The 57,671-nt window shown below is 60.3% G+C and carries 51 protein-coding genes; 21 read left to right on the top strand and 30 right to left on the bottom strand.

The features are described 5' to 3' along the window. Nucleotides 1-103 precede the first annotated feature (103 nt). The 4 genes from F4V58_RS09130 to F4V58_RS09145 all read right to left on the bottom strand — a co-directional run bounded on the left by F4V58_RS09130 (nucleotide 104) and on the right by F4V58_RS09145 (nucleotide 3,713). Complete coding sequence (locus F4V58_RS09130; protein ID WP_150385780.1) at nucleotides 104-1,114, bottom strand: HNH endonuclease signature motif containing protein; 1,011 nt, start codon at nucleotides 1,112-1,114, stop codon at nucleotides 104-106. 257 nt (nucleotides 1,115-1,371) lie between these two features. Next, entirely contained in the window at nucleotides 1,372-1,536 is a 165-nt protein-coding gene (gene metS, locus F4V58_RS09135) for a methionine/alanine import NSS transporter subunit MetS (protein WP_075735314.1), read from the bottom strand. Between the two features lie 16 nt (nucleotides 1,537-1,552). Then, nucleotides 1,553-3,136 carry a sodium-dependent transporter gene (locus F4V58_RS09140; RefSeq protein ID WP_075735316.1) on the bottom strand — a complete coding sequence of 528 codons (1,584 nt, stop codon included), beginning with the start codon at nucleotides 3,134-3,136 and terminating at the stop codon, nucleotides 1,553-1,555. A 229-nt stretch (nucleotides 3,137-3,365) separates the two neighbouring features. Further along, nucleotides 3,366-3,713 carry a hypothetical protein gene (locus tag F4V58_RS09145; protein ID WP_075735318.1) on the bottom strand — a complete coding sequence of 116 codons (348 nt, stop codon included), beginning with the start codon at nucleotides 3,711-3,713 and terminating at the stop codon, nucleotides 3,366-3,368. A 158-nt stretch (nucleotides 3,714-3,871) separates the two neighbouring features. On the opposite strand from F4V58_RS09145, the gene F4V58_RS09150 reads away from it, so the two are divergent. Both F4V58_RS09150 and F4V58_RS09155 read left to right on the top strand, forming a co-directional pair. After that, a complete protein-coding gene (locus F4V58_RS09150) occupies nucleotides 3,872-4,807 on the top strand; it encodes an ornithine cyclodeaminase family protein (protein WP_075735320.1) in 936 nt (311 codons plus the stop codon). A gap of 427 nt (nucleotides 4,808-5,234) precedes the next feature. After that, nucleotides 5,235-8,729, top strand: coding sequence for a proline dehydrogenase family protein (locus F4V58_RS09155; protein ID WP_075735322.1), 3,495 nt, complete (start codon nucleotides 5,235-5,237; stop codon nucleotides 8,727-8,729). Nucleotides 8,730-8,859: 130 nt separating this feature from the next. Here the strand turns inward: F4V58_RS09155 and F4V58_RS09160 are convergent, their stop codons facing one another. After that, nucleotides 8,860-9,381 carry a 2'-5' RNA ligase family protein gene (locus F4V58_RS09160; protein WP_075735324.1) on the bottom strand — a complete coding sequence of 174 codons (522 nt, stop codon included), beginning with the start codon at nucleotides 9,379-9,381 and terminating at the stop codon, nucleotides 8,860-8,862. A gap of 412 nt (nucleotides 9,382-9,793) precedes the next feature. On the opposite strand from F4V58_RS09160, the gene F4V58_RS09165 reads away from it, so the two are divergent. Next, nucleotides 9,794-10,876, top strand: a complete 1,083-nt coding sequence (locus F4V58_RS09165; protein WP_075735326.1) for an RNase H family protein — start codon at nucleotides 9,794-9,796, stop codon at nucleotides 10,874-10,876. Here the strand turns inward: F4V58_RS09165 and F4V58_RS09170 are convergent. From F4V58_RS09170 to F4V58_RS09215, 10 genes are all read right to left on the bottom strand, one after another. Continuing rightward, complete coding sequence (locus F4V58_RS09170; protein ID WP_075735328.1) at nucleotides 10,833-11,537, bottom strand: hypothetical protein; 705 nt, start codon at nucleotides 11,535-11,537, stop codon at nucleotides 10,833-10,835. The genes F4V58_RS09165 and F4V58_RS09170 overlap by 44 nt on opposite strands. Nucleotides 11,538-11,548: 11 nt before the next feature. Beyond that, nucleotides 11,549-12,619: a hypothetical protein gene (locus tag F4V58_RS09175; RefSeq protein WP_075735330.1), complete on the bottom strand. Its 1,071-nt coding sequence runs from the start codon at nucleotides 12,617-12,619 to the stop codon at nucleotides 11,549-11,551. Further along, entirely contained in the window at nucleotides 12,616-13,083 is a 468-nt protein-coding gene (locus F4V58_RS09180; protein ID WP_245802981.1) for an RNA polymerase sigma factor, read from the bottom strand. Before F4V58_RS09180 ends, F4V58_RS09175 begins: the two co-directional genes overlap by 4 nt. Before the next feature lie 31 nt (nucleotides 13,084-13,114). Next, nucleotides 13,115-13,480 carry a hypothetical protein gene (locus F4V58_RS09185; protein ID WP_075735334.1) on the bottom strand — a complete coding sequence of 122 codons (366 nt, stop codon included), beginning with the start codon at nucleotides 13,478-13,480 and terminating at the stop codon, nucleotides 13,115-13,117. 450 nt (nucleotides 13,481-13,930) lie between these two features. Then, a complete protein-coding gene (locus F4V58_RS09190; RefSeq protein ID WP_075735336.1) occupies nucleotides 13,931-15,367 on the bottom strand; it encodes an NAD-dependent succinate-semialdehyde dehydrogenase in 1,437 nt (478 codons plus the stop codon). After that, the gene (locus F4V58_RS09195; RefSeq protein WP_075735338.1) at nucleotides 15,364-15,834 is read right to left on the bottom strand and encodes a YdcF family protein; all 471 of its coding nucleotides are present in this window, start codon (nucleotides 15,832-15,834) and stop codon (nucleotides 15,364-15,366) included. The genes F4V58_RS09190 and F4V58_RS09195 overlap by 4 nt, the downstream gene beginning before the upstream one ends. Continuing rightward, nucleotides 15,834-16,334 carry a 5-(carboxyamino)imidazole ribonucleotide mutase gene (gene purE / locus F4V58_RS09200; protein WP_075735339.1) on the bottom strand — a complete coding sequence of 167 codons (501 nt, stop codon included), beginning with the start codon at nucleotides 16,332-16,334 and terminating at the stop codon, nucleotides 15,834-15,836. The genes F4V58_RS09195 and purE overlap by 1 nt, the downstream gene beginning before the upstream one ends. Nucleotides 16,335-16,345: 11 nt before the next feature. Next, nucleotides 16,346-17,518: a 5-(carboxyamino)imidazole ribonucleotide synthase gene (locus F4V58_RS09205; RefSeq protein WP_075735341.1), complete on the bottom strand. Its 1,173-nt coding sequence runs from the start codon at nucleotides 17,516-17,518 to the stop codon at nucleotides 16,346-16,348. Nucleotides 17,519-17,540: 22 nt separating this feature from the next. Continuing rightward, nucleotides 17,541-17,993 (bottom strand): YdbT family protein, encoded by a 453-nt coding sequence (locus F4V58_RS09210; protein ID WP_075735343.1) that lies wholly within the window; start codon nucleotides 17,991-17,993, stop codon nucleotides 17,541-17,543. Nucleotides 17,994-18,013: 20 nt separating this feature from the next. Then, nucleotides 18,014-18,895, bottom strand: a complete 882-nt coding sequence (locus tag F4V58_RS09215; protein WP_075735345.1) for a biotin--[acetyl-CoA-carboxylase] ligase — start codon at nucleotides 18,893-18,895, stop codon at nucleotides 18,014-18,016. A 134-nt stretch (nucleotides 18,896-19,029) separates the two neighbouring features. On the opposite strand from F4V58_RS09215, the gene F4V58_RS09220 reads away from it, so the two are divergent. The 10 genes from F4V58_RS09220 (at nucleotide 19,030) to F4V58_RS09260 (ending at nucleotide 28,162) form a co-directional block, all read left to right on the top strand. Continuing rightward, a complete protein-coding gene (locus F4V58_RS09220; RefSeq protein ID WP_075735347.1) occupies nucleotides 19,030-20,334 on the top strand; it encodes an ABC transporter substrate-binding protein in 1,305 nt (434 codons plus the stop codon). Between the two features lie 23 nt (nucleotides 20,335-20,357). Beyond that, nucleotides 20,358-21,359, top strand: a complete 1,002-nt coding sequence (locus F4V58_RS09225; protein WP_084559753.1) for a carbohydrate ABC transporter permease — start codon at nucleotides 20,358-20,360, stop codon at nucleotides 21,357-21,359. A 7-nt stretch (nucleotides 21,360-21,366) separates the two neighbouring features. Then, nucleotides 21,367-22,197 (top strand): carbohydrate ABC transporter permease, encoded by an 831-nt coding sequence (locus F4V58_RS09230; RefSeq protein ID WP_150385781.1) that lies wholly within the window; start codon nucleotides 21,367-21,369, stop codon nucleotides 22,195-22,197. Further along, nucleotides 22,197-22,370 carry a hypothetical protein gene (locus tag F4V58_RS12565; protein WP_169833320.1) on the top strand — a complete coding sequence of 58 codons (174 nt, stop codon included), beginning with the start codon at nucleotides 22,197-22,199 and terminating at the stop codon, nucleotides 22,368-22,370. Before F4V58_RS09230 ends, F4V58_RS12565 begins: the two co-directional genes overlap by 1 nt. After that, nucleotides 22,367-23,842: an alpha-amylase family glycosyl hydrolase gene (locus F4V58_RS09235; protein ID WP_075735349.1), complete on the top strand. Its 1,476-nt coding sequence runs from the start codon at nucleotides 22,367-22,369 to the stop codon at nucleotides 23,840-23,842. The genes F4V58_RS12565 and F4V58_RS09235 overlap by 4 nt, the downstream gene beginning before the upstream one ends. A 117-nt stretch (nucleotides 23,843-23,959) precedes the next feature. Further along, entirely contained in the window at nucleotides 23,960-25,570 is a 1,611-nt protein-coding gene (locus F4V58_RS09240; RefSeq protein ID WP_075735351.1) for an acyl-CoA carboxylase subunit beta, read from the top strand. 25 nt (nucleotides 25,571-25,595) lie between these two features. After that, nucleotides 25,596-26,894, top strand: a complete 1,299-nt coding sequence (locus tag F4V58_RS09245; RefSeq protein ID WP_075735353.1) for a carboxyl transferase domain-containing protein — start codon at nucleotides 25,596-25,598, stop codon at nucleotides 26,892-26,894. 9 nt (nucleotides 26,895-26,903) lie between these two features. Beyond that, a complete protein-coding gene (locus F4V58_RS09250) occupies nucleotides 26,904-27,098 on the top strand; it encodes an acyl-CoA carboxylase subunit epsilon (RefSeq protein ID WP_075735355.1) in 195 nt (64 codons plus the stop codon). A gap of 3 nt (nucleotides 27,099-27,101) precedes the next feature. After that, on the top strand, nucleotides 27,102-27,692 hold the full coding sequence (locus F4V58_RS09255) for a Maf family protein (RefSeq protein WP_075735357.1): 591 nt from the start codon (nucleotides 27,102-27,104) through the stop codon (nucleotides 27,690-27,692). Between the two features lie 47 nt (nucleotides 27,693-27,739). After that, the gene (locus F4V58_RS09260; RefSeq protein ID WP_075735359.1) at nucleotides 27,740-28,162 is read left to right on the top strand and encodes a DUF3151 domain-containing protein; all 423 of its coding nucleotides are present in this window, start codon (nucleotides 27,740-27,742) and stop codon (nucleotides 28,160-28,162) included. Between the two features lie 83 nt (nucleotides 28,163-28,245). Here F4V58_RS09260 and F4V58_RS09265 read toward each other — a convergent pair whose 3' ends face one another. Then, nucleotides 28,246-29,307: a Cj0069 family protein gene (locus F4V58_RS09265; protein WP_075736669.1), complete on the bottom strand. Its 1,062-nt coding sequence runs from the start codon at nucleotides 29,305-29,307 to the stop codon at nucleotides 28,246-28,248. A 308-nt stretch (nucleotides 29,308-29,615) separates the two neighbouring features. Here F4V58_RS09265 and F4V58_RS09270 point away from each other — a divergent pair, with 308 nt between their 5' ends. Both F4V58_RS09270 and F4V58_RS09275 read left to right on the top strand, forming a co-directional pair. Further along, nucleotides 29,616-30,473, top strand: coding sequence for a sulfurtransferase (locus tag F4V58_RS09270; RefSeq protein WP_075735361.1), 858 nt, complete (start codon nucleotides 29,616-29,618; stop codon nucleotides 30,471-30,473). A gap of 125 nt (nucleotides 30,474-30,598) precedes the next feature. Then, nucleotides 30,599-32,374, top strand: a complete 1,776-nt coding sequence (locus F4V58_RS09275) for an acetyl/propionyl/methylcrotonyl-CoA carboxylase subunit alpha (RefSeq protein ID WP_075735363.1) — start codon at nucleotides 30,599-30,601, stop codon at nucleotides 32,372-32,374. Between the two features lie 219 nt (nucleotides 32,375-32,593). On the opposite strand, the gene F4V58_RS09280 is transcribed toward F4V58_RS09275, so the two are convergent. The 4 genes from F4V58_RS09280 to prpD form a co-directional block, all read right to left on the bottom strand. Next, entirely contained in the window at nucleotides 32,594-36,013 is a 3,420-nt protein-coding gene (locus F4V58_RS09280) for a pyruvate carboxylase (RefSeq protein ID WP_075735365.1), read from the bottom strand. Between the two features lie 236 nt (nucleotides 36,014-36,249). Further along, nucleotides 36,250-37,401, bottom strand: coding sequence for a bifunctional 2-methylcitrate synthase/citrate synthase (locus F4V58_RS09285; RefSeq protein WP_075735367.1), 1,152 nt, complete (start codon nucleotides 37,399-37,401; stop codon nucleotides 36,250-36,252). 116 nt (nucleotides 37,402-37,517) lie between these two features. Beyond that, complete coding sequence (gene prpB, locus F4V58_RS09290) at nucleotides 37,518-38,447, bottom strand: methylisocitrate lyase (RefSeq protein ID WP_075735369.1); 930 nt, start codon at nucleotides 38,445-38,447, stop codon at nucleotides 37,518-37,520. Next, nucleotides 38,447-39,988: a 2-methylcitrate dehydratase PrpD gene (prpD, locus tag F4V58_RS09295; RefSeq protein ID WP_075735371.1), complete on the bottom strand. Its 1,542-nt coding sequence runs from the start codon at nucleotides 39,986-39,988 to the stop codon at nucleotides 38,447-38,449. Before prpD ends, prpB begins: the two co-directional genes overlap by 1 nt. A 180-nt stretch (nucleotides 39,989-40,168) precedes the next feature. Here prpD and F4V58_RS09300 point away from each other — a divergent pair, with 180 nt between their 5' ends. Beyond that, nucleotides 40,169-41,482 carry a short-chain fatty acyl-CoA regulator family protein gene (locus tag F4V58_RS09300; RefSeq protein WP_075735373.1) on the top strand — a complete coding sequence of 438 codons (1,314 nt, stop codon included), beginning with the start codon at nucleotides 40,169-40,171 and terminating at the stop codon, nucleotides 41,480-41,482. Between the two features lie 94 nt (nucleotides 41,483-41,576). On the opposite strand, the gene F4V58_RS09305 is transcribed toward F4V58_RS09300, so the two are convergent. From F4V58_RS09305 to upp, 4 genes are all read right to left on the bottom strand, one after another. Then, nucleotides 41,577-43,001, bottom strand: coding sequence for an NAD(P)H-quinone dehydrogenase (locus F4V58_RS09305; RefSeq protein WP_075736671.1), 1,425 nt, complete (start codon nucleotides 42,999-43,001; stop codon nucleotides 41,577-41,579). Between the two features lie 121 nt (nucleotides 43,002-43,122). Beyond that, on the bottom strand, nucleotides 43,123-44,310 hold the full coding sequence (locus tag F4V58_RS09310) for an amidohydrolase (protein ID WP_075735375.1): 1,188 nt from the start codon (nucleotides 44,308-44,310) through the stop codon (nucleotides 43,123-43,125). 69 nt (nucleotides 44,311-44,379) lie between these two features. After that, nucleotides 44,380-44,760, bottom strand: a complete 381-nt coding sequence (locus F4V58_RS09315) for a helix-turn-helix domain-containing protein (protein ID WP_075735377.1) — start codon at nucleotides 44,758-44,760, stop codon at nucleotides 44,380-44,382. Nucleotides 44,761-44,852: 92 nt separating this feature from the next. After that, a complete protein-coding gene (gene upp, locus F4V58_RS09320) occupies nucleotides 44,853-45,488 on the bottom strand; it encodes a uracil phosphoribosyltransferase (protein WP_075735379.1) in 636 nt (211 codons plus the stop codon). Between the two features lie 81 nt (nucleotides 45,489-45,569). Between upp and F4V58_RS09325 the strand changes: the two genes are divergently transcribed. The 4 genes from F4V58_RS09325 (at nucleotide 45,570) to F4V58_RS09340 (ending at nucleotide 49,602) form a co-directional block, all read left to right on the top strand. Beyond that, nucleotides 45,570-45,854 carry a hypothetical protein gene (locus tag F4V58_RS09325; protein ID WP_150385782.1) on the top strand — a complete coding sequence of 95 codons (285 nt, stop codon included), beginning with the start codon at nucleotides 45,570-45,572 and terminating at the stop codon, nucleotides 45,852-45,854. Then, nucleotides 45,855-46,772: a C40 family peptidase gene (locus F4V58_RS09330; protein ID WP_084559755.1), complete on the top strand. Its 918-nt coding sequence runs from the start codon at nucleotides 45,855-45,857 to the stop codon at nucleotides 46,770-46,772. A gap of 31 nt (nucleotides 46,773-46,803) precedes the next feature. Beyond that, on the top strand, nucleotides 46,804-48,039 hold the full coding sequence (locus F4V58_RS09335) for a hypothetical protein (protein WP_075735383.1): 1,236 nt from the start codon (nucleotides 46,804-46,806) through the stop codon (nucleotides 48,037-48,039). 273 nt (nucleotides 48,040-48,312) lie between these two features. Next, nucleotides 48,313-49,602, top strand: a complete 1,290-nt coding sequence (locus F4V58_RS09340) for a D-alanyl-D-alanine carboxypeptidase (RefSeq protein ID WP_075735385.1) — start codon at nucleotides 48,313-48,315, stop codon at nucleotides 49,600-49,602. Here F4V58_RS09340 and F4V58_RS09345 read toward each other — a convergent pair. The 6 genes from F4V58_RS09345 to F4V58_RS09370 form a co-directional block, all read right to left on the bottom strand. Next, nucleotides 49,532-50,476, bottom strand: coding sequence for an RDD family protein (locus F4V58_RS09345; RefSeq protein WP_075735387.1), 945 nt, complete (start codon nucleotides 50,474-50,476; stop codon nucleotides 49,532-49,534). The two genes, F4V58_RS09340 and F4V58_RS09345, sit on opposite strands and share 71 nt — an antisense overlap. 12 nt (nucleotides 50,477-50,488) lie before the next feature. Beyond that, nucleotides 50,489-51,574, bottom strand: coding sequence for a YihY/virulence factor BrkB family protein (locus F4V58_RS09350; RefSeq protein WP_075735389.1), 1,086 nt, complete (start codon nucleotides 51,572-51,574; stop codon nucleotides 50,489-50,491). Between the two features lie 12 nt (nucleotides 51,575-51,586). Then, nucleotides 51,587-52,639, bottom strand: a complete 1,053-nt coding sequence (gene trpS / locus F4V58_RS09355; protein ID WP_075735391.1) for a tryptophan--tRNA ligase — start codon at nucleotides 52,637-52,639, stop codon at nucleotides 51,587-51,589. A gap of 119 nt (nucleotides 52,640-52,758) precedes the next feature. Continuing rightward, nucleotides 52,759-52,950, bottom strand: a complete 192-nt coding sequence (locus F4V58_RS09360) for a hypothetical protein (RefSeq protein ID WP_075735393.1) — start codon at nucleotides 52,948-52,950, stop codon at nucleotides 52,759-52,761. 185 nt (nucleotides 52,951-53,135) lie between these two features. Next, complete coding sequence (locus F4V58_RS09365; RefSeq protein WP_075735395.1) at nucleotides 53,136-54,053, bottom strand: exodeoxyribonuclease III; 918 nt, start codon at nucleotides 54,051-54,053, stop codon at nucleotides 53,136-53,138. A 5-nt stretch (nucleotides 54,054-54,058) separates the two neighbouring features. Then, the gene (locus F4V58_RS09370) at nucleotides 54,059-55,186 is read right to left on the bottom strand and encodes an MFS transporter (RefSeq protein ID WP_084559756.1); all 1,128 of its coding nucleotides are present in this window, start codon (nucleotides 55,184-55,186) and stop codon (nucleotides 54,059-54,061) included. Between the two features lie 192 nt (nucleotides 55,187-55,378). Here F4V58_RS09370 and F4V58_RS09375 point away from each other — a divergent pair, with 192 nt between their 5' ends. Further along, complete coding sequence (locus F4V58_RS09375) at nucleotides 55,379-57,589, top strand: NADP-dependent isocitrate dehydrogenase (RefSeq protein WP_075735397.1); 2,211 nt, start codon at nucleotides 55,379-55,381, stop codon at nucleotides 57,587-57,589. Nucleotides 57,590-57,671: the final 82 nt, after the last annotated feature.

Below are 57,671 nucleotides of genomic sequence, written 5' to 3' on the forward strand. Positions count from 1 at the left end.
CGGCTGCGCGGGGCTCGGCCGGGCTGGGTGCGGGTTCCCGGGGCGCGCGTCGGCGGTGGCCGGGCTGGGTGCGGGTTCCGCCGGGTGCGCGTTGGCGGTGGGGTTATCCGCGTGGTTGGACCTTCCGGCCCACGGGGATGGGTGCGCCACCGCGTGGCGGGATCCAGGCAATCTGGCCGCGGTGGCGGACAATCCTTCCCCGGCCTAACTGGCCGTTAGTGGAGTTGCAATAAGCACACAGCCACGCCAAGTTCCCGGAGTTGGTTAAACCCCCATCCTTCCAGTCCTGGATGTGGTGCAGCTGCGCCTTTTCCGCCGGTTTGTGACACTGGGGGTGACAGCACTTGGTTGACTCGGCGGTAGCCGCAACCCGCTGCGCGTAGCTTCCCAACCGGTGTTCGCGGAAAAGCTGCAGCGGGCCGGCATCGGTAAATACCGCCACAAAGCCTTGGTCCGCGCAGTAGCGCCGCAACAGCTCCGCAGTATCGACGCTGGCACCGTTACCGCAGGCGACTTGCACGTCAGGTCCTTGGCCCTGGCAGGTAGCCAGTAAGTCCTGGAGATGAATTACACCCAAGGTGGTAATCCCAAAGCCGGCGGTGCCGCCGCCGGTGGCGTTGGCCACGAAGGACTCCACTGGGGCTTCCGGGTCATCGATGAGGGTTTCTAGGTCCGCGATATCCGCAGCACTGCCGGTCAGGCTGATAGTGCGGTCCCCGTTGGCGTGGTTGGTGATATTGACGCCGTGTTTGACGTCTTTGACTGGTTTGTGTTGGGCCAGGAAGGCCTCCAGCAGGCGCAGGGCCTCAGCGGGGGAGGCAACGCCGGCTAGTTCCACGCGTAGCTGCCAGCCCAGGTGGGCGTCTTTGAGCTGGTTGGCGCCCAGTTCTATTTTGTGCAGGATTTCCACGCTGTGGTGGTTGTTGCCGGCCAGGGCTTGTTGGCGGGTAAAGCGGGTGGGCCCGTAGTAGGTGTCGTAGAGGTCAAGGATGACCCGGGCGTCGCGGCGCGGTACGCCCTGGGCAACCAGGTCGCGGTAGCTGAGCCCACGGGCTAGGGCGATAAAGGCCATACCGTGTTGCTGGGGTGTAAAAATCTCTTTAAATGTCTTCATGGCCCACACGCTAAACCCAGCGGCAAGCCCTGGCAAGGGCCACACCCTGGCCTGTGGATAACTTCCGCCCCAGCGGGCCAAACCGGCCCAAAACCCTCCCCAACCGCCCCACCCGCCCCACAACCCGGAGTTATCCACAACCCCCGTAAAAGTTTTAGCCTCGAACGGGCCTTTAAACCCCAGCAACCGCCCCGCTCAGAAGGCCGCGAAAAAGCCCCTCCCGGAAACGGAAGGGGCCACGTGTTAACGCCGGGGATTTATGCGGCGCGGTGCATGAGGGATTCATCGTCAGTGCCGGGCGCGGTGCCCAGTTCACCTGTGGTTTCATCGGTGCTGCGGGCCAGCATGACGCTGGACCCCACCAGACCGCCCCAGATAATGAGGATGAATAACACCATGAGGATCAGAGAAGAGGGTTCCATGATTTTGTGTCCTTTCTTAGGAAACGGCCAGTGGGTTGGGGGTGCCCTTGGTGCGACCCTTGACGGGGACCCCGTAGTCGGAGGCGTCCAAGCCGTCCAGGCGGTTGCTGCCCCGGTAGTTCATTGCGGACAAGGCAACTGCGAACAGCACGATGGTAACCAGCACGCCCCAGCCGAACAGGGTCAGCTGCAGGCCGGCGTAGCCCTCATAACCTTCGGTGGCCACGCTGAAAATCTCACGGGCAACGAAGTAAACCAGCACGAGCGGGGTGGTCACGAAGGTCAGAAACTGCCACAGGGTGCCCACGCGAACGGAGGATACGGCGTTGATGTGCTGCTCCAGCTCGCGGCGGCGGCCGGTAACCCAGCCAACCACTACCAAGGAGGCCACGGCACCTAGAACGATACCCATGTTGTTGACAAACTTGTCCATGATGTCCAAGGTCACCAACCCGGAGGTGGTGCTAAAGAGCAGGCAGGAGAAGAAAGCCATAATCAGACCGGTGGATACTGCTGCCTTGCGGCGGTCCAACGCGAATTTGTCAGCCACGGCGGAGATGACTACTTCCATGATGGAAACCAGGGAGGTCACGCCGGCCAGGAACAGCGAGCCAAAGAACAACACGCCGAACAGCGCGCCCAGCGGCATCATGGAGATGATGGTGGGGAAGGCGATAAATGCCAGGCCGATACCGCCGGTGGCAACCTCGTCCACGGCGACGCCGGATTGCGCGGCCATGTAGCCCAGGGTGGCGAAGACGCCGATTCCGGCCAGGACCTCGAAGGAAGAGTTAGCAAAGGCGGTAACCAAACCGGTGTTGGTCAGGTTGGTGCGGGGCTTGAGGTAGGAGGAGTAAGTGATCATGATGCCAAAGCCCACGGACAGCGAGAAGAAGATTTGTCCGTATGCGGCAATCCACACGGAGGGGTCAGAAAGGACTGACCAGTTGGGGCGGAAGAAGGCGTCCAGGCCGTCAATTGCGCCGTCCAGGAACAGCGCGCGGACAACGAGCACCAGGAACATCACGGTCAGGATGGGCAGGAAGAAGGTTGTGAGCTTGCCGATGCCCTTGTTGATGTCGGTGGCCAGGAACAAGATGCACAGCGCCCAGACGAAAATCATGGCAATAAGGATGGGCCACACCACGCTGGCGGAGATTACTTTTTCCGCGTCCACGTTAAGGAAATCACCCATGAAGTACGCCGCCGGGTCATCACCCCAGGCCTGGTTAAAGGACTTGATGGTATACAGCAGCGCCCAGGCAATAATCGCCGCGTAGTAGATGGCGATGAAGAAGTTCACGCCTACTTTGAACCAGCCTAAGGCCTCAGCGGAGGGAGTTATGCGGCGAAACGCCAGGGGCACGGAGCCGCGGTAGCGGTGACCGACGGATAGGTCGAACCACAAGATGGGAATGCCCGCGGTCAGCAGCGCGACTAGGTAAGGAACCAGGAAGGCGCCGCCGCCGTTTTCGTACGCAACGTAGGGGAAGCGCCAGATGTTGCCCAGGCCGACGGCGGAGCCGATGGCGGCCATGAGGAACACGAAACGCGTATTGAAGGTATCCCGGTCTGACCGGGTTTCCGTTTTAGCAGTCATGAGAGTTCAACTAAACCTTTTATGAAAAGAGTCGGCCTACAGGTTGCTGGAAGCCGGTGGAGATAAGAGTCTGTTCCCTTTGACAGGAATTGCGGCAGGGGTGGCGCCGCAGCTCCTGGGAAGCTGTCCGCTGTAAGCGGTGGTCTAATCGTACTACATAACCGTCCACAACGTGAGATCAGGTTCTCAAAAATGAGATTCTTCGCCCCACGCCCGGGCTGGGCTGGGCTTAGCGAACGTCGGTTTCCCACTCAATTTCAAAGCCGCAGTCCTCTGCCCATTCGGCGATTTCCCAGGTCCCGTCTTCAACGGCGTCCGCAACGTCTTGCCCGCCCGCGACAATCTTTAAGGCAGCTTTGTCAAAATTTTCATCGTCGAAGCAATAGTCAGCGGTGGCATCAAAGATGGCCCATCCCCCGCGCCCGTGGACACCACTGTCGTCGATGGGAATGGAGTAAATAAATTCACCCGCCTCATATTCAGCGCCGTCGCCGGTGATGATGGCGGTCACTTCCACCACGGCATCATCGAGTACTACCCGGTCAAATACTTCCCATTCAATTTGATAAGAGTCCATGCGTCCACCTTTTCACTCTCCGTTGCCTTGAGCGCGGGTTTAAAAACCAGCCAGCATTAGTATAGGTTCAGCAACGCCCCAAGTCCGCAGACATAGCCAGTCTCCCCGGGTTTTTGGGGCTTAAACGGTAAAAACTCACTCAGGAAAGGAAGTTTCTGTTGTCCCTTAACGTCATTGACCACGACACTGTCCTGGCAACCCTTACCCCCGCCCAGGCCGTGCACGCGCTGCGCCAGGCTCTACAAGACGGCGTTGACCCCAGCGCCGATGCCCTGCGGACCAGCACTCAAACCAACACGGGCCAGCTGCTGAGCATGCCCTCTGCAAACGCGGCGGGCTTTGGCACCAAGCTCATCGCCATTGCGGGCCCCGCCGCCCCGGAGGGCGTTCCCCTTATCCAGGGCACCTACGTGTTGTTTGACGGCCACACGCTGGCACCCAGCGCGGTCATCGACGGGGTTGCGTTGACCAATCTGCGCACCCCGGCGGTGTCCATTTCCTGCGTGTATGACCTGCTCAACGGCGGCATCGGCCCGCTGAAGGTTGCCATCTTTGGCACCGGGGCCCAGGGGCGGGCTCACGCGAACACCATCAGGGACACCTTCGACCGGGCCGTAGAGATTACCTTCATTAGCCGCACACAGCCGGCAGACCTGGATAACTGGGTGGAGGCAGGGACTACGCAGGCGCAAGCGGCGGTCAAGGAAGCTGAACTGGTCATCTGCGCGACTACCGCTTCCGAACCCGTGCTGGGGCTTGCCGATGTCCGCCCGGAGGCCGTTATCGTGGCGCTGGGTTCGCATACACCGGAAGCCCGGGAGCTAAGCGGGGAGCTGATGGCGGCCGCGCAGGTCATCATTGAAGATCACGGCGCAACCTTGAAAGAGGGCGGGGACGTCATCCAGGCCATTGAGGAGGGCCACCTGGCCAAGCAGGATCTCATCACCTACTCCCAGGTGGTCCGGCAGGAGGTCCAGCTGGACCGCAGCCGGCCCGTGGTATTCAAGTTCACCGGGATGTCTTGGGAGGACCTGGTGATTGCGCAGGCTATAGCTCAGGAAGCCGCACCCGAAGGCACCGCGCGGGCCAGGTAGTTACCCCCGAAAATGACTAAATCCGGAAAATCCTCCAATCCGTTGACCCCGTGAAATTTTGGGTCTACTCTTCGAATTAAGCGAATTGGAATACTCCACTGCCCTCAAAGTGGCGCGGAGCACAATCGCGGACGTGATGACAAGCGAAAACCGGAAAGGCGGAGGTGTCTGGCCATGAATGCTTACCCAGCCAAAGTTCGCCGCCACTGCGACCGGCCCCCGGTCGCTGCTTGCACCACCTCATAGACGTACCGGACAGGGCGCACGCACCCGTGAGGCTCTTTCTTGAAGTGCACACCCCGCCGGCGGGCACGCCGGCGGCACCCACAATCAATGAGTAGAAATCCCCCTTCTCCACCGCAGCACACCAGCTGCGGACAGGAGGGGGCACCCAGGGGTTTCCATGATTTTTTCCGAAGGTACAAAAATGACTACTGCTAACGACCGCCTACCCGAGTCCGATGACGTGGAAGCCGTTGTTGAGGCCGCCGTCCAGCGCGCCCACGGCTGGCTGGAGGCCACTGCGGATGAACATGACAAAAACACCGAACAGCTAGCGGACCTGCTTCGCGATAGTGAGGGCGTGGCCTTCACCATGGACTTCGTGGACCGCGTCATGCGCCCCGAGGATGACAAAGTTGCAGCCAACGCCCTCAAAGACATCACGGCGCAGTTCGACCCGGCTTTCTTGGGGGCCATCAATGGCACACTCGTGGGGCTAGGCGGCTTCATTGGCCCTATCCTGCCCAACCTGGTCATGCCGCTGGCGCGCATGCGCATGCGCCAGATGGTGGGCCACCTGGTCCTTGACGCGGAGTCCAAGGCGCTAGATGACCTGCTGGACAAAGCCAAAGAGTCCGGAGAACAACTCAACCTCAACCTGCTCGGCGAGGCCGTACTCGGCGACGCGGAGGCCCGCTCCCGCGCGGAACGCACCCTAAAGCTCATCCAGAACCCGCGGGTGACCTACGTGTCTGTGAAGGCATCTTCAATGGTGGCGCAGCTTAACCACTGGGACATCGACGGATCGGTGGCGCGACTCAAGGACCGTCTGCGCCCGCTGTACGAAGAGGCTGTGTCCCGTAATCCCCAGGTGTTCATCAACCTGGATATGGAGGAATACCATGACCTGCACCTGACCATTCGCTTGTTCAAGGAGCTGTTGAGCGAGCCAGAGTTTAAAAACCTGCGCGCCGGGATCGTGTTGCAGGCCTACCTTCCGGATACGTTCGCTGCCCTCGCGGAGTTAGCCGAGTTCGCCCAGCAGCGCGTGGCAGGCGGCGGCGCGCCCATCAAGATCCGCATCGTCAAGGGTGCCAACCTCTCCATGGAGCACGTGCAAAGCGAAGTCAACGGCTGGCCAGTGGCAACCTATACAGACAAACAACAGGTGGACGCCAACTACTACCGCCTGCTGGATTACGTCCTCCGCGAGGAATTCGCGGACTGCGTCCACATTGGCATAGCCACCCACAACCTGTTTACAGCCGCCCTGGGCTACGAGCTAGCCCAGCGCCGCGGCGTGCTGCGAATGGTGGACTCAGAGATGCTGCAGGGCATGTCCCCTGGTCAGCAAGCCGCCATCCGCCAGGCCTACCAGGGCCGGCAGATTCTCTACACCCCGGTGGTTCACGCGGATGACTTTGACGTTGCCGTGTCCTACCTAGTCCGCCGCTTGGAGGAAAACTCCGCCTCCCAGAACTTCCTCTACGCACTCTTTGCCCCCGCCTCTGAGGTCAACGGGGATGATCTCTCCCCCATCGAGCAGCAGGAGCAGGTCTTCCGCCGGGCGGTCGAACGCCGCTGGGAGACCTTTGCCGGTGCCAACCGCACCCAAAACCGCCGGGAGGAAGAATCCCAGGAGCAGGGCCGCCAAGCCACCAAGATCCAGCGCTTTAGCAACGAGCCAGACACCGACCCGGCGCTGGAAGCCAACCGTGAGTGGGCCCTTAACGCGCTGTCCCAGGACCCCGGACCACACGGTATCGAAGAGGTCACGGACCCAGCCACGGTCAACGACGCGGTGGCCCGGGCCAAAGAGCTGGGCGAAAAGTGGGGCCAGACCACCGGCGAGCACCGCGCCAAGTTCCTGGAGACCGTGGCTGACAAGCTGGCCAACAACCGCTCCCGCCTGGTCCAGGTGGAGGCGTGGGAGGCCAACAAGACGGTCACGCAATCCGATCCGGAGATCTCCGAGGCCATCGACTTTGCCACCTACTACGCCATGTCCGCCCGCCAGCTGGATAAGGCCCGCTCGGTCTTCCACCCCCACCGCGTCACCGTGGTCACCCCGCCGTGGAACTTCCCCATCGCCATTCCGGTGGGCGGGATGTTAGCGGCCCTGGCCGCAGGCTCGGCCGTCATCATCAAGCCCGCCCCGCAGGTGGTTCATTGCGCGAAGGTGGCCGTGGAGTGCATTCACCAGGCCATGGACGAACACGGCCTGGACCGCGACCTGCTGCAGCTAGTCTTCACCGATGAGGGGGAAGCCGGAAAGGCGCTCATTTCCCACGCGGACGTGGACGCCGTCATCCTCACCGGGGCCTCGGATACCGGCGCGTTATTCCGCTCTTGGCGCCCGGAGATGAACCTCATGGCGGAGACTTCCGGCAAGAACGCCATCATCATCACCCCGGCGGCGGATCCGGACCTAGCCATTGCGGATCTGTATAACTCCGCGTTCGGGCACTCGGGCCAGAAGTGCTCGGCGGCATCGTTGGCCATTTTTGTGGGCGCGGCCGGCAAGTCCGAGCGCCTGCGCAACCAGCTGCTCGACGCCGTGAAAACCCTCAAACCGGGCCCCGGCCACGACATCACCACCACCATGAACGGGCTGGCCGAGCCCCCTAGTGAGAAGCTCCTGCGCGGCCTGACCACGCTTGAGCCCGGGGAAAAATGGCTGCTCAAACCGGAAAAGCTCAACGAGGACGGCACACTATGGTCCCCGGGAATCCGCGATAACGTCAAACCCGGCTCCTGGTACCACCTGAACGAGTGTTTCGGGCCCGTCCTGGGCATCATGTACGCCGACACCTTAGAGCAGGCCGTCGCGCTGCAAAACGCCACCGGCTTTGGCCTCACTGGCGGTATCCATTCCCTCGACGATGATGAGCTGGAGTACTGGAAAGAACACGTGGAGGTGGGCAACGCCTACATCAACCGCGGGATCACCGGTGCCATCGTGCAACGCCAGTCCTTTGGCGGCTGGAAGAAGTCCGTCATGGGCCCCGGTGCCAAAGCCGGCGGACCCAACTACGTTCCGCAGCTGGGCCACTGGACGGAAGGTGAGCTATCCCCGCAGAATGTGGACATCAAGCCGCGGATTGCCAAGAAGCTGCGTACCTTGACCGACCGTCTCAATGAGGCAACCAGCGCCTCCACAAAGATTAGCTTGAGCCCGGAGGATGTCGCCTGGCTGTGGCGTGCCGCCGAGCTTGACCAGCTGGCCTGGCAGGAGGAGTTTGGCCGGGAGCATGACCGCACCGGGCTGATTGCGGAGGCCAATATCTTCCGTTACCGGCCGTTGCTGGATAAGCTGCGCATCCGCGTGGGCGAGGGCTACCAGACCCGCGATCTGGTGCGCCACGAGTTGGCGGCAGACATTACCGGCACGGAGATTGATTTTTCCGCCGTACCGGAGCTGGCCGATGAGCTGCGCGCCGCCGGGTTCGCGGTTCGCTCGCAGACTACGGAGGACTTTGCCCGCGAGCTCTCCCGCGCCGCTTCCGCCCGGGTGCGCGCCTTGGGAGCGGTCGAGGACGCCGCCCGTGAGGCCGCAGTGAAGTCCAACTCGGTAATCCTGGACCAGCCAGTACTTGCCGATGGCCGCCGCGAACTACTGCCCTATCTACTTGAGCAGGCGGTGTCGGTGACCATGCACCGCTTTGGCATTATCCGCTCCGTAGCGGGTATCAAGCGCTAGGCGGCTAGGCTGCCGGTGTTCCGGCGTGCTGGCGTCCTGCGTTGGCGTGCCGGGCTCTGCACTGTGCCCTCTATGCCCGCTATGCCCGCTGTGCCCGGCAGCCGCTGGCATCACCACGGCCGCGCTTTCCTTAGCTAGGAGGCGCGGCCTTCGCTATGGAGTGCAGGCGCTGGTGAGCGGGCTGCCAGTACGCCGCTTCCACGGCCGTTAGCTCCCGGAAATGGGGCGAGGTCAGCTGGTCTAGCGCGCGGATGTAGTCCGGGACCACCTCCCGTTGCAGGCGCAGACCCATGGTCAGGTGCGGCACCCAGCGCGGTCCGCGCCCGTCCGGGTTGGCGGCGCTCAGGCTGCGCGCAGCTTCTTCCAGGGCGGCGTTAGTCTCTAGCAGCCACGCCACGGTTTGTTTTCGTTTGGTGCCAAAGACCACCGTCCCGGCGCGCCGGAACGTGGCGGGGATAAGAGGGGGCAAAAGCTGCTGGGCTAGCTCCACGACCGCCGGGGACATTCGCGGGGCGAAGGTCAAGGAAATGTGCGGGCGCTGCTGCTGCGCTGGTAGGCCGCGCTGGGCCAGCTGTGCGAACAGCCCGTCAATGTAGTCCCGGTCCGGCTCCGCAAGGTATAACAACAAGTTCTCTGGCGACTGTTTACTCATAGTTTCCTTCCCGGTCTTTGGCCTTACCCTACCCAAAAATGTGGACTAACTTCCCGTTCCGCTCCGCCAAGGCGTGACCTGCGCTGAACTTGGAACTTGCCCGTAACTTTGTTGAACATTTTCCAAGAAGGACGGTGAGCGTCCGTGGCAGACCTCCCTGCACACCTAACCATTGACCTCAACGCCGGCCTCGGGGATCCTACGGGAAGCACCAGGGTGCCCCAGCTCAAGCCCCACCGTTCCGTATAAAGCGGGTAAGACGGCACCGCGCGCCACAAACCACAGCGCTGCGCAGGGCAGCAATCGCGGGCGCGTAATCCTTTGCGGTCTACCACTGAGAGTCTGGTCCCCGGCGGGTAGCGTAGAATACCGCCTGAGAGACAATGTTCCCCAGGGGTAACCGGGTAGGTAAATGGCACAGAACAAGGCGGTAAAGCTTTCCACGCTGATGGGAAAGTCCTCCAGGACTTACCAATCACGGCAGGTCACCGACGCCATGGTGGCCGCCCCCACGCACGTGGCCATTGCCATCTGGGATATCTCCTGGAAAGGCACCGCCCACGGGAAGCTCTACGGCTGGGTCATTGCCGTGGACGCGGGCCCACAGAAGCGCTTTGTACGCACCGGGCAAACTTCCGCAGCCAACCCCCACCCGGAGGCGTTCGCGGCGTTTCGCGCCGCCATCCGTGGCTGCCCCACCCCGGTGTGGGTAGTAGTAGGCAGGCGTCAAGCTGCCCTTGGCACCCGGATTCGCAAAGCAGGGTTTCTTGTCACCGGGTCTTTTGCCGAGGAAAACCGGGCCAGCAAGCGGGCCAGCGACATGCGCAAAATCCACGAGGTACGCGCCGTACGCAAATCCCGCAAGGAAGGTCAACAGCCCCAAAAACGAGCCTCCACGGTGGAAGCCCAACCCACGCACTGGTTGCCCAACCGTTCCCGCTTTTCCGGTAGCGGCCACCACGTCCGCATAGCCACAGATGCCTCCTCAGACACGGTCAGCAAGGGGACCATGTGCTTTGTAGCCAACAATGGGGACTACCAACTCCGCACCCGGATGACCACCGCCAGCACCGACGAATTAGAGCTGGAAACCATCACCTTGGCCCTGAAGTATGCCCGCAAACAAGGCTTTACGCGGGCCATTATTGAATCAGATTCAGTGGGGGCACTAGAGGCTATCGACCACATCTTGGAAGGCGGCCGCGCAGGTAAACGCTGGCGCGGAGTATCCGCCGGCGCGCGATCACGGTTCCTGCAAGCCTGGAAAGACTTCCACCGCCAGGGCCAGGCTTCAATCGGTCGCGTAATGGGACACTCCGGGGATCCGCTCAACCACGCAGCGGACCGCATAGCCTACCTGGGCTTGCGTGCCTCTAGCCACCCGGAGAAGGAATCCGCACCAACGGTGTGGGCAGAGGTCCGCGATATCTCCCGGCAGCTGGCAAAACCCGCTAAACAAGCGGGATCCGGCCGTGCTGCTCCAGGGTCCGGTTAACCAATTCCTCAATGGGCTCCATGCCCAGCTCCACCGCCCGGTTATACAGCTCCACCGCCACCTCTGGATCCCGCTGTGCCACATCCAGTGCAGCCAGCTGGATCAGATCCCTTATGCGGGTGGCGGGATCTGCGAAGGCGGTGCGCAGGGCGGCATCGAAAAGTAGATTGCGGTACATGCCAACGGTGTACTGACCGGGACTGGTAAACCCCTCCCTGCCAGGCTGGCCCAGATCCGGAAATAGCTGCGGGCCAGAGTTGCTCCCAGCAGTGGGATACACCCAGTCCTGACCAAAGTACGGACCCCAGCCGGCTTTGAGCAACCGGACGTTGCTGGCAACAGGTTGGAATAGCTGCCCCTCAGCAGCAAATACGCCCATGCGTCCACGGTGGATACCCCACACTGCCTGGTAGTGGGTCACCAAGGCCTGCCCCAGGACGTACTCTAATTGCCGGTTGCTATGGGCCTCCGGATTATCCGCAACGTAGGTACCAAAGTCGTTGAGCCACGGGATGGACCACGGTTTTTCTGTGGACTGGAACGCGGGCACAAAGGTGGCATCAAAATCCTCGAAAGCCTTGGAGGCCCGCTTGGCGTAGGCAGCAATCTTTTCCGCATGCTTGTCTTGCTGAGGCGCGAGCTTGGCAGAGAGGATTTCCATAAACCCCCACTTTAGCGGATGCACCCTATGTCAAAAGTATCAGCGGACCTTTGTGGTTGACTGCCGGGAAACTCAACTTCCAGCTTAGAGTAGAGCTTGGCGTTGAAGCCGCACTCTTCACGCTGGCCCAAGGTCACGGTGACAGGCAAGTCCACAAATTTGCCCTCCGCACAGAAGGGGTCACAATCATTGATGGTGGCCACAGCGGTGGCCGTTGCGGTGTCAGCCCCCCAATTGCTCCATTCAATATCATGCAGCACGTAATTATTGTCGGCGCAGCCCAGCGAAATCTCCGCCGGCCCCTCCAGGTTGGGGGTAGCCACACAGCCTAAGATGGCGGTGGCTTCCACGGTGGTGGTGACACCGGGTGCCACGAGGTTATGCGCTTCCAAAAGCTGCCCAGTGTGGGTGAGTACTCTGAAAGTCAGCTCGCCCGCGCTAAAGGTGGCCACCTCTCCGTGTTCTTGCAAATTCACGTCCATTTGGGACAAGGCGTTGTACACCGCTGCGTGCTGGGCAGAGCTCAGGCTGGGGTGGAGCAGCAACTCCACTAAGCCCTGCGGGGTGCCGCCGGCAAGTTCTTTAAGCTGCTCGGCCGAGGTAGCACTGGCAAGCTCGGCCGCTGTGACAGGGAGTGCAATGTCAAAGGCGGGGCCTTCAACTGCAGTCACCTGGGTGGGCTCAGCGCCACGCGCGGCCTCGTACTCGGTGACCTGGGTGGTGCGGTCATTTTTATCAATGCGCTTGAGGTAGGCCTGGTTACTCACGCCCGTAGTGAGGAAATCATCCTGCTGCGCACTGGCCTGGCCGGCAGCAAGCAGCAGCTCCGCAGCCGTGGCCTGTGGGGTGTGATTGTTAAACCCCGGCACGCCTAAGCCGCCGATAACCAGCAGGGCAGCCGCCGCAGCAGCTACAGCACCGGTACCAAACCAGGGACGGCGTCGGTGAATACTGACCACGTTGTCCTGAGCCAGGATTTGCCGCAAGGCTTCATCCGCGCGTTGTTGCTGCTGTGGGTCCAAGGCGGGATCCGGAACAGGATTAGCAGCACGGAGCTGGGCAATGATGTCTTTGTCGGTCATGAGGTTTTCTCCAAGGCTTCAGCCAAACGGGTTCGGGCACGGTGCAGCCTCACGCGCGCATTTACCGCGCTCAAGTTTAGGGTGGCTGCGATTTCAGCGGCGGATAACCCTTCCCAAGCATGCAAGGTGAGGATTTCCCGGTCTGCGGTGCCCAGGGTGAGCAACGCACGGTTGATATCTAGCGATAGATCCACGTTGGGGGAAAAATCCACCCCCACGGAATCATGGTCGTCAATGGTGTCCAGCTCCGGGGTGGAGGACTCCTTGCGGTAGTACTCCCGCATGACGTTGCGGGCCACCCCGTAGAACCACGGCAGCACCGGGCCCTTGACTGTCTCGAAGTTCCTCCAAGCGCGTGCGAAGGTCTCTGCCGCCAAGTCCTCTGCCCGCTCCGCCGGAACACGACGGCGCAAAAAGGCGAGGACTGCCGGGTAGTGCTCTCGGTACGCTTGCGTGAAATCCACGTGCTCTATAGATACTTCGAGTTAAGGGGCTTTAGGAGTTAGCTGCCGTATCAAAGCGGAAGGTTGCGGACTGGTCTCCACAGGTGACCGTGTAGGTGTGGAAGCCTTCATCTGGGCCTTCGCCAATTTGCTCCGGTGCCGTGATGAAACCGCCCATCTCTGCGGTGTCCGCCATGGGGGAAAGCTCGGTCTGCGCACCGAAGGAGGTGGTCAAAGAGGCCTCTCCCACTTTTTCACAGTTGCTCAGGAAGAGCATCTCAGCGCCGGGCTTCAACAGGTCTTGAGTGCTGGCGGTCAGGACCTGGTCCTGGGCACCGGCTTCCTGATTGGCGGAGCAGCCAACGCAACCAACGGCGGCAAAAGCTAGAGCAGCAGCGGCGGTCATGATCTTTTTCATGGTGAAATCCTTTGTAATCGGTGAGCTTCCCCGGATGGGAAACCAGCGGGTGAACGACTGTTCATCTAGTTAGTTGCCGGCGCGGGGAGATTGTTACACCCGGATTTAAAAGAAGGCGCCGCCGCTATCATCTGAAGGTTGCGCTCCCCAGGAAAAGCGGCGGCGGCCGGTTTCTTGACGGGCCCCAATACTCCGCCAAGTTTTTGTGATTGCCTCCCGCTGGCTGGGGTCACAGCGGGGTGTGTTTCCAGGCCGCACCTACCGTGGGCCCGTAGTCACCGAGATTACACGGACATCCATATACCCGCCCCGGTTTTAATCATCTTCCGAATATCGGGGGCAGTAAATGGGGGTGAATCATGCATTCCCACTGTATGAAGAGGGGCTTTAGGCCCAAACGGACTTATCAGCGCCGCCTCTTAAGGGACGCACAGGGTTTCATTCCACCCCCTAGGGCTGTGCAACGTAGTGCAACTCTAGGTAGTGGTCTATTCCCTCCGCGCCACCCTCACGCCCAAAACCGGAGGCTTTGATACCGCCGAAGGGGGCCGCGACATCGGAAATGCCGCCCCTATTGAGCCCCACCATGCCAGCTTGCAGCTCATTGGCCAGGCGGGCCACCGTGTGGGCGTTTTCCGAAAACGCGTACGCCGCCAGCCCGAACTTGGTGTCATTGGCCCGCTCAATGGCCTCATCTAGAGACTCGAAGGTGGAGATCACCGCCACCGGGCCAAAGATCTCCTCCTTGAGAATATCTGCACCCGGCTTGACGTCCGTGAGCACCGTGGCGGGATAGAAAAAGCCCGGACCTTGCGGGGTAAAACCTCCGGTGAGCGCGGTGGCCCCCGCGCCGATAGCCTGATCCACCAATTTTGCCACGTGATCGCGCTGCTCCGCGTTGACCAGAGGACCCAGCGTAGTTGTCTCATCCATGCCATAACCCGTGACATAGGACTGGAATTTATCCACTACCTTTTCCTGGAATTCCTCTACCCGTGAGGAATGCACCAAGAAACGGTTGGCGGCAATACAGGTCTGGCCGTTATTACGCATTTTTGCCACCATAAGCCCCTTGATAACCCGGTCCATATCCGCGTCCGCACACACGATAAACGGCGCATTTCCGCCCAGCTCCATGGTGGTGCGCTGCAGGTTCTTGGCGGACTGTTCCACCAAAGTTTGCCCCACCTTCGTGGAACCGGTGAAGGTCACCTTCCGCAACCGGGGGTCATCCATAAGCTCTTTGGACAGGTTCTTGGAATCAGTGGAGGTGATAAAAGACAGGGTCCCGTGGGGCACGTCATGGCGCGCAAAGACTTCCGCCACCACCTCACCAAAGGCCAGCATGGTCAACGGGGTGGCCGCAGCAGGCTTGACAATCATGGTGCACCCAGCGGCCAGCGCCGGCGCAATTTTCCGGGTAGCCATGGCCAAAGGAAAATTCCACGGAGTAATGGCCAAGCAGGGGCCCACCGGGTGCGGCCGGACGGTGATAGTGCCATTTCCGGCTGGTGACGCAGCGTAACGGCCGGGAAGCCTAATGGCCTCACCGGCAAACCACCGCAAGTAGGCCGCACCGTAGTCCACCTCAGCTAAAGCGTCCTTCCATGTCTTGCCCATCTCATTGACCATGAGCGTGGCAAATTCATCCTTGCGCTCCATGACGGCGTGAAACAGGTCCATCAAAATATCGTGGCGGGCCTGGGGCGCAAACGCGGCCCACGGTTTTTGGGCCGCATGCGCCAAATCCAGCGCTTTCATCCAATCTGCGGAGGCACCGTCAGCTACTTCCGCAAGCACCTCCTCGGTTGCGGGGTTGAGCACTGTAAAAGTCTTGCCGGATTCTGCGGGCACGTTCTTGGTTCCAAGCCAAAGGTTTTCAATCATGCGCCCCAGGGTAGCGGTTTTAACAAACGCCGGAGCACAATTCGCGCTACCGAGTGCGGTGTGGCAAAAACTTCCCGCAGGTAATTATAAGGTTGCTGTTCCCGGGGAGTCGGGGCAGACACCACCTGCACGGGAATTTTCAGGTGCCATGCCCATAGCCGGGTGCGCAGGGCGTGAAAGTCACTGGTAACAACAGTAAAGCGAGCAGCGGTGGGGCGCATGGCGCGAACGTATTCCAGGTTTTCATTGGTGGAGGTCGCGTGTGGCTCCACGGCCACGGTATAGGCACCGGGATGAGTGCGGTGCTGCAGCAAGAAATCCCGCATGGCCCGGGCCTCAAGGTACCCGGTGACAATGATTTCCTGACCAGGCCGGGCCAGCGCAGCAGCGGTAAGCAGCCGCTGCTCCAGCATGGGGCCGGGCTGCCCGTTGACAACCCGCGAGCCCATCACAACGATGGGCTCCACTACTCACCCATGAGCTTGGCACGCAGATTGGCGTCTTTTTCTTCAACTTCCTGCGCCATGGTGGCCTGGTATTGTGCCATCTTCTCCACCAGAGCCGGGTCCCCGGCGCCCAGTATCCGGACGGCCAGCAGGCCGGCGTTTTTGGCACCGCCTATGGACACCGTGGCTACCGGCACGCCGCCCGGCATCTGCACAATGGACAGCAGGGAATCTAAGCCGTCCAGCTCAGCCAGCGCGCGCGGGACACCAATGACGGGTAGCGGCGTGGCAGCAGCCACCATTCCCGGCAGGTGTGCCGCACCACCGGCGCACGCGATAATGGCCTTCAGACCGCGCTCGTGCGCCCCCTTGGCATAGGCCAACATCTTCTTCGGGGTGCGGTGGGCAGAAACCACGCCCACTTCAAACGGAACCCCAAAATCAGCGAGTACCTGCGCCGCGGGCTCAACGGTGGGCCAATCAGAATCAGAGCCCATGATGAGGCCTACGAGTGGTGACATTTTTGCTCCTTTTACTTTTCGTCCAACCACCGGGCGTGGACAAGGAAGTCTGCGGCCAGGCGGGCATCACGACGGACGTGTTCTACATCCGCACCAGTTAAGTTAACGTGACCAATCTTACGTCCTGCGCGGTGGTCTTTGCCGTAGAGGTGAATCTTGGCCCCGGGGAAACGTCGGGAAACTTCCATGACCCGCTGAGCAATGGGCATGGAAGGGTCTTTTTCTGCGCCCAGAACGTTAGCCATCACCGTCACCGGCGCAAGAGCTGTGGTCTCCCCCAGCGGGAAATCCACAACCGCGCGCAGATGTTGTTCAAATTGGGAGGTCACGCAGCCGTCTTGTGTCCAGTGCCCAGTGTTGTGCGGGCGCATGGCCAGCTCGTTGACCGCAATGGTTTCGCGCCCATCTACCAGGTAAGTGAAAAGCTCAACGGCCAAGACACCTGTTACTCCCAGGTCATCGGCAATGTCTTTACCTAGTTGGCGGGTGTGGCGCTCGAGGTAGGAATCCAGGTCCGGGGCCGGCGCAATGGCTTCGGCGCATACGCCGTTTTCCTGCACCGACATGGTTACCGGCCACACTTTGATCTCCCCGGAAGGGTTGCGGGCAACCAGTACTGACAGCTCCCGATGCAGCTTCACTTTGCGCTCTGCCATCAGCTTCACGTCTGCCGCTAGGAGCTTTTCCACGGTTTCGGTTAGCTCTTCGCGCGACTCCGGGAACCAGACCCCCTTGCCGTCGTAGCCACCACGGCACGTCTTGAGGCATACTTGGCCCCCAACTTCTTCGCTGAAATCCAGCGCGTCCTGGACCGAGCCAATGGCCGCGAATTCCGGCACGGGGGCACCTAGCTGCACCAAAAGACGGCGCTGAGCCAGCTTATCTTGGGCATAGATGAGCGCCTCTGGGTGCGGCTCCACCGCATACCCCTCAGCAAGCAAGGCCTGCAGGGCCTGTGGCGGGACGTGTTCATGGTCAAAGGTCACCGCGTCTGCGCCCTGCGCGGCGGTGAGGCAATCCGCAGTTTTTTGATAATCACCGACCACGATGTCGGGAATAACCTGCGCGGCCGAGGACGCCTGCTCGCTTGTCAGAACCCGGAGTTTAATTCCTAATTCCACCGCAGCCGGCTGCATCATGCGCGCTAGCTGGCCATCACCTATTACCGTTACATTTTTTAGCACGCATTACATACTAGCCCCGCGCTTAGCGCCAAGAAAACGACTGCAACTGTTGGTTTAAAACCCGCTCCAGCTTTTTACTCTTGGGCAGATCGGAAAAATACAGGGGCTGTTGATAGCCGCGAATCCCCAGCCCTAAACCACCGCGGTGCCGGCGCACCCCAGCTATATCCGCGAGGGGAATGGAATCCACCTTGGCTCCATTGCGCGCGATGACGCGGGTATTGGTGATGATAAACCGGCGCCGGCGGGCCTTCCACACGGGCACCACGAAGCGAAACACCACCAAAAACAGCCAGACAGCTATGCAGGCTTTTTCCAAGGTGGCATCCCGCAAGCTGCCCGCAATCCACCCTATGCCCGTCCAGCACAGGCCGGTGTACAAAAACAATTCCAAGGCGGGGAAAACCAGGGCACGGTAGGGAGCGGTAACATCCGCTAGGCGGAATTCCCCCGGCTGCATCTTTAGCAAATTCATGGTGCTTGTATCCTACCCAGCTAGCTTCCGGCCGGGCGAAGGTGGATGACGTCTCCTGCGGAGTAATACTGGCCGCCCACGTTTATCCGGCCGTCTTCGGCTACGCCCTCCACGGTTCCGTGGATATCCCCGCCCGGCGCTTCCAACCGCACATTCATCCCAATCGAGGAGCACACCTGACGGTAGTCCCGCATAAGCTGCGGGTCCTGGCTTTCCCACTGGTCAAACCGGGTGCGTAGGTTACGAAGTACCGCGATGGCCACCTCCGTGCGGTCGGTGTCTATGCCAGCTATTTTCAACGAGGTGGCCGTGGGCACCGGCAGCTCACCGGCGTCCAAGGTGACATTTATCCCCATCCCCACCACCACGCGGGCGCTAGGGGACCCCGCCGCCTGCGTTTTGGGAGCCAGCTCGGTTTTCGTGACCTCTGCCTTGGTGACCTCGGTTTTCGTGACCTCTGCCTTGGTGACCTCGGTTTTGGTGAGCTCACCCGCCTTGAATTCGGGGGATTTGAAGGCGGAGCCAACCGGCCCGGCCTCCGCCAACACGCCGCTAAGTTTCTTGCCTCCCAGGAGGACGTCATTTGGCCACTTCAAGACTGTGCCAGGGATGGAATCCATTATCGCTAAACCAGCCGCTAGCGGCAGGGTTCCCAGGTGCTCTAGTGAATCCGGGAGGATAAGCACGGAAAAAGTCACCTGGGAGCCAGCCGGGGCCACCCAACTGCGCCCCAGGCGGCCCTTGCCGGCGGTCTGGGAGTTGGTTATCAAAACCGTTGCATCAGCCACGTCGGTGGCCTGCATGAGGTCGGTGTTCGTGGAGCCGGTTTCCTCCACGTAACGGACCTGAGCCCACAAACCGGCCAGTTCGGTACGGATACGTTCTATGTCAAGGGTGGTCATAGCTGCCTAGAATACCCCACCCTCAGGAGTTCGGGACTACCCCCATCGGGTGTAAAAACCCCAAAATCTATTGATTTATCCTTTCGGTAATTTACCGTTAAGACAACTACAGTATCCCGAAAGGCGTTTTACCCATGAAAAAATCCATTCTTGCTACCACCGTTGCACTGTCCGTTGTACTGGCAAGTTGTTCCCAGCCCGCTGATGATGTTGAAAAGGCCGCTGATGGCGCCAAAGAAGCGGTAACCTCCGCCGCCAAGGACGCCAAGGAAGACATGAAGGACGACAAGAAGTCCAACGGAGAAGGCCGCGGACCCATTACCTTTGCCATGGGCAAAAATGACACAGATAAAATCATCCCCATCATCGAGGCCTGGAACAAAGAGCACCCTGATGAGGAAGTAACGCTCAAAGAGCTGGCTGGTGAGGCGGACGCACAGCGTGAGACCCTAGTGCAGTCCCTGCAGGCCGGCAATGATGACTATGACGTCATGGCACTTGACGTAGTGTGGACCGCTGACTTTGCGGCCAATCAATGGCTGGCACCACTAGAAGGCGACCTCGAGGTTGACACCTCCGATCTGCTGGACGCCACCGTTGAATCCGCTACCTACATGGACACCCTCTACGCCCTGCCGCAAAACACCAACGGCCAGCTGCTATTCCACAACAAGACCCTGGCCCCAGAATCCGTGGAGAAGTTTGATGATTTCAAGTCCGCCTGTGCCGCGCTGGAATCCGGCGTTGACTGCCTGACCACCCAGCTCAAGCAGTACGAGGGACTGACTGTGAACACCGTGGGCTTCATGGAAGGCTGGGGCGGGTCTGTCCTCGACGACAAGGGCGAAATCACCGTGGACTCCGCAGACTCGAAGGCCGGCCTGCAAGCTCTGGTTGACGCCTACAACGGCGGTATCATCGCTAAGTCCGCCACCGCTACCACCGAGGAAGAGACCAACCTCAACTTCACCGAGGGCAAGACCGCTTTTGCCATCAACTGGCCGTACATGTACACCAATGCTGAGGAAGCCGGCCTGGACTTTGAGGTCACCCCGCTGGTGGGCAAAGACGGCGTAGGCGTTTCCACCCTGGGCGGCTACAACAACGGGATCAACGTCAATTCCAAGAACAAGCAGACCGCCTTGGACTTCATGAAATTCATCGTGAATGAAGAAAACCAGAAGTCCTTTGCTGAAGCCTCCTTCCCACCGGTCCTAGCTTCTGTCTACGATGACGCGGATATCGCGGAGAAGTTCCCGTACATGCCGGCACTGAAGGAATCCCTCGAAGCCGCTGCCCCACGTCCGGTTTCCCCGTTCTACACCGCCATTTCCAAGGCCATCCAGGACAACGCCTACGCCGCGCTGACCGAGGGCAAATCTGTTGACGACGCCACCGCTGATATGAAAGCCGCTATCAAGTCTGCCTCCGCTTCCTAGGAAAAGAGTCTAAACTCCTAAGAATGCAACTAAGCACCACAGACGCGAAAGCACGCGCTGTCACGCCGCCCGCTAAGAGGAAAAAGCCCTCACAAGCGGGCGGCGCTGCTGCGCTTATAGCCCCCGCGCTTCTTGTCCTCGCGGTCGTCATTGGCTACCCCATCATCCGGGCCATCATGTTGTCCTTCCAGGGCAACCGCCGCCTAGATCCCACCACCGGGGTGTTTGTCGAAGGCCAGTTTGCCGGCCTGGAGAACTACCTGTACTGGATTGGAAACCGGTGCATGACGGCATCGGGAGAAGTGGCCTCTTGCCCGCCGGGCATCATTGCCACGGACTTTTGGCCTGCGGTACGCATAACCATCTTCTTCGCCGTGGTCACCGTGGCTCTAGAGACGGTCCTGGGCGTTATCATGGCGCTGATTATGAACGGCACCTTCTTAGGCCGTGGCCTGGTGCGCGCGGCCGTGCTCATCCCCTGGGCCATACCCACGGCAGTAACGGCAAAGCTGTGGCAATTCATGTTCGCACCCCAGGGCGTGGTCAACGCGCTACTTGTTGATGCCGGCCTGGACAAGCCCATCGCGTGGACTACCGACCCCGCGTTCGCACGCCTGGCGGTCATCATCGCGGACGTGTGGAAGACCGCGCCGTTTATGGCACTGCTCATCCTGGCCGGGCTGCAAATGATCCCCAAAGACCTCTACGAGGCCGCGTCCATAGACGGGGCGGGGCCATGGAAACGCTTCACCACCATCACGCTTCCGTTGGTGCGACCGGCGCTGCTGGTAGCCGTGCTATTCCGCACGCTCGACGCACTGCGCATGTACGACCTGCCAGTGATTATGATCTCCGCGTCCTCAAACTCCCCCACCGCCACGATCTCGCAGCTGGTAGTCGAGGATATGCGTCAAGGAAACTTCAACTCCGCCTCCGCGCTGTCCACGCTTATCTTCCTGCTCATCTTCACCGTGGCGTTTATATTGATTAAATTCCTTGGCGCCAAACCAATTGAGGACAGGTAGGCTCGCGATGAAAAACTTGAAGAAATTTGGCCACCTCCTGGGCGTACTGTTCATCATGTTCTGGGGTCTGGCCCCCTTCTACTGGATGGTTATCACCGCGCTGCGCGATAGCTCCCATACCTTTGACACCACGCCGTGGCCCACGCACGTGACCCTGGATAATTTCCGGGACGCGCTAGCAACGGACAAGGGCAACGACTTCCTCGGCGCAATTGGCAACTCCTTAATTATCTCTTTGGCCACGACCGCGGTGGCCGTGGCAGTGGGCGTTTTCACCGCCTACGCGCTGGCCCGCATGGACTTCCCCGGCAAAGGAATAGTCACCGGTATCATCCTGGCGGCGTCAATGTTCCCCGGCATTTCCTTGGTCACCCCGCTGTTCCAGCTCTTCGGTGATGTGGGCTGGATTGGAACCTACCAGGCCATGATCATTCCGAACATCTCCTTCGCACTTCCCCTGACCGTTTACACGCTGGTCAGTTTCTTCCGGCAGTTGCCATGGGAGCTTGAGGAGGCCGCTTTGATGGACGGGGCCACCAAGGGCCAGGCCTTCCGGCTCATTTTGCTACCACTGGCCGCGCCTGCGCTATTTACCACCGCCATCATCGCTTTTATCACCACCTGGAATGAATTCATGCTGGCCCGCCAGCTATCTACTACTGACACCGAGCCGGTCACCGTGGCAATCGCCCGTTTCTCCGGCCCCTCCGCGTTCGAATACCCCTACGCTGCCACCATGGCAGCGGGCGCGTTGGTGACCATCCCGCTCATCATTATGGTGCTGGTATTCCAGCACCGCATTGTGGCGGGTCTTACCTCCGGCGGTGTGAAGGGCTGATGCGGCCCCACCTGCTTTGGGAGGCAGCGCTGGGGTTTGTGGGCTTTTTCGCCTTCCTCGCGCTGATTCAGGCCCTTGTTAACCTCTTTGCCCCCGAACCCGCACTCTGGCCAGGCCTCCTGGCCGGCGGGCTAGTGGCGGCAACCTACTTCATCTGGAAAGCTGCACCGTGAACACCATTTTCTACCAAGCCCTCATCCACGCTTTTAAAGACTCCAACGGGGACGGCGTGGGGGATATCCCCGGCCTGATTTCCAAACTCGATTATCTGCAATGGCTGGGGGTGGACTGCGTGTGGGTCCCGCCCTTCTACGCCTCCCCCATGCGCGATGACGGCTACGATATCGCGGACTACTATGCCATCAACCCGGCCTACGGCACCATGGAAGACGTAGAGCAGTTGATTGCGGAGCTGCACTCGCGCGGCATGAAGATTATGACGGACTTGGCACTCAACCACACCTCCGTTGATCACCCGTGGTTCCAGGCCTCCCGCCAGGACCCGCAGGGGCCTTACGGGGATTTTTACGTCTGGGGCGATGACCCACAGCGCTACCCGGAAATCCGTGTCATCTTCACCGACACCGAAGACAGCAACTGGGCCTTTGATGAAACCCGCGGTCAGTATTACTTCCACCGCTTCTATTCCCACCAGCCGGACCTCAACTACGACAACCCGGCGGTGCAGGAAGAAATCCTGTCCGTGGTGCGGTTCTGGCTTTCCAAGGGCGTGGACGTGCTGCGCCTAGACGCGGTGCCTTACTTGTTTGAACGTGACGGCCAAGGCGGGGAATCACTGCCCGAGACCTTTGCCTTTATTCGGCGCATCCGGGCGCTAGTGGATGCGGAATTCCCCGGCGCCAAGCTGCTGGCGGAGGCCAACCAACCGGCCGACAAAACCACCAAATACTTCGACGCCGGAATGCACATGTGCTTCAACTTCCCCCTCATGCCCAAGCTGTACGAGGCCCTGGCTACGAGCTCGGCCACGCCCGTCTACGAGGTCATGGACGAGCTGGGAGACATCCCGGTGGGCGCGTGGGCGAACTTCCTGCGCAACCACGACGAGCTCACATTAGAGATGGTCACCCCCGCTGAGCGCCAGCTGATGTACGAAACCTACCTGCCGGATCAGCAGTCCAAGGCGCACACCGGGATTGCGCGGCGCCTCATGCCGCTCATGGGCGGCGACCGCCGCAAAGTAGAGCTGCTGTTTGCACTGCTACTCGCGCTGCCCGGCCAGCCCTTCATCTACTACGGCGATGAAATTGGGATGGAAGACCTCCCGGAGCTTCCCGACCGCTACGCGGTTCGCACACCTATGCTCTGGGAGGACGGCCCCGGCCACGGCTTTAGCGATGCCCCCTCACCCCACCTCCCCTTCGCCAGCGGCCACAGCGTGGCCGCGCAGCAAGAAGACCCCACTTCGCTGCTCAATACCGTGCGCGGGCTTATCACCCAGCGCAGGCAACACCCGGACCTGGCCACGGCCAGCTACGAGGCCGTGGAGGCCGGCGTGGATGAGGTCCTGGCTTTCCAACGCGGTGGCCTGCTGTGCCTGTTCAACTTCAGCGAGGAAACGATAGATTTGGGCCCGGTGGAGCTGGGGCCCTTTGGCTACGCGTGGGTTCCTGTGGAGTCCTAGCCCCCATCCGGCCCAGCCGGTCAGCCGGCTCGCCTGTCAGACCCAACCGAAATGTGACGGGGATCACCGCGTGGAAATGTTAGCTTTCGCAAGCGAAATCATTTAGACTCAACAAACATGACAGTTTCCTCACATTTGCCGCCTTCAGAGCCTGCCGCAACCACTACCGCCGAAAAACTCGCCGATCTGCAGCGCCGCAGGGAAGAAGCGGCGGCCCCCATGGGGGAAGCCGCCCACCAACGCGTCAAAGACGCCGGCCGCCTCACCGCGCGTGAGCGCCTGGACTACATCCTGGATGAAGGCTCCTTCGTGGAGACCGACATGCTGGCCATCCACCGCACCGTGGACTTTGGCATGGACAAGCGTCACCCGGTAACCGACGGTATTGTCACCGGCTGGGGCACCATCGATGGCCGTGAGGTGTGCATCTTCTCCCAGGACGGCACCGTCTTTGGTGGTGCGCTGGGTGAGGTCTACGGCGAAAAAATGATCAAGATCCAGAAGCTGGCCATCACCACCGGCCGCCCGCTCATCGGTCTGTACGAGGGCGCGGGCGCCCGCATCCAGGACGGTGCCGTGTCGCTGGACTGGATTGCCCAAACCTTCTACCAAAACACCCTAGCCTCCGGCGTTATCCCGCAAATCTCCGTGATCCTGGGCGCCTGCGCGGGCGGCAACGCCTACTCCCCCGCCATCACCGACTTCGTGGTCATGGTGGACAAGAAATCCAAGATGTTCGTCACCGGCCCCGACGTCATCAAGACCGTCACCGGTGAGGTCATCACCCAGGAGGAACTAGGCGGCGCGGAAGTCCACATGAAATCCGCCGGCAACACCCACTACACCGCGGAAAGTGATGAGGACGCACTTGACTGGGTCATCGACCTGATAAGCTACCTGCCCTCCAACAACCGCCAGCTGGCACCCCGTGAGGAATTCGATGAGCAGGATGACATTACCGAAGACGACCTTAAGCTAGATTCCATCATCCCGGACTCCCCCACCCAGCCCTATGATGTGCGTGAGGTCATCGAGCTCATCACCGATGACGGCGAATACATGGAAATCCAGGCCGAACGCGCGGACAACGTGGTCATAGCCTTCGGCCGCGTGGAGGGCCACACCGTGGGCTTCGTGGCCAACCAACCCATGGTTTTTGCCGGCTGTCTGGATATTAACTCCTCTGAGAAAGCCGCGCGTTTTATCCGTACGTGTGACTCCTTCAACATCCCCATCGTTTTGCTCGTGGACGTACCGGGCTTCCTGCCGGGCGCGGACCAGGAACATGACGGCATCTTGCGCCGCGGTGCCAAGCTGCTCTACGCCTACGCGGAGGCCACTGTGCCTAAAATCACCGTGACCATGCGCAAAGCCTACGGTGGCGCGTATTGCGTGATGGGGTCCAAGGGCCTGGGCTCAGACGTCAACCTGGCGTGGCCCACTGCGCAGATTGCGGTTATGGGGGCATCGGGAGCCGTGGGCTTTATCTACCGCAAGGAAATCAAGGCCGCGATGGAAAAGGGTGAGGACACCGCCGCCCTCATCAAAGCCTTCGAGCAGCAGTATGACGCCTTCATGCTCACGCCCTACAAGGCAGCAGAGCGCGGGCTAATTGACGCCGTTATCATGCCGTCCGAAACCCGCACCCAGATTGCCAAGAACTTGCGCCTCTACGCGGATAAGAATGTTGCCCGCCCGGCGCGCAAGCACGGCAATATCCCACTATAGAAACGGTCTTGTAGACTAATCAACCATGAGTGACATGAAAACCACCGCTGGAAAAATCGAAGCACTGGACCAGAAACTGGCCCAAGCGCACAAGCCGCTGGGGCAGGTCCCAGCAGCGCGCGAACGCATTGAATCCACGCTGGATAAGGGATCATTCGTGGAAACCGACGCCCTGGCACGCCACCGTTCCAAGGACTTCGGCCGCGAGCACGACCGCCCGTTCACCGACGGCGTCATCACCGGCTACGGCACCATCGATGGCCGTAAGGTGTGCATCTACTCCCAGGACGCCACAATTTTTGACGGCACTATGGGCGAAGCCTACGGGGACAAGCTGGTCAAGCTCTACGACCTGGCGCTAAAAACCGGCGTCCCCATGGTGGCAATCGTGGAAGGCGGTGCCCCACGCGCGCAGGAGGGCATCATCACTTTGGCCGTCCAGGCGCGGATTTTGGAGCGGGTGACCAAGGCCTCCGGCCTCATCCCCCAAATCACGGTGGTTCATGGCCAAACCCCCTCGCTGATCCCCGGCATGTCCGACATTGTGATTGGTGCCGGCGGCCACACCCAAGCGGAGGTCCGGGAGGTCTTGAGCTTCCTCCCCGCTAACAACCATGCAGAAACCCCGCGCACGGACTCCCACATCATGCGCGGGTCCATCGCGGAGAATATTAGCGAAGAAGACCGCCAGCTGGACTCCGCAGTCCACGACGACATGACTGTGGATCTCACGGAGGTAGTGGCGGGTGTATTCACCGAGTCCTTGGAACTGCAGGCCGCAGTTACTGGCGTATATACCGGCTTTGGGCGCATTGAAGGCCGCGCGGTGGGAGTGATAGCCAACCGGGGTACATTCGACGACTCCGCCGCTACTAAGGCCGCGCAATTTATCCAAATGTGCGACTGCTTCAACCTTCCCATCCTGGAATTCGTGGACGCCCCAGTGCTGGCCGCCAGCCCGGCCGCACTGGGCAAACTAGCCCACGCGTATTCCGCAGCCACCGTGGGCAAGGTAACCATCAACGTGGGCCGCGCTCTTGGCAACGCCTACGTGGTCTTTGGCTCCAAAGACCTGGGCGCGGACCTGGCCTATGCCTGGCCTACTGCCCAGATAGCCGTCGCGGACGCCCCCGCGCTGGCGCAAACCCTGGGCATTGAGGATGCCTCTGAGTACCTCACCCCTTATCAGGCCGCTGAACGCGGACTGGTTGACGCCGTTATCACCCCGGGCGCTACCCGCGCCTATCTGACGGAGGCCCTGCGCTTGCTAGAGCGCAAAGTAATCTATTCCACGCCGAAGAAACACGGCAACATCACCTTATAGGAGAAAATCATGACTGCACCCCACCTCAAAGTAATCAACGGCAAGCCCACCTTCCAGGAGGTGGCAGCCCTTGCTACCGTGCTTTCCCAGATTGATTCTGAGGAGCGCAACAAGGCCGCCCAGACCGGCGTAGTCCGGGATAACTGGGGCCAGCCGGGTGCAGACTTCAACCCTTCCGCCTTCCGGAACGTCCGCTACTTCTAAAACATGCGCATTGTTCTAGCCTCCCAATCCCCCTCCCGCGCCGCTATTCTGCGTGGGGCGGGGGTGGAGCCCGTTTTGCACCCGGCCGACGTTGACGAGCGCGCAATCGAGGCCGCTCACCGGGACGCGGGGTCCTCCGGGATTGTGGCCGCGCTCGCCCGTGCTAAAGCGCATGCGGTAGCCAGGCACTACCCCGCTGACGTGGTAATAGGCGCCGACTCCATGCTCTTGCTCGACGGTCAGCTCCAGGGCAAACCGCACACGGTAGAAAACACAGTGGCCCGCTGGCATGAACAGGCCGGCAAGTCCGCTCAACTTCTCACGGGCCACTGCGTCATTTACGCCGGCCAGCAACACGTGGAGGTCTCTTCCACCACGGTCAATTTTGCCCAGGCTTCCGCTGCCGATATCGCGGCCTACGCCGCCACCGGCGAACCCCTGCAGTGCGCTGGGGCTTTCACTTTGGAGGCCATGGGCGGGTGGTTCATTGATTCGATTGCGGGGGATCCGTCTTCGGTGATTGGACTTTCACTACCAGTGGTGCGCCGCGCGCTTTATGGATTTGGCCTCAATGTCTCCGATTTCTGGGGCTAATAACCAGGCCGCTTCCCGTTTCCGGCGTTGTGGGTAGAGTGGTCGGCATGGAAATGAAAGACATGCTAGCGCCCGCGCCCATCAAGCTACCGGCAGACCCCGGTGCCACCGCATCGGAGTCCACCGCCGCCAACCTCTGCGCACATCCGGACTCCCCTGTGTTGTGGGCACAGATGGCCGAAAAGGAATTAGCCACACAACGCGCCGCCAACGGCAGCGCCGCTGACTTCATCACCGCCTATGCCTTTGCCCGCACCGGCTACCACCGCAGTCTTGACCGCCTGCGCGGTAACGGCTGGAAGGGCTGGGGCCCGGTTCCCTTCGACCACGAGCCCAACCAGGGGGTGCTACGCGCCATTGCAGCGTTGGCTCACTGCGCCAAGGCCATTGGTGAGGACGCGGAATACGACCGCCTACGTCAGATGCTCTCAGACGCTGACCCGGCGGCGGTGTCCCAGCTGCTAGATTAACCCTTGCTCAGGCCAGAAATGGCATAAAAGAAACCCACCGGAGTGTGTACTCCGGTGGGCTAGCTTTTTAAGAAAGTAAGCGCTTAGGCGTTCTTTGCCTCTGCGCGGCGGATTGCTTCCTTAGCAACCTTTTCCTGGATACCCATGTCTAGCTCGGAGGTGAAGCCAACGCAAGAGTTGTTGATTTCACCAAGAACGTAGGTGTCTTCACCGTCTTCACCGTCAGCAAGCATGAAGTCAGCGGTCCAGATGAGCGGAACATTGTCGTTCTCACCGAGCTTGGAGGCGATGACAGGGCGAGCCTTGTCAAACATCTCCAGGAGGTCTGGCCATGCTTCTGGCTTGTCGTAGGTGTAGGTTGCACCGGAGAACAAGGTAGCGGAGAAGGAGTCTCCACCAGCAGCTGGCTTCTTGTGAACGATGAATACTGGTTCATCACCAACCATGAGGATGCGGATTTCACCCTCCACGATACGAGGCATGAAGCGCATGTCAACGAGCATGCCGTTGTCACCAATGATGTACTGGTCACAGAAGTCCATGAAGTCACCCAGGGTGTAGTCGTGGGTCTTGTTGTCCACGGCCTCGGTACACTTCAACTTGGTGTCTAGAGGTAGCTTGGAGCCTGGCTCCACGGACTTAGCCAGATCTGCGTCTGCCAAGCGTACGCGCCAGATACCTTCACCGGTGGAGCCACGGTTTTGCTTCAGAACGCGCTCACCGTAGGTCAGGGAGGTTGGGAAGGTGTTGTGGAAGGACTCCACGTCGTAGTATGCGGCGGTGTCTTCAGGCACTAGTGGGGTGTCATTTAGCTTGACTAGTGCGTCCTTGGCACCATAGGCCATCATGTCAGCTGGGGTGGACATGCCAACCAAGCCAGCGTCAGCGAGTTTGGTCAGAAGGGTCATGTAGCCCTTCTCACCGCCTGGGATGCTGCCTGGGTTCACGCGGGAGATGTAGGCATCAAAGTTCTTGGAGACCGTGTCAAAGATTTCATCAGCCTTGTCAGGGTGGAAGTAAACAACCTCTGCGTGCCAGCCAGCGTCCTTGATGGAGTTGACGATTGGCATGGTGTCTTTACGGTGGCCGTCAGGGCCCTTGTCAGATCCGCCTTCTACTTCGAAGACGACGATTGCCTTATTCACTGCAATAAACCTTTCATAGATGTATTCACGTGCAACACGTGTTCGGGTCTGTTGCATCCCTTTTCCTGACTAGAGATACCGTTGGCGACCCAGGTACTAACGGTATCCGAATACCGCCCGCTTCGCTGGGCAAATCCAGCGTGACTGATCCCACGTTTCTCAGCGGTTCTCATCCGGCGACCCCGTGGCCTGGGGACATGTTATAACCACGTGGAGAAAATGTATTCAATGCCACATTCGCCTACCCTATGTTGAGTATCACGGTATTGTGATTTTGAACCTTTAAGCTATAAGAACCGGAGATCCCTGTGATTGATATTGACCCTAATCCCGCGTACAGCGAATTCGCAGATCCCTCCCGCCTGGTGTCCGCACCATGGCTTTCTGCTCGCTTGGGCGTAAAGGGACTGCGCGTATTGGAAGTCGATGAAGACATTTTGCTCTACGACATTGGCCACATCCCCACCGCTAGTCGCCTCAATTGCTACACCGAGCTCCAAGACCCGGTAACCCGCGACATCGTCAGCGCGGAAGGTTTTAGCAAGCTCATGCGCGAAAAGGGTATCAACCGCGACGACACGATAGTGCTTTACGGGGATAAAAATAACTGGTGGGCCGCCTACGCACTGTGGGTTTTCGAGCTTTTTGGCCACCCCGACGTGCGCCTGTTAGACGGCGGCCGTGACGCCTGGATGACAGAGGAGCGTGACACTTCCTATGTTGTGCCCACCCCCGCTGAATCTGACTACCCCGAGGTGGAGCGGAATGACTCCCAGCACCGGGCGTTTGTCAATGACTTGTCAGGCCTTGTTCTTATAGACACCCGCCCGGAGGCAGAGTACCGCGGAGCCGCCACCACCACTTCCCAGGCAGGTGACTCTACTTACGGCACCACTATCCGCCACGGGCACATCCCGGGCGCAATCAACTTGCCCTGGAATAGCGCCTTGCACCCAAACGGCGTATTCCGCTCCCCCAAGGAACTGGCCGCCACTTTTAGCGACCTTGACCCCAAAGCCCCCACGGCACTGTATTCCCACCTGGGCGCCCAGAGTGCCCACGGCTGGTTTGTCACCAAGTTCCTCCTAGGCTTTGACAACGTCAAAAACTACGACGGATCCTGGGCCGAATGGGGAAATATGGTGCGAATGCCCATCGAACGCTAACACGTGTCGCCCCCATCCTCCCAGGTGGGGGCATATTTTTGGATTTTTTCTAAAACCTGATGGATCTCTCATGTTTTTGTGTGCGATAATAGTTTGAGCAAAATTTATCAAGGAAGGGCCAACACGTGTCTGTGGAAACTAAAACCATCACCAAGGTACTCATCGCCAACCGTGGTGAGATCGCCGTTCGTGTCATCCGCGCCGCGCGGGACGCGGGCATCGCTTCAGTGGCCGTGTACGCAGAACCTGACGCGACCGCACAATTCGTAGAGCTGGCTGATGAGGCCTTCGCTTTGGGCGGCAGCACCTCAGCTGATTCCTATCTGGATATGACCAAGGTGCTAGACGCCGCTAAGAAGTCCGGGGCGGACGCCATCCACCCCGGCTACGGCTTTCTATCGGAAAACGCCGAATTCGCGCAGGCAGTCATGGACGCCGGCCTCATCTGGATTGGCCCATCGCCGCAAGCTATCCGCGACTTGGGCGATAAAGTCACCGCCCGCCACATTGCCGAGCGTGCCGATGCCCCCATGGCACCGGGCACCCCCAACCCAGTCGCTGACGCCACTGAAGTTGAGGCTTTTGCTGACGAATACGGCCTGCCAATTGCCATCAAGGCAGCTTTTGGCGGCGGCGGACGCGGCATGAAGGTGGCCTACAAGCGTGAAGAGGTAGCCGAGCTATTCGAATCCGCCACCCGTGAGGCCACCACCGCCTTCGGGCGCGGAGAATGCTTCGTGGAGCGCTACCTAGACAAAGCCCGCCACGTGGAGGCACAGGTCCTGGCAGACCAGCACGGCAACGTTGTGGTCATGGGTACCCGTGATTGCTCCTTGCAGCGCCGCTTCCAGAAGCTCGTGGAAGAAGCGCCAGCTCCGTTTTTGACTGATGAGCAACGCCGGTCCATCCACGACTCCGCAAAGCGCATTTGCCGGGAAGCCGGCTACTACGGTGCAGGCACCGTCGAATACTTGGTGGGCTCTGACGGCCTCATCTCCTTCCTTGAGGTCAACACCCGCCTGCAGGTGGAGCACCCGGTGACTGAAGAAACCACCGGCTATGATCTGGTGCGTGAGCAGTTCCGCATCGCGGAGGGCCGCGAGCTGAGCATCAGCGAAGATCCCACGCCCTTCGGCCATGCCATCGAGTTCCGTATCAACGGCGAGGACGCACAGGCGGGCTTCATGCCGGCGCCTGGCACCGTTGTTAAGTATTCCGAGCCCTCCGGCCCAGGCATCCGCATGGACTCCGGTGTCCGCGAAGGCTCCGTCATTGGCGGCCAATTCGATTCCATGCTGGCCAAGCTCATTGTCTGGGGCCCGGACCGCCAGACCGCCATTGAGCGCTCCCGCCGCGCGCTAGATGAGTTCACCGTTGAAGGCCTGCCCACAGTCATTCCTTTTGACAAGGCCATTGTCAACAACCCTGCCTTCACCGCAGAGGACGGCTCTTTCGATATCTACACCAAGTGGATTGAAGAAGAGTGGGTCAATGACCTAGAGCCGTACGTGGACTCTGACGCTGCCGATGCCGAGGATTCAGAGCCGGCACGCAAGTTTGTCGTGGAAATCGACAACCGCCGCGTAGAGGTCGCACTGCCAAGCAACCTCTTGATGGGTGGCATTAACGCCGTGCGCAAGAAGGCCAAGAAGCGCCGTGGCGGCGGGGGCGGCAAGTCCGCCGTTTCCGGTGACGCGGTCGTAGCCCCCATGCAGGGCACGGTTATCAAGGTCAACGTCGAGGAAGGCCAGGAGGTCGCAGAAGGCGACGTCGTGGTAGTACTTGAGGCCATGAAGATGGAAAACCCTGTCAAGGCCCACAAGTCCGGCAAAGTCACCGACTTGAAGGTGGAGACCGGCGGCCAGATCAACAAGGGCGAGCCAATCCTCGAGATTAAGTAGTAACCCGCCCTCGCAGACGCCTATCCCCGCTAGTTCACCTGGAACTAGCGGGGATTTTCGTGCCGCCACCGGCTTTTTGGCGGCGTTGGTGCCTGCGTTGGTGCCGACGTCAGCTGGGCCGGACTGGCCGGACTGGCCGGGCTGGCCAGGCCCCACGGGAGAAAATGTTGCCCCCCGGCCGGGCCCAGCTGGGGCCAGCTAGCCCTGGATAAACCCGTTTCAGCCGATAACGGCGATGAGGTCCCCGCCTTCGACCTTGGTCACCTGGCCCACGGCAATCCTTTCGACCGTGCCGTCCTGCGTGGCGGAGATAGAGGCTTCCATCTTCATTGCCTCGATGACCGCCACTTGGTCACCGGCCTTTACCTTGGCTCCAACTTCGATGGTTGGCGTAACCACGCCGGCAAAAGGCGCGGCCACGTGTCCCTTGTTGGAAGGGTCTGCCTTCTCCACCGTAGCCACGGTGGATTCGACGTTGTTATCGCGGACCTTGATCGGGCGGATCTGGCCGTTGACGCTGAGCACCATGTTGCGCATGCCCTTTTCGTCGGGCTCGCCCAACGCGTCAAACCGCACCGTGAAGTGCTTGATATCTGCGCGGTCGGTGGAGCCGGACGGGAAGTAGTGCACGGTGTGCTCTTTGCCTTCGTCCATGCCGTAGAGGAACAACGTGTCTGAAAGCGCTTCGGTGTTGCCGTAGGTGCGCCGGAATTCGTTGAACTCTTCGAACTGCTTGGGGAAAAGGAGGCGGTTGATACTTGCGCGGCGTTCTTTGGGATCGGAGGACTCTAGGTGCTCAACTTCCTCTGCGGGAACGTCCTTGACCTGAACCTCCCCGGGCGCACGCCCTTCAAGCACCTTGTCGCGCAACGGGGGCCAGCCACCTGGAGGAGTTCCCAGCTCCCCCCGCAGGAACGCGATGACGGAGTCAGGGATATCGTACTTTTGTGGGTCTGCCTCAAACTCTTCCGGAGAAACCCCCGCGCCAACCAGGTGCAGGGCCAGGTCACCTACCACCTTGGAAGAAGGAGTGACCTTGGTTGGGCGGCCCAGCATTTCGTTGACGGCCGCGTAGTTATCCTCGATGACCTCAAAGCGGTCTGCCAGCCCCAAGGCGGTTGCCTGGGCGCGAAGGTTGGACAGCTGCCCGCCGGGAATTTCGTGCTTGTAGACGCGCCCGGTGGGGCCGGGAATGCCGTTTTCAAACGGATGGTAGAGCTCGCGGACTGCCTCCCAGTAGGGTTCCAGGTCGCAGATAGCCTGCAGGTCCAGGCCGGTATCGCGCGGGGTGTTGGCAAACGCGGCCACGATGGCGGACAGCGAAGGCTGCGAGGTAGTGCCACCGAGTGGCGCGGAGGCGCCGTCCACGGCGTCCGCGCCGGCAAGCGCCGCCGCGTAGTACGTTGCTAGTTGGCCGCCGGCGGTGTCGTGCGTGTGCACGTGGACCGGCAGGTCAAATTCCTTGCGCAGAGCCTTCACCAACACCGAAGCGGATTCGGGGCGCAGCAGCCCAGCCATGTCCTTGATGGCCAAAACGTGAGCGCCGGTGCCCACAATTTGCTCCGCCAGCTTGAGGTAGTAATCCAGCGTATAGAGGTCTTCCTTCGGGGAGCACATGTCCCCCGAGTAGCTCATGGCTACCTCAGCCACCGTGGTGCCCGTTTCCAGCACGGCGTCAATCGCGGGGCGCATCTGGGAGACATCATTGAGGGCGTCAAAGATGCGGAAGACGTCAATGCCGGACCGCGCAGCCTCCTCCACGAAGGCGTGGCATACCTTGTCCGAGTAAGGGCTGTAGCCCACCGTGTTGCGGCCGCGCAGCAGCATCTGAATGTTTTGGTTAGGCATGGCCTCACGCAGCAGGTCCAGGCGTACCCAGGGGTCTTCTTTGAGGAAGCGCATGGCTACGTCGTAGGTCGCGCCGCCCCAGGCCTCTACGGAGTAGAGCTGTGGGGTGAGTCGCGCCACGGATTCAGCTGCGGTCACCAGGGCGGTGCCGCGCACGCGAGTAGCCAGCAGGGACTGGTGGGCGTCACGGAACGTGGTGTCCGTCACGGCCAGGGCGTCCTGCTTGCGGATTTTCTCCGCCCACGCCTTGGGGCCTAGCTCCAGCAGGTCATCGCGCGAACCGCGAGGCAGCTCCTCTCCGCGCTGGAAGGGTGGGATCTTCTCGTGCGGACGCAGCGCGGTAGGGCAAGGGCCGTTGGGCTGGTTTACCGTTACGTCCGCGATGTAGTCAATGATCCGCCCGGTCTCATCCACCGCATGTGGGGCTTTGAGTAGGTCCGGGTGGTTTTCGATGAATCCGGTATCTACGCGCTTGCCCACGAAATCGGGTTCGCGCAGCAGAGCCCGCAAGAAGCCGATATTGGTGGCAACACCTGCCACCGTAAATTCGTTGAGGGCACGTTTGGCACGCGCTACGGCCTCTTCGAAGTTCGCGCCGCGGCAAGTCACCTTCACCAACAGGGAGTCGAAGTTAGGCGAGACCTCCGCGCCAACGGAGGTGGCGCCGTCAAGACGCACGCCGGCACCACCCGGTGAGCGGTATTGGGTGAGTGTTCCGGTGTCAGGGCGGAAGCCGTTGGCCGGGTCTTCGGTGGTAATGCGGCACTGTAGGGCGGAGCCAGTAATTGAGATGTTTTCCTGCTTGAGACCCAGGTCTGCCAAGCTGGCCCCGGCGGCGATTTCCATCTGGGCTTTGACAATATCAACGCCGGTGATTTCCTCAGTGACAGTGTGCTCAACCTGCACACGGGGGTTCATCTCAATGAATACGTGGTTGCCGTTTTCATCAACCAGGAATTCCACTGTTCCGGCACCTTCGTAGTTGATGTGCTGGGAAAACCGGACGGCGTCTGCGCAAATTTTATCGCGGAGTTCTGGGTCTAGACTGGGCGCTGGGGCTACTTCCACTACCTTTTGGTGGCGGCGTTGCACGGAGCAGTCGCGCTCGTAGAGGTGGATGACGTTTCCTTGCGAGTCCGCCAGGATCTGAATTTCAATGTGCTGCGGTTTGATGACCGCAGTTTCTAGGTAAACCTGACCGTCGCCGAAGGCCGCCTCTGCCTCACGGGAGGCCTCTGCGCACTTCTCACGCAGCTCCTGCGCGTTTTCGACGAAGCGCATCCCACGTCCGCCACCGCCGGAAACAGCTTTGACAAAGAGCGGGAAATTGAAGTCTTTGGAGTATTCTTCCAGCTTGTCCAGGTCAGTGGTGGGCTCGGAGTCTTGCAGAATAGGCAGGCCAGCAGCTTTTGCTGCGGCTACCGCTGCGGCTTTGTCACCGGTGAGGTCAAGCGTGGCCGGGCTGGGGCCAATGAACTTAATTCCGTTGTCCACACAGGCCTGGGCTAACTCGGTGCGCTCCGAAAGAAAACCGTAGCCCGGGTAGATGGCGTCCGCGCCGGTTTTCTTGGCAGCGCGGATAACTTCCGCGACGTCTAGGTAGGCCTTGACGGGGGCACCTTCAGTACCAATACGCACGGCCTCCCCGGCAAAAGCCCGGTGGAAGGAGTTGCGGTCCTCGCGGGGATAGATGGCTACGGTTTTGGCACCGGTTTCAAAAGCGGCGCGGAAGGCGCGAACCGCAATTTCCCCTCGGTTGGCTACCAAGATTTTCTTGAAAGAAGCAGTCACAGGTTGGGTTTCCTTTCGGATTATTGAAGCACGAACATAGCCAACACTATAGCTTGACAGAAATCGCATTTATCGGAAATCCGCTATAAAGATCATGCACCGCCAGTACACCGGGTGTAATTATTATCACCCCCAAATAACTGGCTATCGCCCACGCGGTGCCGGGCAGCAAAAAGAGGGCCATCCCCAGGATTGGCCCTCCTCCCCTATTTAGGGTGCGGGTCAGTGACCGCCCACTAGTGGCTCTTTGGCGGCACTGAGCGCTGCTCCTCCCCGCAGTACGCGGACAGCGGGCGGATGAGCGAGTTGTTTTCGTTTTGCTCCACGATGTGGGCGGTCCAGCCGGTGATACGAGCCATCACAAAGATGGGGGTGAAGAACTCAATATCAAAGCCCAGGATGTAGTACGCCGGGCCGGCTGGGAAGTCCAGGTTGGGCTGGATCTTGATGGAGGTGTTGTCATACATGGTCTTTTCCATGATGTCGTACATCTCCACCCATTTTTCCTGGCCGTGGGCCTTGGCCAGCTCGCGGAAGGCCTCGGACATGGTGGGCACGCGGGAGTCACCGTTTTTGTAGACGCGGTGGCCAAAGCCCATGACCAGGTCCTTGTTCTTGAGCCGGTTGAGCGTCCACTCCTCGGTCTTGGCCGGGTCATCGATTTCGATGAAGTTGTGCATCACGGCCTCATTCGCGCCGCCGTGCAGCGGGCCTTTCAAAGCGCCGATGGCCGCAGCGATAGCCGAGTAGGTATCAGACATGGTGGAGGTGACCACGCGGGCGGCAAAGGTGGAGGCGTTGAAGGAGTGCTCCGCGTACAGGATGAGCGACTTGTCAAAAGCCTCAATGTCCGCGCGGTTGTTGGCTGGTGAGCCTTCCTCATCACCGAAAACCATCCACAGGAAGTTTTCCGCAAAGCCCTTCTTGCGGGAGGGCTCGATGTAGCTCTCTCCCCGGCGGCGGCGGATATCCAGCGCGATGATGGTGGGAATCTTGGCCATCAGCTCCAGCGCGGTGCGGCGGATGTGCTCGGAGTCTTTGGTGTAGGACTCCGGGTCGGAGGCACCAATATAGGAAATCGCGGTGCGCAGCACGTCCATGGGGTGACAGGACTTGGGCATGGAGGTGATCAGGTCAATGAGGTGGCGGTCCAGGTGGCGCAGCGCCTTCTCCCGCGCGGAGAAGCGGATGAGGGTTTCCTGGCCGGGTAGCTTGCCGTTCCACAGCAGGTAGGCCACTTCCTCGAAGGTGCAGTAGCGGGCCAGTTCTTGGACGGGATAGCCGCGGTAGGTCAGCGAGTTGGTTTCCGGGACAACCTTGGAAATAGCGGTCTTATCAACTACTACGCCGTAGAGGCCTTTGCGGATTTCTGGGTTCTTGTCAGACATGTGGTACTCCTTGTGCTTGGGGCGCGGCGGCTGTTTTAGAACTTTCTGCCCCCGCGCGAACTTGGATTGAAGGGGTGGTTCTCCCCCGCCGGGTGGCGGGGAGATTGTTGCGGTGTTTAGGTGAAGGTGGGACGGTAGTTTTCCTGCGAGTAGGTAAATACTGACTGGTCAAAGTCGTTGTATTCGTTGTAGCGGACTAGCTCGTAGAGGCGGGAGCGGTGTTGCATCCGCTCTAGCCACGCGGTCTGGATGCCGGTTTCTTTTAGGTCCCGCAGGAAATTCTCAGTGGCACCCATGCACACCCGGAAGGTGGACACCGGCCAAATGACGGCGTTATAGCCAATGTTTTCCAACGTGCGCGCGGTCAACAGCTCGGTCTTGCCAAACTCGGTCATGTTCGCCAGCAGGGGCACGTCCACGGCGGCGCGGAACTTCTCAAAGTCCGCCTCGCTGTAGAGGGCCTCTGTGAAGATCATGTCCGCCCCGGCACCTGCGTAGGCCTTGGCGCGCTCAATGGCGTCATCAATTCCGTTAATCCCGGCGGCGTCGGTGCGGGCGCAAATGATGAAATTGTCATCGCGGCGTTCCTTGGCGGCGGCGGAAATCCGGCGCACCATCAGGTCGGTGGGCACAACTTCTTTGCCGTCCAGGTGCCCGCAGCGCTTGGGATTAATCTGGTCCTCCAGGTGGCAGCCGGCCAGGCCGGCGTCTTCTAGCGCGGCTACGGTGCGGGCGGCGGACATGGGCTCACCAAAGCCGGTGTCAGCATCCACCAGAACGGGCAGGTCGGTCACGCGGGCTATCTGCCCGGCGCGGGTGGCCACCTCGGTCAGCGTGGTCAGCCCAATGTCCGGCAGCCCTAAGTCGTTGGCCAGCACTGCTCCGGAGATGTACACGCCCCCGAAGCCGCCGATGTCCTGGATGAGCCTGGCCGTGAGCGGGTTGAACGCGCCGGGCAGCGTGGTGATTTCCGGGGCGCTCAGCGCCTCCCGGAAGCGGCGGCGCTTTTCCGCGTTGGAAATAGTGGAACCAAAAAGCCCTGCCATTAGAAGATCCCTCCTGGGGTCTTCGGTGCCTTGGCTAGGGCGTCTTCGGTCACGCGGACGTTAAGCTCGCTCAAGTCGGTGAGCTGCTCCACGTTCTCTGCGGCGGCCAGGAAACGGTCCTGCTCTTCCTCTGCGACAATTCCCTTGGCCAGCGTGCGGAACTTCTTGATGTACTGCTCACGGCCAAAGGGGCGCTCGCCTAGCGGGTGAGCGTCAGCTACAGCCATCTCATCTTCGATGACGGTGCCGTCTTTAAAGGTGATGACTGCCTTGGCACCGAAGGCCTTTTCTTCCGGGTCGGTGGAGTGGTAGCGGCGGGTCCACTCCGGGTCCTCGATGGTGGAGATTTTGTGCCATAGCTCCACGGTTTCCGGGCGCCCGGCGCGCTCCGGCGCATAGGAGTCCACGTGGTGCCAGCCGCCGTCTTCCAAAGCCACGGCGAAGATGTACATGATGGAGTGGTCCAAGGTCTCACGGGTGGCCTTGGGGTCCATTTTCTGGGGATCGTTGGCGCCGGTGCCAATGACGTAGTGGGTGTGGTGCGAGGTGTGCAAGACGATAGAGGCGACATCGGCAAGCTCTAGGCCGCGTTCCTTGATGGTCTCGCGCATGCGCCGCGCCAGGTCGATGGGTGCCTGGGACTGGTACTCCGCAGAGTGCTCCTTAGTGTAGGTGTCCAAGATGGCGCGTTTTTCCTCCCCCTCGGCCGGCAGCGGGATGGTGTAGGTGCGCTCCGGGGAGTGCAGCATCCAGGCGATGAACCCGTCCTCACCCTCCCAAATCGGTGCCGGCGCGCCCTCCCCGCGCATGGCGCGGTCCACAGCCTCAATGGCCATCTTGCCGGCAAAGGCGGGTGCGGAGGCCTTCCAGGAGGAAATGAGTCCCTTGCGGGACTGTCGGGTGGCGGTGGTGGTGTGTAGTGCCTGGCCAATGGCCTGGTAGATGGTGTCCACGTCCAGGTCCAGCATGGTTCCAATACCGGCCGCAGCTGACGGCCCCAGGTGTGCCACGTGGTCAATCTTCCACTCGTGCAGGCTCATGCCCTTAACCAGGTTCACCTGGATTTCGTAGCCGGTGGCCAGGCCGCGCAGCAGCGCCTTGCCGTCTAGGCCCTTGTGCTGGGCTACTGCCAGGATGGGCGGGATATTGTCTCCCGGGTGGGAGTATTCCGCGGCCAGGAAGGTGTCGTGGTAGTCCAGCTCGCGCACGGCGGTGCCGTTGGCAAAGGCCGCCCACTCGGCGGAGTACTTGCCGTCCACGCCAAAGATTTCCGCGCCCTGCCCGGCGTTGCAGCTTTTGCCTTCCGCGTTTACTGGCTGCGGATGGGCCTGCGCGATGACGCGGGCGGAGGTCACCGGGCCGCGCGACACGGAGGCCACCGCCACCGAAGCGTTGTCAATGATCCGGTTGATGATCATGTCCTTAGTTTCCTGCGGGACCTCCACCGGGTCCACGGCAACCTTGGCAATCTTGTAGGCCAGGTGCTCTTCGTAGGGGAAGTCCTCTGCGGACTTGCGGGTGCGTACTTGGTGCTCAATCATTGGCAGTGCTCCTTTGCAAACGTGTGCGGTCCATCACTGTATGTAATGCTCCCCACTCTATTGTTTTAAAAGTGCTCCAAGCCACAAGTGTGTAGTGTATAAAGTTGTGTCATAGAAGTGAGTTATTTGCGAAAGCTGCAAAACTTGCAGTTCAACGGGAAATCTTGAAGGGAGTCGGTCGTGGCAAAGCACTACGCGGGGGCAAGAATCCACTCACTGCGCAAGACCCACGGTCTCACTCAAGTGGAGATGGCCCAGCGGCTGGGGTTATCCACCAGTTACCTCAACCAACTAGAAAACAACCAGCGGCCACTGACGGTAACGGTATTAATGCAGCTCACCCAGCGTTTTAACGTGGAGGCTGCCTACTTCTCCCCTGCCCGGGACCTGCGCGCCATCTCTGAGCTGCGAACCTTGTTCCCCGACGCCGGGGAGGAAACCCTCACAGACTTAGCTGCCCGCTACCCCGAGCTCGTACCGCAGCTACTACGCACTGCACAGGCCGCCCCCGCCGCACTGCGGCAGCCCTTCGACGAGGTCCGGGACTTTTTCTATGAGGCCCACAACTACATCCACGAATTGGATGTATTAGCCGAGGAGCTGGCAGGGGAAATAGGGGACGGCGTGCTGCGGCGGGGCAACCTTGCCGCCCGCTTGGAAGAGGAACTTCAGGTCACCGTCCGTTTTGGCCGTAGCGGCGACCGCCGCCGCTTTGACCCGGACTCCCGTCGGTTGTACTTACGCGCCGGGCTAACGGAAGCCCAGCTGGTCTTCGAAATGGCGTTGCAGTACTGCCTCATCGGGTTGACCGACTTGACCGCCAACCTGGTCTCCGAGCTTGCCCCTGGCGAAACCCAGCACATAGCCACGCTCGGCCTGGCACAATACTTCGCGGCCGCGGTGACCATGCCCTACACGGCTTTCCTAGATACCGCGGAGCAAACCCGCTACGACATAGACGTCATCTCGGGGATTTTTGGCACCGGCTTTGAAACCACCGCGCAGCGCCTGTCCACCCTCCAGCGGCCGGGAAACAAGGGCGTGCCGTTCTCATTCATCCGCACCGACCGCGCCGGCAACATCTCCAAACGGCAGTCAGCGTCATCATTTCACTTCGCGCGCAGCGGCGGGTCTTGCCCGCTGTGGATTGTCCACCGCGCTTTTGAAACCCCCAACCGCATCACGAGGCAAGTTGCCGCTATGCCGGACGGTCACGCGCACCTGTGGATAGCGCGGTTTGTACAGGGGCAAGCAAAATCCTGGGGTACTCCACGCAAGGAATTTGTGGTGGGACTTGGCTGTGACATTTCCCAGGCGGACCGGCTGGTCTACGCTGACGCACTCAACGTTGATATCGCCTCAGCCACCCCCATTGGCCCGGGCTGTAAGTCCTGCCCCCGCCCAGCCTGCCCGCAACGTGCGCTGCCACAAGCCGGGCGACCAGTCCACCTGGACCTCAACCGGTCGTGGGACACCTCCTACGACACCCGCTAAGGCCCAGGCCGATGAACACGCACATGGTCAGCGTCGTGGGACACCTCCTACGACACCCGCTAAGGCCCAGGCCCGGGGCCAGCGAGCGGCCTCATTACTCCAAATCGTCGCGGGAAATCAGCCGGCGAGCGGCTTCGGTAATGGTGCCGGAAAGCGACGGGTACACCGCAAAGGACTCCGCTAGCTGCTTGACAGTGAGGTTGTTGGCCACCGCCACGGCGATAGGCAAAATCAGCTCCGAAGCGGTAGGCGCTACCACCACGCCGCCAATCACGCGGCCGGAAGTGTCCCGGCAAAACAGCTTGACAAAGCCGAAGTTCAGCGAGCGCATCTTAGCGCGCGGGTTGGTGTTGAGCGGCATCATCACCGAACGCACACCGGGACCGGCGGCCTCCGCCTCCGCCTGGGTAAAGCCCACGGCGGCAATCTCCGGCCGGGTAAATACGGCCGTTGCCACGGTCTTCAACCGCAGCGGGGACACGCCCTCCCCCAGGAAGTGGTACATCGCAATACGGCCCTGCATGGCGGCCACGGAGGCCAGCGGGAACAGGTCGGAACAATCCCCGGCGGCGTAGATGCCGGAGACGTTGGTACGCGATACCCGGTCAACGTGAATGTGCCCGGACTTAGCGGTTTTAACCCCCACGTGCTCTAGCCCCAAGTCTTTAGTGTTGGGGATGGAGCCAATGGACATGATGACGTGAGAGCCGCGGATCTCACGGCCGTCCTGAGTTTCCACAATGACGCCGCCGTCTTCGGTACGCTTGACGGCCTCCACGCGGCAGTTCTTTTCCAGTTCTACGCCACGGCCGGCCAAGACCTGCTCCAAGACATCAGCGGCGTCCGCGTCATCATGGGGCAAAATCCGGTCACGGGAAGCCACCATGGTTACCTTCACGCCCATTTCCGCGAAGGCGGAGACAAACTCCGCGCCCGTCACACCAGAGCCCACCACAATGAGGTGCTCAGGCTCTTCAGTAAGGCTGTAGACCTGCTGCCAGGAAAGGATCCTCTCCCCGTCCGGTTTGGCGGAGGGCAGCACGCGCGGGGTGGCACCAGTGGCCAGCAGAATAAGGTCCGCCTCCAGCGACTCTTCCCGGCCGTCGCGGTGAGTGACAATGACCCGGTGCGCGGAGTTGTCCATTCCCGACTGATCCTCAGCGAAGCGTCCACGTCCGTCGATGATCCGCACACCAATGTTTTCTAAGCCCCGGCGCACGTCAGCAGACTGCTCCGCAGCCAGTGTTTCCACACGGTTGTTAAGCGCCGGCAAGGACAGCTGTACGCGGCTGAGCTGATCACTTAGCCCCATGTCCTCCGCGCGACGGAAGTCGGTGCGAATATTTGACCCGGCAATGAAGGACTTCGAAGGCACACAGTCCAGGAGCACCGAGGATCCACCCGGGCCTTGTTCTTCAATCAGGGTGATTTCTGCGCCGTATTTGGCACCAGTTATAGCGGCTTCATATCCCGCCGGCCCACCGCCGATGATAATTATGCGGTGGGTGTCATCCAGGATGTTGTCCTCAGTTACAGTCACGGGGGTTTTGCTCCTTGTAATTGTTTGCACAGATAGCTCGGGGGTTAAAAAGCTTCCTCGCTAGTCTAGTGTCCACAGAGGGCAAAACGCATGTTGAGCGTTAGTTAGCTTCCCCAAACTGTTGCGCCACGGAGCCAAACAGCTTCACGCCCACGCCAATCGCACGCTCATCCACCGTCAGGTCCCCCATATGCAGATCGTGTTGTTCGCCCTCCCCGGACCAACACCCCAACCGCGCCATGGAACCCGGCACGTGCTCTAGGTACCAGGAGAAATCTTCCCCACCGGAGGACTGCGGGGCCTGGACAACAGCCTGCGGATCGATGGCACTGGCGGCCGCTGAAAGCAACGCAGTCGAAGCGTCATCATTGAGCACCGGCGGAACGCCGCGGTGGTAGTTCAGCTCGTGCTCGCAGCCGGTGGGCGCCAGGATCTCCGCGATTGTTTGCTCTGTCAGTTCGGGCATTTTACGCCAGATGGCAATATCGGCCGTGCGCATGGTTCCGCTCAACGCGCCCGTTTCCGGCATGGCGTTGGGCGCATAACCCGCGTTAACCTGGCCTACTACCCACACGGTGCCGCTGCGCGGATCCACCCGCCGCGACAGCAAGCCAGGCAGCTCCGTGATGACCTTGCCCAGCGCATAGACCACATCGGCAGTAAGATGCGGGCGCGAGGTGTGCCCACCCGGACCCGTGATTTTAAGGTCCACCACGTCAGTAGCAGAAGTAATGGCCCCGGCGCGCACCCCAATCCGGCCAACGCGCAGCTTGGGCTCAACGTGGATGGCGTAGATGGAGTTAACGCCTTCCAGCGCACCCCATTCGATGACGTCGGTGGCACCGCCCACCCATACTTCCTCGGCTGGCTGGAAAATAAAGCGCACCCCAAACTCCAGGCCATGCTCCCGGTCATAATCTGCCAGTGCGCAGGCAGTTCCCATTACTACCGTGGTGTGCACGTCGTGCCCGCACGCGTGGCATACCCCAGCGTTGACGGAGGTACACTCCAGGCCGGTGACCTCCTGCAATGGCAAAGCGTCAATGTCTGCACGAAAGGCTAAGCGCCCGGCTTCAGTATCAGGCCCCAGGTCCGCCATGAGACCGGTTTGTGGGAATTGGTGCACGGAAATCCCGTAGCTTTCCAACACACCAGCTATATAACTAGTGGTCAGGACCTCATTGTTGGATATTTCCGGGTAGCGGTGGATGTGACGGCGCCATCCAATGACCTCACTGCGGTGGTCATTGAACCACGCATTGACGTAATCAGAAATGTTGTGCGTCACTAGGGTCCTCCTCGGTATGAACGCTGTCTAGTCTAGACTGCGGCCCCAGGAGGCCTAAATACGCGTGCCCTAAAAGGCGTCTTTGCGCGCCAACGAACGCCGGTTGGCCACGTAAGAATCAGGGAACTTAGCCACCTGGTGCGGCGCTACTAAGACCGACCAATCCGGTTCCTTTAGATGCCCCTGCCCGTCCACCAGCTGCGCTGCCCCCGGCATGAGTACCGCCGGTGGGACCTCAAGTGCCAACGCCAGCTTGAAGACCGTGGATAGCAGCGGGTCAGCGCAGTGAGGGTGCCGCCTTTCCAGGTTGTAGACCTGGTTGCGGGAAAGCCCGGCCAGCTCCGCCAGGGCAACGACGGACAGCCCCCGGCGCCGCCGCAGTTCCCGGAGATTTTCTGAAAAATTGTGCCCGTAGCGCAACCAAACCAGTGAATGAATAGCAAAAGCCATGAAAATAAACCCCCGAATATTTTTTAACCCCCGCGTGCCCCCTGCGCGCGGTTGGATATATCCGGGAGTTTATTCCAAAAAGGGGTTTTTAGCTACAGGTCAATGTTGCGTGGACCGTAGAGCCTGTCACCGGCGTCGCCCAAGCCCGGCACTATGTAGGCGTGCTCATTGAGGTCTGGGTCAATAACGGCGGTCACCAAACGCACCGGCAAGCCGGAGTCTTCCAACGCGTCCACGCCCTTTTGCGCGGAAACCATGCAGATGGCGGTGATATCAGTAGCCCCGCGGGCTACCAAAAGCTCAATAGAGTTCAGCAATGAACCACCCGTAGCCAACATTGGGTCAATCAAAAATACGGTGCGCCCAGAGAGATCCTCCGGCAGTGCCTCCAGATACGGAACCGGCTCATGGGTTTCTTCATCGCGTGCCATGCCAATGAAGCCCACCTGGGCATCCGGAATCATCGATAACGCGGGGTCAATCATTCCCAGTCCGGCGCGGATAATGGGGACAATGATGGGCGGGTCCTCCAAGCGGGTGCCGGTGGCCACCGCCACAGGGGTCTGGCACTCAAAGTTCTCTACCGCTAGATTGCGTGAGGCTTCATACACCAACATTGAACCTAAGTCTTTAAGAGCGGCGCGGAACGCGGCGTTGTTGCTGCGCTCATCACGCATAATGGTCAGCCTGGAAGCTGCGAGCGGGTGATCTACTACGTGGATATCCATAGCCCCTACTTTAGCGCCGCTGACCGCATCACGTTAACCCTATTGGGAACCAATTGGCGCAAACGCCAGTCTAAAAGTGGCATGAAGACCTACATCATTGACCCAGACCACATGCTCGCGCTAGCCCGCGAGCTTGACCAGCAATCCAGGACCCACACGGTTGACGCACCTCCCAATCCCGGGGGCGCGGTTTCCGAATTCTGCACGGCGCTGCATGCCGCGCAGCAGGCTATCGTTGAACGCGACGCCAGCCTGCGCCGCGACTTGGGCTACCTCGCCCGCCTAGCCGCAGACACCACGCGGGCCACCATGGAAACCGACAACGCCACCGCCAGTGCCTACGCAGCCCTCCGGGAGGTGATGTAAGTGCAAGAAATACTAGCCGCCATCAGTAAAATCCAATCACTGTCCCCGTCGCCAATCCCGGGGGCGGCCACACCGGCCGTTCCCGCTGTGGCTGCCGCCACACAGCTGGCCCAGGTAACGGGTGCCAGCGCGGCGCGTGTGGAAAACGCGGCCCAGGAATTATTGGGCGATAAAGAAACTATAGCCACCATCACGCAGCAGGGGCGGCAGTTAGGGATGGTATGCCTCCAGGAGCTAGTGGGCATTGGCGTACGCGCCCTTGCCACCGCCGTGCCCATTGCCTTGGGACTACTAGTGCCCAATCCCGCCGTGCAAGCGGCCGCGCGGGCACTACTGCGCCAAGTGGCCATGGACGCCCTCTCCCAGGCACTAGCCCGGATTGGCCGGTTGGTGAGCGACCTTGCCCAGCTAGCAATCCCCCTTTTGACACTGGCCGCCAAGAAGGCCATCTCCACCGTAGGGTCCTCCCAACTAGACGGCCACCAGGTCAAGGAGCTGCCCTGCGCACAGAAAACCAAGCTATCGTCTGTCACTCCGGTTGCCCCGCTGGGTAGCTCTTCCACCCCAACGGGCAGCGCCGCCGGCCAAGCTGCGGTCAACGCTGCGCTCACCAAAGTAGGAACCCCTTACCGCTGGGGCGGGACCGGCAGCAGTGGCTTTGATTGCTCCGGGTTTACCCAGTGGTCCTACCGGCAAGCTGGCATTGAACTTCCCCGCTTGGCCCAGGACCAGACCGTGGGCCGCCAGGTGGCGGCCGGGGAGCTGCAACCTGGTGATCTAGCCGTATGGGACGGGCACGTGGCAATGTACGCCGGGGACGGGAAGCTCGTGGAAGCGGGCAGTCCCGTGCAAACAAATCCGCTACGGACCAGCAACATGGGCATGGCTTTTAAAGGTTTCTGGAGACCCACAGGATAGAAGCCGGCGCGGTTAGGTAAAGTATCACGTTATGAGCACTCGCGCGATTGTACCTATCAAGCTTTCCCTAACTGAAGGCGACTTCTACACTCTATGGGCACCCAAGTGGCGCCAGAATGGAGCCGAATGGCAAGCCTTCCTGGGCAACGAGGAAACGGTTTTACTGTTCAACTCTCCAGAGGAGCTTCTCTGCTTTATAGAATCAGACATTAAACACGACTTGCAGACTCACCCCGAGTGGCCGGAATTTAACGCCAAGGACGCCACCCGTGTGGTTCCCGTTGACCGGGATATCTACGACCTCATTGGGCTTCCAGCTAAATTAGCCGAACGCCCAGGTCATGAGGCCGTGTCCACCGTGGCCCGCAACTTCGAGCTAGCTGAGTCCTTGGCGCACGTTTCCGGCGCAGAACAGGCCGTTATCTTCTTTGCTACCCACTCCATTCTGCGCAACACCACCCGCGGCGCGGATCACTACTCCGGCCCGGAGGGGCTCAAGGAATGGTCCGGTGTGGGCCAGGTTGTCCTCCACAACTGGGAAGCTGTGGTTACCAACCTGGACGCCAACACCCGCGTGGCTGAACCCGTTGCGGACTCCGCGCAGCAAGAAGACGCCTCCCGCCGGATAGCTGATGCCACCGCCGCAGCAGAGCTGCGCCGCAAGGAAGAAGAAGAGCGCCGCAAGGCCGCCAAAGAAGCAGCCGACCCATACGATCTATCTCCGTGGGCTGCTGCCGGAATTGACCCGGTCAAAATCACCATCAATTCTCAAAGCACCTACACGCTGCGCACTTACGTCAACCGCAAACCAGTATTCCTAGGCAAGTGGGGAGAGATTTTCACCTTCCCCACCTCCAAGCAGCTGGTGCGCTGGATCATGGAAAACGATGACCACGACCTAGCTCGCGTGTCCACCTGGCCGGACCTGGTGACCGCCGCCAACGCCGGTGAATTGGAGGTTGAAGTCCACCCGGATAACCTCTACTCCTTCAATGGCGTAGCCACGGCAATCGAAAAGGGCCCAGAGGCCGTGGACACGGACCAGCTGGGGCGCTGCTATGAGCTGTGCGCCGACGCCGCAGACTGGGCAGGTGATGACTCAATTAACTCCTTCATGCTGGCCAATGAGCGCTTCCAGGATTACCTCAGCTACATGCTGGGCTCTACTGACCACGCCGGTTACGTTCCATCCAAGCCTTACAGCGACCACGTAGCAGCGTGGAAGTCCCTTGAAGACATGCTGGTCAAGCGTTTCTCCAAGTTCTAAACAAACCAGACAGCTGCCATCGCACCGCCCCAACAACCCCGGGCGCTCAGGTACTTTCCAGACACCAGCGGAAACTACCAAGCGCTCAGGGTGCCGGGGCGGTGTTTTTCTACATAGCGGTACTTTGCAAAGGTCTGCGGGCAACTTTCCTAAACCAACGCGTGCCCAAAGACAACAAGGCGTTCCTAACCTGGATTTTTGATACTGGGGAAGTTTTTAAGCGCGTCTATCCTCAATCACCTCCCGGCGGTAGGTCTAAAATGTATACCTAACATGAAAAGACTTCCTACGGCCTTACTGCTGGCCACCTTCGTGGCCACGCCCGCCACCAGCACCGCGTTCCCCGCGCCGGCGCCTAGCGCGTTTACTAACAGCACGAATCCTGCCTCCAGCACTCCCGCGCCCACTGCCCCCAACACAGACGATTGCCCACACTCTTTGCTCCCACCGGAGCCGGAAACCACCTCGGAACAGCTACGCCCGGGGCAAACCAGCCCTGCCCCGCTACCTCCCGTCCGGACCGCAGATTGCGGTGTCTCCGCCCCGGAAGGCTTTAGGGTTGATGAATCAGTAGTTGGTGCTGCCTGGATAATCACCGATATTGACACCGGTGAGATCATCGCGTGGAAAGACCCCCACGGGCGCTACCGGCCCGCATCCATTATCAAAGCCTTGCTGGCGTTGGTGGCCATCAGGGATCTAGATCCCGCGCTGGTCATCACCGCCACCCGGGAGGATGCGGCGATGGAAGGGTCCGCAGTGGGGTTAGGTGAAGGCGGCCACTATAGCGTGACGCAGCTGCTCCAAGGGCTGATTTTAGCTAGTGGAAACGACGCCGCCCATGCCCTAGCCACCGCACTTGGCGGGGAGGAAACCACGCTGACAAAGATCAATGCCCTTGCCACGGAACTGGGCACCACGGATACCTATGCCGCCAGCTATTCCGGGCTAGATGCCGCCGGGATGTCTACCTCCGCCTACGATATGGCGCTGATTTACCAGGCTGCCTTTAACAATCCGGTATTTGCAGAGATTGCGGCCACGGAGCACGTGGATTTCCCCGGATACGGTGACTTAGAGGGCTACGAGGTCTGGAATGACAACGGGCTATTTATGAACGACCCGGACGGGATAGGCGGCAAGACCGGCTTTACAGACGACGCCCACCACACCTTTGTGGGTGCGCTCAACCGGGACGGCCGCAGGCTGATGGCCGTTATCTTAGACACTGTGGTGGAAGGCGGCCACCGCAGTTGGCAGCAAGCCCAAGCATTGTTGCATGAAGCCTACGCAGTGCCACCGGGCGGAGGCATTGGTAGCTTAGAGCCAGTTGCTCACAGCAGTTCTTCACCCACTCCCCTGCCCAGCCCCACCCCGATGCAGCAGGAGAGCCAACAACCGGTGAAAACGGCTCCAGCCCAACCAGACGAATCGTACGAATGGGTGGGCTGGGTAATAATTTCGCTTACGGCCGCACTGGTGGTTGCGCTGACTACTTTTTCCTTAAGACCTCGGCGCCGGCAAAGCGGTCGTGGGCACCGCGCAAACCGTTCTCGGTATTAACCGAAGCGATGGAGACCACCGCGCCGATAAACCCGAAAACCTGGCCCAGACCGGGCATAATTTGGACGGCGCGGAACCAATTGCGCTTCAGTGATTGCAGGTAGGTCAAACGCTCCTGGGTCTCCACGTCCCGGACCTCCCATCCGGCCAGTTTCTTACCCAGGGACCCGCCCCATTTCACCTCCGGTATAACCATGTAGGCCACAAAGAAGATGGCCCACAAGGAGACTGCCAACGCGTCTTCGTCGATAAAGATACCCAGCAGCGGTCCGGCCACGATGCTGGACAGGAAGCTTGCTATCAGTACGTCAAGAATAGCCACAATTGCGCGGTTCTTTGCCGTGGGCCGCTGGGCCATAGCGGCGTAATCCACCACACCGGTAGGCCTGCCCAACACGGGATTGGCGGCATTAGCTTGCGGGGTGGCCGTGGGCGTAAACAGGTTGGGGTAAGGGCTTTCTTCCGCTGGCTTGAAAGGGTTTTCCGGCGCCGACCTAAAAGGATTGTCCTGCACCGGCTTGGAAGGTTCTTCCTGCCTCAGTGGCTTCGCACTGTGGTAATCAGCTTGTGCGGTCTGGTAATCCGGTTCTGTCCACCCGGTGTAGCTTTGCGGCCACTCGTCGAAGTTGCCTAAGTATTCCAATTGTTGCCAGGAAATCACCCTGCCTGCCCGCAGGGCCTCATCGTAGATAGCCCGCCGGGAGTCATCACTGAGCACTGAGTACGCGGTGGTCAGCTCTTTGCGCCGCGGGGAGAATTCACCCAGACCCTGATTGGCAAGTTCAGCGTCCCGCCCGGCCAGAATGATGCCTAATGCGGTGCAGTTTTCCTTGGGATCTAGGCGATAGTGCTGGTACAGGTTCGGAGCTTCCATCAGTACTCCACTCTACTTTTTACGAAATAGGGACAAGGCACTTACGGTAACGGCTCCTACCAAAGCGCCTACGCCCAGGGTAGCACCGGTGGAGGGGCCTTTCTTGATCTCATTACGCACCCGGATTACCGCCGGCACGGGAGTTTCAGACTCTTCGGTGATGTCCATTGATTCCTCAGTTGTAGCAGTCCATGCGGAGACGTAGAGAACCACGCGCCAGACCAGGTACATCATGACCATGATGATTATGACGGGGCCAAAAACGGCACCTGCTGGGTTGCCGGTGGCCGAGGAGATGATAACGGTGGACAGCTGCTTGATAACCTCAAACAGCACCGCGCCGATAGCCGCGCCGATGAGCCCGGATTTCCGGGGAACTTTTACCCGCGGAAGCACAACAATAAGCCACATGAAAACAATGAAGTTAGCCAACAAACCAACCGCCAGGCCAACGAAGAAGATGATCACGCTCATTCCGGGGAAGGATTCAATGCCCACCATCTCAAAAACCTTTTGAGTAAGACCGGAAGAACCCGCGGCGGTGACACCGAAGGCAATCAGCAGCGCAACCAGCAGCCCGATGAGCCCGCCCAGGTCGCTGAGTTTCTTCATAAAAAAGTTCTTCGCGCCGTCATTGGCGTCCACGCCCCACATGGAAGAAATTCCCACGCGCAGGTGGTTCATCCAGTTAAGCCCGGACCACAGGGTGGTCAAACCACCGACTCCGAACATAGCGCCGCGCTGCTCGATGGCCTTTTCCAGAATCTCATTGATGGTTTCACTGAACTGACCGGGAACCGCGTCGGTGATTTGCTGCTGCAGCTGCTCCAAAAGCTCCGGTTTGTTAACCAGGACGGTCGCGGCGATAGCCACAATGAGCATGGCAATGGGAAATAGTGACAGCACCGAGTAATAGGTAATACCGGCGGCAAACTGGTTGCCGCCCTCCGATCCGTAACGCTCCACCATGCGCATAATGTGGTCAACAAACGGGTATTTCTCCCGTGCCTTTTCTATCGCTCCCGGGTCGTCTTTCCGGGTGCGCTCAATGCCGTAGTCGTCGGTGTATTTTTCGTTGGGTTTGGTTGTGGTAGCCATTATTCCCTTTAATTAGTTATTAATCTTGCGTGCAGGCAGAAAGCCTACCTTGTTATAAACGTCTTCGAGCAACGGCTGTGCCACGGAGTTCGCGCGCGCCGCACCGCGGGCCAAAATGGCCTCCAGCTCACCGCGGTCCGCCATGAGCTCATCAAAGCGGGCGCGCAGCGGAGTGGTAAAGGCTTCTAACGCCTCTGCCGTATCCACCTTGAGGTGACCATAGCCTTTGTCCGCGTACTTCTCCACCAGGAAATCAACGCTTTCACCGGTAAGCGTAGATTGGATGACCAACAGGTTGGACACGCCGGGCTGCTTTTCCCGGTCAAAGGCAACTGCCCCCAGGTCATCTGTCACGGCCGACTTCACGCGCTTGGCGGAGGTCTTGGGCTCATCTAGGAGGTTGATAAGCCCTTTGGGGTTTTCCCCGGACTTAGACATCTTGGAGGTGGGCTCCTGCAGGTCGTAGATCTTGGCCGAGCCTTCCGGGATGATGGGCTCCGGCACGCGGAAAGTCTCCCCGAAACGGTTGTTGAAGCGCTCCGCCAGGTTGCGGGTAAGCTCCAGGTGCTGGCGCTGGTCTTCCCCAACCGGCACAAAGTGCGGCGAGTACAGCAAAATGTCCGATGCCATCAGTACCGGGTAGGTAAACAGCCCCACCGTGGCACGGTCCGTGCCTTGCTTGGCGGCTTTGTCTTTGAACTGCGTCATGCGGGAGGCCTCACCAAAACCGGTCAGGCACTGCAAAACCCAGGTGAGCTCCGCGTGCGCCGGCACGTGGGATTGCACAAATAGCGTGGACTTGTCCGGGTCAATACCTAATGCAATGAGCTGGGCCACGCCCTTGACGGTGCGCTCGCGCAGCTCCTCCGGGTCCTGGTCCACGGTAATGGCGTGCAAGTCCGGGATGAAGTAGAAAGCGTCATGGCCGTTTTGCAGGTCAATCCACTGCTTCAGCGCCCCCAGGTAATTGCCCAGGTGATAAGAGTCAGCCGTGGGCTGGATTCCGGACAGGACGCGGGTTACTTCTGCTTCTTGCGTTTCTTGGGATTGTTCTAAATTAGTCATAAATATCCATCTTATAGGCCCATCCCGCATAAGGCCGAAGTGACCCGGGCCTGCCCCGCGCAAAACGAAACCCGCCTAGCCTGGAGCGGCTGGCGGGTAAGACGGAGGTCCGGTGACTTCTACAATTTGCGCGACGTTGGGGAGTAATGGTCCAAGGCGTCGGAGAAGCCCACGACCATGAGGGCACCGCCCACACCCATCAAGACAATGGGGCCCAGGAAGGCGAAGGATGGGCCAACCATGGTCCACCACCAGATGGCTAGGCCCAGAATCACTGCGCCGAGGATGAATTCAATTGCTGCGCGTGCCATGTCTTTGCTCCAAGTCTTTGTACACGGGATATACGGGATATAACGAATAACTCCGGATAATTTTAGCACCCTGCCCGGCGCGCCGCCTAGTTTCCGGCTTGAGCTTTAGCTCACGCGCGACTCCCAGCGGATACCGGACGGGGCCCACGCGACGCGTAGCAGTTCACGCGCGACTCCCAGCGACTTTAAGCGTACTCAACGAGCAGCGGCGAGTGGTCGGACCACCGCTTCTCCACGGTGGGGGCTTTTTCCACCCACGCCCGGCGCGCGCGGTCGAGCATGCTCTTGGTTGCCGCTTGGTAGTCAATCCTCCACCCCGCGTCGTTGTTGAAGGCCTGCCCGCGGTAGGTCCACCAGGTGTACGGCCCGTCCGCTTCCGGCTCCAGGCGCCGCGCCACGTCGTACCAGGCGTGCTCGCCGCCCGGCAGGCACAGCGTGCGGGCGGTCCAGTCGGTCTTATCGGCGTAGTCCACCACGCCCAGCCAGTCCCCTAGCCCCTTCTTGGCCTGGGGCTCATCATCGGGGAAGGACCCGAATACCGCGTCCATAAACGCCCGTTCTTCGGGCAGGTGACCGGCCTTCTTTTCGTTTGCCTTGTTGTTTTTAAGATCCTGCGCGCGGTGGCAGATGTTCCAGTCCCCGCCCACAACGGCGTCAGAATGCTGGGCGGCCAGCTCCTCCAGTACGTCCGCGAACTGGTCCAAGAAGCGGTACTTCTCATCCAGCTTGGGCGTGCCGGCATCACCGCTGGGCAGGTACAAAGACGCCACCCGCACGCCGGCGGTGGTGGCCGCAATGTAGCGCCCCGCGTCTTGGAAATCCCCGAACCCTACCTGAACGTCCACCAATGGGGTGCGGGACAATATGGCCACGCCGGCGCGGCCTTTGGCCACGGACTCAGCTTGCTCTAGGTGCCAGCCGGCCGCGAGAGCGGGCTCCAGCGCCTTTTCGGTCTGCTTCGGATCGGCGCGGACCTCTTGCATTAAGACGACATCGGCGGCAGTGTGCGCCAGCCAGTCATTGATGCCTAGGTTTTCCTCATTGCGCTGCTTGGCGGCGGCGCGGATTCCATTGACGTTGACGGATGCAATAGTAAAAGTCATGGACCTTACTTTACGCGTTGGGTAACAGCCCAGACCACGCAGCCGGCTGCGGCCAGGCCGGCGCCGGCCAGTGCGGTGGCGTTGTACCCGAAGCCCGCGCCCACGACCGCCCCGGCTAGTGCCGCGCCCGTGGCGTTGGCAATGTTGAGCGCGGATTGGTTGAGCGCATTAGCCAGCGTCTGCGCGTCACCGGCCACGTTGACCAGCCGCAGCTGCAGCGAAGGAATCAACGTGGAACAGAAGAACGCCACCAGCCCGAAGGCCACGGTTCCGGGAATCACGCCCATGGGTGCCGCGAAGTAAAAGGCCACCGCAGACAGGGTCATGGCAATCAATGCGCTGACGATACCCACCTCCAAGTTCCGGTCCGCCATCACTCCGCCCGCAGCGTTGCCGAGTGTCATGCCCAGTCCGTATATCATGAGCACCGCCCAGGTCCATTTCACGTCGAGCCCGGCGACTTCGGTCATGGTCCAGGTGATGTAGGTGTAGACCGCGAACATGCCACCAAAGCCCACGGTGCCAATAGCTACGGTGAGCCACACCTGCAGGTTCTTGAACACGCCTAGTTCGGTGCGCAGGTCGGTGGCCTGCATGCGGGTCATGTGCGGCATGAGGAAGTACAGCAAGCCCACGTTCACCGCCGTGATGGCTACGACGAGGTAATAGGCCGCGTGCCAGCCGAGTGCCTGCCCCAGCGCTTGGGCCGCCGGCACACCAATAATCGTGGCGATGGTCAGCCCCATACCGATCATGGCCATGGCCTTGCCGCGGGTGCCTGGCTTTGCCATCGAGGCTGCAGCCAGATTCGCGACTGAGAAATACGCGCCGTGCGGCAGGCCCGCTATAAACCGGGCGGCCAGTAGCACCCCGAAGTTCGGGGCCAGCGCGGTAAGCAAGTTGCCTATTAAGAGGCAGAACTCTAGCACCAGGATGAGCCGTCGCCGGGGCACCCGCCCGGTCAGCGCCGCGATTGCCGGTGCGCCCACCACCACGCCCAGCGCGTAGACGGAAATAACGACGGAAGCGGTATCTTCTTGGATCCCAAAATCCTGCGCTATCAGGGGAAGAAGGCCCATGGAGACGAACTCGGTCGTGCCAATGGCGAAGGTGCCCAGCGCGATGGCTACCATGACGATCTTGATCCGCAGATCGCTGATTTCTGTTTGTCGGGGAACGCGCGTTGTAGTACTCACTCGCGAGAGAATAGTATCTTTTTGCACAAAGGTCTAGAGGCCATGTTTTACGTTTCTGGGGGCAAGTAAGCCAGTTAACAGGTATTCTGGTTGGTTGTAGAAATTTCCCACACTTTTTCAAGGAGAGACATGGCAAAGATTACCTGGACCCGCACCGATGAGGCCCCGTTGCTGGCAACCTATTCCTTCAAGCCAGTGGTAGAGGCCTTCGCCTCCACCGCCGGCATTGACGTTGAAACCCAGGACATCTCCCTGGCCGGCCGTATCCTGGCGCAGTTCCCGGACCGCTTGGGTGACAAGAAAGTCGAGGACGCACTGGGCACCCTGGGTGAGCTGGCCAAGACTCCAGAAGCCAACATCATCAAGCTCCCCAACATCTCCGCTTCCCTGGTGCAGCTGAAGAAGGCCATCGCTGAGCTGCAGGCCCAGGGCTACGACATCCCGGATTACCCGGATAACCCCTCCACCGCTGAGGAAAAGGAAATCGCCAAAGCCTATGACGTGGTCAAGGGCTCCGCTGTCAACCCCGTGCTGCGTGAGGGCAACTCCGACCGCCGCGCGCCCCAGGCCGTAAAGAACTTCGTGCGCAAATACCCACACCGCATGGGCGCTTGGTCCGCTGACTCTAAGACCAACGTGGCTACCATGCAGGCTGATGACTTCCGCCATAATGAGAAGTCCGTCATCATGCCGGCTGCTGATGAGCTGAAGTTTGTCCTCAAGTCCGGGGATAAAGAAGAGGTCCTCCTGGAGTCCCTCAAGGTCCTAGAAGGTGAGGTCATTGACGGCACCTTCATTTCCGCCAAGGCTCTGGATGAGTTCCTCAAGGAGCAGGTTGCCCGCGCCAAGGAGGAGGGCATCTTGTTCTCCGCTCACCTGAAGGCCACCATGATGAAGGTCTCTGACCCCATCCTGTTCGGCCACGTGGTCCGCGCCTACTTTGCCGATGTCTACGACAAGTACGGCGAGGAGCTCATGAACGCCGGCCTCAACGGTGAGAACGGCCTGGGCCACATCCTGGCCGGCCTGGACCAGCTGGACAACGGCGCTGAAATCAAGGCCGCTTTCGAAGCCGGCTTGGAAGATGGCCCGGACCTGGCCATGGTCAACTCCCACAAGGGAATTACCAACCTGCACGTTCCTTCGGACGTCATCATTGACGCCTCCATGCCGGCCATGATCCGCACCTCCGGGCACATGTGGAACAAGGATGACCAGGAGCAAGACACCCTGGCCGTCATCCCGGATTCCTCCTACGCCGGCGTGTACCAGGCCGTTATTGAAGACTGCAAGGAAAACGGCGCATTCGACCCCACCACCATGGGTACCGTTCCCAACGTTGGCCTCATGGCGCAGAAGGCTGAGGAGTACGGCTCCCACAACAAGACTTTCAAGATGCCGTTCGCGGGCACCATGGAAGTCCGCAATTCAGCTGGCGATGTCCTCATCTCCCACGAGGTAGAAGAAGGCGATGTCTGGCGCGCTTGCCAGACCAAGGACGCCCCAATTCAGGACTGGGTCAAGCTGGCCGTTAACCGCGCCCGCCTGTCCGGCATGAAGACCATCTTCTGGCTAGACCCTGAGCGCGACCATGACCGCAAGCTCACCGAGCTGGTGGAGAAGTACCTGAAGGACCACGACACCGAGGGCCTGGATATCTCCATCGCTTCCCCGGTTGAGGCCACCAAGACCTCCATCGAGCGTATCCGCCGTGGTGAGGACACCATCTCCGTGACCGGTAACGTTCTGCGTGACTACAACACGGACCTGTTCCCCATTCTGGAACTGGGTACCTCCGCCAAGATGCTGTCCGTGGTTCCACTGATGGCCGGCGGCGGCCTGTTTGAGACCGGTGCCGGCGGCTCCGCTCCCAAGCACGTCCAGCAGGTTGAGGAAGAAAACCACCTGCGCTGGGACTCCTTGGGTGAGTTCCTGGCCCTGGCTGAGTCCTTCCGCCACGAGCTGAACAACAACGGCAACGAAAAGGCTGGCGTGCTGGCCTCCACCCTGGACAAGGCAACGGAGAAACTGCTGGGTGAGGAGAAGTCCCCATCCCGCAAGGTCGGCGAAATTGATAACCGCGGCTCCCACTTCTTCCTCACCCAGTTCTGGGCCCGCGAGTTGGCCAACCAGACCGAGGACGCGGAGCTGGCTGAGACCTTCAAGCCAGTTGCGGAAGAGCTTGAGGCTAACTCCGATGACATCGCGAAGGCGCTGCTTGAGGTTCAGGGCGAAGGCGCTGACTTGGGCGGTTACTACGCCCCTGATGAGGACAAGCTCACCAACGTTATGCGCCCGGTGGCTAAGTTCAACGACATCATTGACGGTCTGAAGAAGTAACCCTTCGCTGTCCGCACCAGCCGCTGCCTCCCCACCCGGGAGGCGGCGGCTTTCCGCATTTTCGGTGCGTTCGCGCCGAATC

It is taken from the genome of Corynebacterium phocae, assembly GCF_008693075.1.
Lineage (GTDB): Bacteria > Actinomycetota > Actinomycetes > Mycobacteriales > Mycobacteriaceae > Corynebacterium > Corynebacterium phocae.

Bases quoted from the DNA above. Each gene is read 5' to 3' on its own strand.
- F4V58_RS09130 (WP_150385780.1), bottom strand. From the start codon at position 1,114: ATGAAGACATTTAAAGAGATTTTTACACCCCAGCAACACGGTATGGCC.
- metS (WP_075735314.1), bottom strand. From the start codon at position 1,536: ATGGAACCCTCTTCTCTGATCCTCATGGTGTTATTCATCCTCATTATC.
- F4V58_RS09140 (WP_075735316.1), bottom strand. From the start codon at position 3,136: ATGACTGCTAAAACGGAAACCCGGTCAGACCGGGATACCTTCAATACG.
- F4V58_RS09145 (WP_075735318.1), bottom strand. From the start codon at position 3,713: ATGGACTCTTATCAAATTGAATGGGAAGTATTTGACCGGGTAGTACTC.
- F4V58_RS09155 (WP_075735322.1), top strand. From the start codon at position 5,235: ATGACTACTGCTAACGACCGCCTACCCGAGTCCGATGACGTGGAAGCC.
- F4V58_RS09160 (WP_075735324.1), bottom strand. From the start codon at position 9,381: ATGAGTAAACAGTCGCCAGAGAACTTGTTGTTATACCTTGCGGAGCCG.
- F4V58_RS09165 (WP_075735326.1), top strand. From the start codon at position 9,794: ATGGCACAGAACAAGGCGGTAAAGCTTTCCACGCTGATGGGAAAGTCC.
- F4V58_RS09170 (WP_075735328.1), bottom strand. From the start codon at position 11,537: ATGGAAATCCTCTCTGCCAAGCTCGCGCCTCAGCAAGACAAGCATGCG.
- F4V58_RS09175 (WP_075735330.1), bottom strand. From the start codon at position 12,619: ATGACCGACAAAGACATCATTGCCCAGCTCCGTGCTGCTAATCCTGTT.
- F4V58_RS09185 (WP_075735334.1), bottom strand. From the start codon at position 13,480: ATGAAAAAGATCATGACCGCCGCTGCTGCTCTAGCTTTTGCCGCCGTT.
- F4V58_RS09190 (WP_075735336.1), bottom strand. From the start codon at position 15,367: ATGATTGAAAACCTTTGGCTTGGAACCAAGAACGTGCCCGCAGAATCC.
- purE (WP_075735339.1), bottom strand. From the start codon at position 16,334: ATGTCACCACTCGTAGGCCTCATCATGGGCTCTGATTCTGATTGGCCC.
- F4V58_RS09210 (WP_075735343.1), bottom strand. From the start codon at position 17,993: ATGAATTTGCTAAAGATGCAGCCGGGGGAATTCCGCCTAGCGGATGTT.
- F4V58_RS09215 (WP_075735345.1), bottom strand. From the start codon at position 18,895: ATGACCACCCTTGACATAGAACGTATCCGTACCGAACTGGCCGGTTTG.
- F4V58_RS09220 (WP_075735347.1), top strand. From the start codon at position 19,030: ATGAAAAAATCCATTCTTGCTACCACCGTTGCACTGTCCGTTGTACTG.
- F4V58_RS09225 (WP_084559753.1), top strand. From the start codon at position 20,358: ATGCAACTAAGCACCACAGACGCGAAAGCACGCGCTGTCACGCCGCCC.
- F4V58_RS09230 (WP_150385781.1), top strand. From the start codon at position 21,367: ATGAAAAACTTGAAGAAATTTGGCCACCTCCTGGGCGTACTGTTCATC.
- F4V58_RS12565 (WP_169833320.1), top strand. From the start codon at position 22,197: ATGCGGCCCCACCTGCTTTGGGAGGCAGCGCTGGGGTTTGTGGGCTTT.
- F4V58_RS09240 (WP_075735351.1), top strand. From the start codon at position 23,960: ATGACAGTTTCCTCACATTTGCCGCCTTCAGAGCCTGCCGCAACCACT.
- F4V58_RS09245 (WP_075735353.1), top strand. From the start codon at position 25,596: ATGAGTGACATGAAAACCACCGCTGGAAAAATCGAAGCACTGGACCAG.
- F4V58_RS09250 (WP_075735355.1), top strand. From the start codon at position 26,904: ATGACTGCACCCCACCTCAAAGTAATCAACGGCAAGCCCACCTTCCAG.
- F4V58_RS09255 (WP_075735357.1), top strand. From the start codon at position 27,102: ATGCGCATTGTTCTAGCCTCCCAATCCCCCTCCCGCGCCGCTATTCTG.
- F4V58_RS09260 (WP_075735359.1), top strand. From the start codon at position 27,740: ATGGAAATGAAAGACATGCTAGCGCCCGCGCCCATCAAGCTACCGGCA.
- F4V58_RS09285 (WP_075735367.1), bottom strand. From the start codon at position 37,401: ATGTCTGACAAGAACCCAGAAATCCGCAAAGGCCTCTACGGCGTAGTA.
- prpB (WP_075735369.1), bottom strand. From the start codon at position 38,447: ATGGCAGGGCTTTTTGGTTCCACTATTTCCAACGCGGAAAAGCGCCGC.
- prpD (WP_075735371.1), bottom strand. From the start codon at position 39,988: ATGATTGAGCACCAAGTACGCACCCGCAAGTCCGCAGAGGACTTCCCC.
- F4V58_RS09315 (WP_075735377.1), bottom strand. From the start codon at position 44,760: ATGGCTTTTGCTATTCATTCACTGGTTTGGTTGCGCTACGGGCACAAT.
- upp (WP_075735379.1), bottom strand. From the start codon at position 45,488: ATGGATATCCACGTAGTAGATCACCCGCTCGCAGCTTCCAGGCTGACC.
- F4V58_RS09325 (WP_150385782.1), top strand. From the start codon at position 45,570: ATGAAGACCTACATCATTGACCCAGACCACATGCTCGCGCTAGCCCGC.
- F4V58_RS09335 (WP_075735383.1), top strand. From the start codon at position 46,804: ATGAGCACTCGCGCGATTGTACCTATCAAGCTTTCCCTAACTGAAGGC.
- F4V58_RS09340 (WP_075735385.1), top strand. From the start codon at position 48,313: ATGAAAAGACTTCCTACGGCCTTACTGCTGGCCACCTTCGTGGCCACG.
- F4V58_RS09345 (WP_075735387.1), bottom strand. From the start codon at position 50,476: ATGGAAGCTCCGAACCTGTACCAGCACTATCGCCTAGATCCCAAGGAA.
- F4V58_RS09350 (WP_075735389.1), bottom strand. From the start codon at position 51,574: ATGGCTACCACAACCAAACCCAACGAAAAATACACCGACGACTACGGC.
- trpS (WP_075735391.1), bottom strand. From the start codon at position 52,639: ATGACTAATTTAGAACAATCCCAAGAAACGCAAGAAGCAGAAGTAACC.
- F4V58_RS09360 (WP_075735393.1), bottom strand. From the start codon at position 52,950: ATGGCACGCGCAGCAATTGAATTCATCCTCGGCGCAGTGATTCTGGGC.
- F4V58_RS09365 (WP_075735395.1), bottom strand. From the start codon at position 54,053: ATGACTTTTACTATTGCATCCGTCAACGTCAATGGAATCCGCGCCGCC.
- F4V58_RS09370 (WP_084559756.1), bottom strand. From the start codon at position 55,186: ATGGTAGCCATCGCGCTGGGCACCTTCGCCATTGGCACGACCGAGTTC.
- F4V58_RS09375 (WP_075735397.1), top strand. From the start codon at position 55,379: ATGGCAAAGATTACCTGGACCCGCACCGATGAGGCCCCGTTGCTGGCA.